This is a genomic window from Amphritea sp. (genome assembly GCF_050300915.1).
In the GTDB taxonomy this organism is placed as follows: domain Bacteria; phylum Pseudomonadota; class Gammaproteobacteria; order Pseudomonadales; family Balneatricaceae; genus Amphritea.
Genome location: NZ_JBNKYN010000012.1, coordinates 1 through 57671, shown reverse-complemented (window position 1 = coordinate 57671; position 57671 = coordinate 1). Strand labels below are relative to the sequence as shown.

Genomic DNA, 57671 nt, shown 5'->3' with positions numbered 1-57671 from the left:
GGTAAAGATTCGGCGGTAATGCTGCATCTGGCCCGCAAAGCGTTCTACCCCGGCAAACCGCCTTTTCCGCTGATGCATGTTGATACCACCTGGAAGTTTAAAGAGATGATCAGCTTCCGGGATAAGATGGCAGAGGAAGCGGGGATGGATCTGATTGTGCATATCAATCAGGAGGGTGTTGATATGGGTATCAGCCCCTTCACCCATGGTTCCAAAAAGCACACTGACATCATGAAAACTCAGGGTCTGAAGCAGGCGCTGAACAAATATAAATTTGATGCTGCTTTTGGTGGCGCACGTCGCGACGAAGAGAAGTCCCGGGCGAAAGAACGGGTGTTCTCATTCCGTGACAAAAACCACCGCTGGGACCCGAAAAACCAGCGTCCGGAGCTGTGGAACACCTTTAACACCCGCATTGATAAGGGTGAAAGTATCCGTGTCTTCCCGCTGTCCAACTGGACCGAACTGGATATCTGGCAATATATCTATCTGGAAAGCATTCCGATTGTACCGCTCTACTTTGCCGCTGAACGCCCCATCGTGGTTCGTGATGGCGTTGAAATCATGGTGGATGATGAGCGTCTGCCACTGAACGAGGGTGAAGTGCCGGAGATGAAGATGGTGCGTTTCCGTACGCTGGGCTGCTACCCACTCACCGGAGCGGTTGAGTCTTCAGCACAAACCCTGCCTGAAATTATTCAGGAGATGCTGCTGACCACCACATCCGAGCGCCAGGGCCGGGTGATCGACAACGATGGCGCGGGATCGATGGAACAGAAGAAGATGGAAGGTTACTTCTAACACTTTTGTTACTACCGACAGAATCCCAGTCACTGCACTGTACAGAATTTAGGAATACGGAACACAATCATGAGTCATCAGTCCGATCTGATCGCCAGCGATATCGAAGCTTACCTGGCACAACATGAAAATAAAGAACTCCTGCGCTTTCTCACCTGCGGTAGCGTAGATGATGGTAAATCGACCCTGATCGGTCGTCTGCTGCACGATTCCAAAATGATCTATGAAGATCAGTTAGCCGCGCTGCATGCAGATAACGCCAAAGTCGGTAATGCCGGCGAAGAACTGGATCTGGCACTGCTGGTTGATGGTCTGCAAGCCGAGCGTGAGCAGGGGATCACCATCGATGTAGCGTATCGCTATTTTTCTACCGATAAGCGTAAATTTATCATTGCCGACACTCCCGGACATGAGCAGTACACCCGCAACATGGCGACCGGCGCGTCCACCTGTGATCTGGCGATTATTCTGATCGATGCCCGCCACGGTGTTCAGGTTCAGACTAAGCGTCACAGCTTTATTGTGTCCCTGCTGGGCATCAAACACACCATCGTCGCGATCAACAAGATGGACCTGGTGGATTACAGTGAAGCCCGTTACGCAGAGATCAAGCAGGATTATCTCAACTTTGCCACCGACCTGGATCTGAAAGATATCCATTTTGTGCCATTATCAGCCCTGAAAGGCGATAACGTCGTCAATCTCAGCGAGCATATGCCCTGGTATACCGAAGCGCCGCTGATGCAATATCTGGAAACGATTGAGATCGCTAACGACCAGAACTTCGAGCAACTGCGTTTTCCGGTTCAGTATGTTAACCGCCCTAACCTGGATTTCCGTGGCTATTGCGGCACCCTGGGCTCGGGTATTGTACGCCCGGGTGATGCCATTACGGTTCTGCCATCTGGCAAAAGCAGCCGGGTTAAGTCGATTGTCTCTTTTGAAGGTGAGCTGCAGGAAGCGTTCCCACCGATGGCCGTTACCCTGACACTGGAGGATGAGATCGACATCAGCCGTGGCGATATGATCGTGCACAGCAGTGATAACACCCAGGTGAGCAACCGCTTTGATGCGATGGTTGTCTGGATGGCCGAACAGCAGCTGATTCCCGGCCGCCAATACGATATCAAACTGGCGACCCAGACCGTTGCCGGTGGTATCAGCAGTATTCGCCACTGCGTTGATGTTAACACTCAACAAGCGCACCCGGCAGCAACCCTGAAGCTGAATGAGATTGGCCGGTGCGAAATCACCCTTGAGCGCCCGGTAGTGACAGACGATTATCGTTCTCACCACACCACTGGCTCATTTATCATGATCGACCGACTCACTAACATTACAGTGGCCGCGGGTATGATCGCTGCGGCTGACGGTGAAAGCAGTGTTATCAGCGACAACCTGGTAACCACCACCAGCGCCATTAGCAAACAGGACCGGGAGCGTCGTTTTGGTCAGAAAGCGCTGACCCTGGCGATCCGCGGTGGCTCTCAGGAGCAGCGCGATACTCTGCTGTATACCACCGAGCGGCAACTGTTCAATCAGGGCCGCGCAGTGACCGTACTGAACAACACCACGCTACCTGAAATCGGCCAGGTCATCAGTCTGTTCAACGAGAACGGCCTGCTAGTACTTACCGATGCCGCGGCAACGGCATTACCAGATACCGCGCTGGTCGTTGACCTGGACGGCAGCAGTGCTGATCTGACGCTGAATGCCACAGCACAACCGGTTGCAGCCCAGGCTAATGCTATTCTGGAGCTTCTGCGCGAGAATGGCGCTATCTGATTCTGCAGGAGACTGACGACACGCTCCGGGTCTGAGGCACGTCAGCCCCGGAGCGTCGTTCAAGGGCAGACGTTACCTGTGCAACAGCCAAAACATCTGTTTTCATGACGCAGGTGCAGAAAAATTGAGGCACATCAACCATAAAGCTATACCGGAAAGCCGCTAAAATCGGTAGACTTTAGGACTTTCTAATTTTAAGGCTGTACCGGTAGCCCGATACCGGTGATGATGTAACGAATCTTATGACTGATTATCTGCTAATAATTATCAGCACCGTTCTGGTGAACAACTTTGTGTTGGTTCAGTTTCTGGGTCTGTGCCCGTTTATGGGGGTCTCCAATAAGCTTGAAACGGCGATGGGGATGTCACTGGCAACCACCTTTGTGCTGACGCTGTCGTCGATTTGCAGTTATCTCGTCTACACCTATCTGTTAGCGCCGCTGGATCTGACCTACCTGAAAACCATCTCCTTTATTCTGGTGATTGCGGTCGTCGTGCAGTTCACCGAAATGGTGGTGCGTAAAACCAGCCCCCTGCTCTACAAATTACTGGGCATCTTCCTGCCGCTGATCACCACCAACTGTGCGGTTCTCGGTGTTGCACTGCTGAACATCAAGAAGATGAATGGCTTTGTTGAATCGATCGCCTATGGTTTCGGTGCTGCAGTGGGCTTTTCTCTGGCCCTGATCCTGTTTTCCGCCATGCGGGAACGTATCACCGTTGCTGATGTACCGGTTCCCTTTCAGGGAACCGCCATCGGCATGGTGACTGCGGGCCTGATGTCACTCGCCTTCCTCGGTTTTACCGGTCTGGTTCAGTTTTAAGGAGTTACCGTGAGCGCTGTATTAATTGCCGTGCTGGTATTGTTAGGACTGGGCCTGGTATTCGGTATCCTGCTGGGCTATTCCTCAATCCGTTTTAAAGTCGAAGGCAACCCTCTGGTTGATCAGGTCGACTCACTGCTGCCGCAAACCCAGTGCGGCCAGTGTGGACATCCGGGTTGTCGTCCCTATGCCGAAGCGATAGTCAACAACGAAGAGGCGATTAACAAATGTCCGCCGGGCGGCCAAAGCACCATCGAAGCCCTGGCTGACCTGCTGGATGTCGAAGCGACGCCGCTGGATTCCGAACACAGCGAAGAGCCGGTTAAGAAAGTCGCCTATATCCGCGAAGATGAATGTATCGGTTGCACCAAGTGTATCCAGGCCTGCCCGGTGGACGCAATTCTCGGGGCAGCAAAACAGATGCACACGGTTATTGTTTCCGAATGTACTGGCTGTGACCTCTGTGTCGAGCCCTGCCCTGTTGACTGTATTGATATGCTACCCATCGAAACCACACTGAACAGCTGGCAGTGGCCAGTGCCAAAATCCGGTGTTGAACTGATTGCCACCGACCGCCATCCGGGGATCGCACTGGAGGCTGATGCATGAAAAATACGGTCAGAGTACATGGTTTTCATGGCGGCATTCACCCACCGGAAAACAAAAAACAGTCCACCGGAGCGCCTATCTCTGCAGCACCGCTGCCCTCGCGCATCGTTCTGCCACTGCAGCAACATATCGGCCTGCCTGCAGATCCGGTGGTCAATGTTGGCGACCGGGTATTAAAAGGACAACTGGTGGCTGAAGCAGTCGGCCGGATAAGCGCCAATATTCACGCCTCTATCTCCGGCACTGTCGTCGCCATCGAATCACACCCGGTGCCACATATGTCCGGCATGGAGGCGGGCTGCCTGATCATCGAATCTGACGGTAAGGATGAGTGGATCGAGCATCAGGGGCTTGCAGACTACACTCAGCTACCCAAGCCAGAACTGATTGAGTATATCCGTCAGGCAGGCATCGCCGGCATGGGCGGCGCGGGCTTTCCCACCGATGTCAAACTGCATCTGGGTGATGACCATATCGTCAACACCCTGATCATCAACGCTGCTGAGTGTGAACCCTATATCACCGCCGATGATATGCTGATGCGCGAACGTGCTGATGAGATTCTTGGCGGTATTGAGATTATCGCGCACCTGCTGCAACCATTGCATATCATGGTCGGTATCGAAGATAACAAACCACAGGCGATCCGCGCCCTGCATGCTGCTCTGGATAACAGCCCGCTGAATCTGGATATCGTTATCACACCGACGAAATACCCTTCCGGTGGTGAAAAACAGCTGATCAAACTGCTCACCGATGTCGAGGTGCCCAGCGGCAAAATTCCTGCAGATGTGGGTATTGTTTGCCAGAATGTCGGCACAACCACTGCAATTTACCGTGCGGTTGCCTATGGCGAACCACTGATTTCAAGAGTTGTAACGGTCACCGGCCAGGCCGCTGGCCACAAACAGAATTATGATGTGCGCCTTGGCACCCGTTTCTGCGATCTCCTGGATCACGCTGAAGTCAGACGCGAACAGATGCATCGACTGATTGTCGGTGGCCCGATGATGGGCATCACGGTTATCAACGAGCAGATTCCGGTTATCAAGACGACTAACTGTCTGATTGCCGGTTCTATTGAGGAGATGCCACCGCAACCACCGGCACAGGCCTGTATCCGTTGCGGCATGTGTGAGCAGGTCTGCCCGGTCGAACTGCTGCCACAGCAGCTACACTGGTTTGCTAAAGGCAAAGAGTTTGAAAAAGCCCGGCATCACAACCTGTTTGACTGTATCGAATGCGGTGCCTGCTCCTACGTCTGTCCGAGTAATATTCCACTGGTGCAGTATTATCGCTTTGCCAAAGCGGAGATTCGTAAAGAGGACGCCGAGCAACGTAAAGCAGACCATGCGCGGATCCGTTTCGAAGCTCGCATAGAGCGCCTGGAACGGGAAAAGATAGAGAAAGAAGAGCGCCGCAAGCAGCGCGCCATTGAAGCGGCAGCGGCACAGGCGGCGAAGAAAGATGCGGCCCTGAAAACCAGCGCAGTCCCCACCGCTGTTAGCGCTGCGGATGCCGCCACCGCGGATCTGAAACAGCTGAAGAGCAATGCTGCAATCGCCCGTACTAAGCTGAAGAAAGCGGAAAAAGCCCTGGCAAATGCGCAAGACAAAGGACTCGACGGTATCGAGACCCTGCAGGCGACGCTGCAACAGCTGCAGGTAAAAGCGGATCAGGCCGAGCAAGCTTATGCTGCAGCCCAGAGCACACCGGCACAGACACAGAGTCAGGCGACAACTGAGACCGACCTGAAACAGCTGAAAAACAATGCGGCAATCGCCCGTACCAAGCTGAAAAAAGCTGAAAAACTATTAGCTGCAGCGGAAGAGAGTGGCGACGGGGATTTCCACGCCCTGAAAGCCCAGGTCGCAGAGCTGCAGGAAAAAACTGCCAACGCAGAAAAAGCCTACCAAGACGCTGACAGTAGTGTAGGCACAGCCGCTGTCGCAGTTGATACGTCTGAACTGGAAGCCGACATCGCGGCGATGCAAGCTAAAGTCGATAAAGCGGCTGGTGCGTGGAAATCAGCCGTTGAATCCGGCAGCCCCGCCGCCGAGAAAATGGCTGCCGGGGTTGATAAACTTAGAGATAAACTGACAGCCCTGCAGGATGAACTGGCTAAAGCACGTGCTCTGCCTGCATCCCCGGCCTCAACAGCAGCAACCATTGACACCGCTGAACTGGAAGCCGATATCTCCGCCATGCAAGGCAAAGTTGAAAAAGCGGAAGCCGCCTGGAAAACAGCCGTTGAATCCGGCAGTCCGGCAGCCGGGAAAATGGCCGCAGGGGTTGCTAAGCTGAAAGATAAACTGCAAGCCCTGCAGGACGAACTGGCACAGGCAAACGGCAGCCCAGTGACAGCACCGGTAACCGAAACCAATACAACGCCCGTTACCGACCTTAAAACACTGAAACAGCAGGTGTCCATCATGCGCACCAAGCTGAAGAAGGCTGAAAAACTGCTGGCTGAACTCCCCGAAGGCGAGGAGGATCAGGCCTTAGTCGCAGATATAGAGGCGCTTACGCTGCGGCATGATGCGGCCAAAGCCACTCTGGATGCAGCCGAAGCGGAAAAAGCGGCAGCCGCAGCGGCACAGGGGATCGACCTGAAACAGCTGAAGATCGATGCCGCGATGGCTCGTGCAGCGGTCACTAAAGCAGAGCGGGCGCTCAGCAAAGCGGAAGATGACAGTAAGCAGTCGCTGGAAGAGGAACTTCTGGCTGCTCAGGCGCAGGCCGATCAGCTTAACTCGACCCTGAAACGTTTTTCCGAATAGCCTGTTAATCATTTTATATAGTCGTTTTTAATAATCCGTTTACGCAAAAACGGCAGACCTGAGTAAATAGAATGGCACTGATTAGAATCACATCTCCTCACGCGCACCGGGCAGGCAGTACTGGCAACGTGATGCTTACTGTGCTGATCGCCACCCTTCCCGGACTGGCGGCAATGACCTTCTTTTTTGGTTGGGGCACACTGATTCAGGTAATCTGGGGAACCTTGCTGGCCGTTGGCCTGGAAGCAGCCATCGTTAAGCTGCGTAAGCGCCCCGTCAGTTTTTATCTGACCGATTACAGTGCGGTAGTCACCGCGGTATTACTGGGTCTGGCACTACCGCCATTCGCTCCCTGGTGGGTGATGACCGTGGGTATGATCGTCGCTATCGTGATTGCCAAGCAACTCTATGGGGGTATGGGTAACAACCCGTTTAATCCCGCTATGGTGGCCTATGCCCTGCTACTGGTGTCATTTCCGGTGCAGATGACCAGCTGGACCGCACCTTTTGTGATGACCGGCGATGGCTGGTCAGTACTCTCTCTCGGCGACACCCTGAGTGCGATTTTTGGCACAGCCGGAGCCGCTGTTGATGCTCACACCATGGCGACACCGCTGGACGTGATGCGTCACCGGGGTGGCTTCACCACAGAGGAGATGTGGGTAGAAAATGCTCTGCTGGCCAACGGCATCGGAGCCTGGCATGCGGTGAGTGCGGCTTACTTTATGGGCGGCGTATTCCTGCTATACAAAAAGATCTTCACCTGGCATACCCCGGTGGCGATGCTGGCAAGCCTGGCAGGTTTTTCCACGCTGTTTTTCCTGCTAATGCCTGACCAGTATCCCGATCCGTTCTTTCATCTGACGGCCGGGGCAACCATGCTGGGCGCGTTCTTTATCGCCACCGATCCGGTCACCTCGGCCACCAGCAACAAAGGCAAACTCTGGTTTGGCGCAGGCATTGGGTTGCTGGTCTTTGTTATCCGCAGCTGGGGTAACTACCCGGATGCGGTCGCCTTTGCCGTATTGCTGATGAACCTCTGTGCACCGTTCATTGATCAGTACACTCAACCCCGCAGCTACGGCCATGCAAAACCCAACCGGGGGATGAAATAATGGAGATGTTTACCGCTATCCGCAACAGTGCGCTGGGACTGAGCATCTTTGCTGTGATTACATCCGGGGCTATTGCGCTGACACAGGTGTCAACCAAAGACCAGATCGAGTTCAATGAGCGCGAGGCTCGGGCTAAAGCACTCTATCAGATCGTCCCTAAAGAAAGCATCGATAACAACCTGCTGGAAGACACTGTCGAGATCGACGAACCAGCTCTCACCGCCAGCAACCAGCCTGTCGAAGCATTTCTCGCCCGCAGGAATGGCCAGGTAACTACGGTTATCATTCCGGTTACCGCCCCTGATGGTTATACCGGCAATATCAATATGATCGTCGGTATCAATGCCGATGAGTCGGTTGCCGGTGTCAGGGTTCTGGCGCATAAAGAGACCCCGGGACTAGGGGATAAGGTCGAATTGAAAAAATCCAACTGGCTACACAACTTTGACGGTCAGCGCTATGAGGGGGATGATGATCCCTCCTGGGCAGTGAAAAAGGATGGCGGGCGGTTTGACCAGTTTACCGGGGCAACTATCACCCCTCGTGCGGTGGTTAACGCAACAGCCCGGGCTATCCATTATTTCCGGGAACACAAAACCGAGTTACTGGACAGCAAGCCTGACCTGAACGCCAAACCGGCGGGAGCTGAATAATATGGCGAATGATTATAGAAAAATTACCCTCGATGGACTCTGGGACAACAATCCGGCACTGGTACAGCTGCTTGGCCTCTGCCCTCTGTTAGCGGTCACCGGTACCGTCGTCAACGCCATGGGCCTGGGTCTTGCCAGTACCATCGTACTGATGGGCTCAAACCTCAGTATTTCGATGTTCCGCAAATTCATTCCGGAATCGGTACGGCTGCCCGTCTTCGTCATGATCATCGCCTCATTTGTGACCTGTATCGAACTGCTGATGCAGGCATTTACCTATGAGCTCTATACTATCCTCGGAATTTTCATCCCCCTGATTGTGACCAACTGCTGCATCATGGGCCGGGCGGACGCCTTTGCGATTAAAAACCCGGTCGGTGCATCCCTGCTGGATGGCGCCATGATGGGACTCGGTTTCACCCTGGTGCTGATGGTGCTCGGTGGCATGCGAGAAATACTTGGCCTCGGCACCCTGTTCAGCGATATGCAGCTCCTGTTTGGCCCCGGCGCTGAAAGCTGGAAAATCGTCATTCTAGATGACTATGTCGGCTTCCTCTTTGCTATCCTGCCGCCGGGTGCTTTCGTGGGTATGGGGTTGCTGATCGCTCTGAAAAACATCATCGATAAACGGCTGGAAGAGCGGCGGAAGGCTCCCGTAGCGCCAACCGAAACCACCGCGGAATCACGTCGTGTACGGGTAACGGGGAATATCTCTTAGCCCATAAAAATATCTTGCAGTGCTAACACTGCAGTTAGCTAACCGTTTAAGACAACAAAAAAGCGACTGTATAGTCGCTTTTTCAGTAACATACTGTAACCAAACCCGTAAGTTAAATTCCAAGTTGCGCTATTAGTTCAGTTATTGTTGTCTCAATCTGCTGTTTGAGAGCTTTATCAATCATACGTTGCTGATCAGTCGTTAACTCTGCCCACTGCGCAGGTAAATCAGTAATTTCCAACTCTGTAACACCCTGTTTATAAAATGCATCACCCTGCTTAGACCCTTTAAAATATGGTCCCATATTAAGAGCGACATAAACAATGGGTTTTTTCTTCATTCCCAGGAAGGATCGCTGAAATACGCCATATCCATAGGTATCTGGTAAGCCATACATATCACGAGGAACCAACTCTATAAGCAGATCAAATTTTGAGCGACTCTGCTCGCTGTTTTCTTTAACAAACTCAGCTTTAAAACCTTTTTCGTTGAAGTAAGCAATAGCAGCGTCTGTTACTTTTTCATAATAATCAGTGCCCGGCAGACTGTCATACTGATTGTTGAAAATCGTTGTACCGATATTCACTAAAGTTGGACTCTGCGGAAAACTATTCACGATTCCAACCGTTTGGATTGTGTCTATTTTGTCTCTCGACATCGGGCCAGCACATGCAGCACATAAACTGACAAGCATCCCCACTAGGGCAAATTTACAATAGTTATTCATCGGTCCTCCGATTGAAGAGATAACGCTTAGGAATTGAGTCATGCAGACGTACTGACTCAACACAGTGCGTTTTATGAAACGATAAAATGCCTCAAAAGGCATGTTCTGAATACAAAACCAGGTGGGATAAAATCCTTTTCCTCATTACCGAAGCATGAGATTTCCTGTTCAAGCGCCACCGATATTGCTATAAATCGCAGAAAAGGTCTACATGAGAACGAAGAACAACTTAGTCCCGATCAAAACACTGAAAAGATCTTTAGTGGGTTTTATAAAAAGCTGTAAAGCAATATCAGAAACTGGCACTCTTTCTAAGAAACCTCTATTCTCTCCAATCCACTGATAGCCTTCATGAGCACGTTGATGTTGTACTCCATCAAAAAACTGAAAGAAACCTTTCGAGCAGTCGGTTTTTCAACCGAACCTGCTCTGAAAAAAATCGATCTGTCTGATCCTGAAAATGCATCAATTCTACAGATCATCATTATCCGGCCTACCCGGTATGATGATGAGGGCTATCCTATTCAGTGGCATCGTTCCTCACTGCCCTCCAACTCGCTGGCATGTATAAATGGTATCGCACTGGACTCAGCACGAAGAAAAGTGCTGGGACAGCATATCTCGATTAAGGTAACCGCATTTGACGAAGCCAGTGAAGTGATTGACTACCCAAAGCTGGTAAAGCAGATCAATCAGAGCCGACAAAAATTCTTGATATGCCTGGCGGGTGTCCAAAGTAATCAGTTCCCCAGAGCGATCGATATAGCAAAAAACTTCACTGACTCTCGGGCTCTGGTCTGCATGGGTGGTTTCCATGTAACCGGATCTATCAGTATGCTAAAAAGCCTGCCGCCCGAACTTTCAGATGCCCAGTCAATCGGCGTGTCGCTGTTTTCAGGAGAGGCTGAGAACAAACGCTTCGACCAGGTTGTACAAGACGCATGGCATAACGAACTCAAGCCATTATACGATTTCACTGATGACCTTGCTGATCTTGAAAATCAGCCGATGCCCTTTCTACCAAAAGAGATGGTAGAAAAAAACATATCCAATGCAACTACCTTTGACCTGGGAAGAGGATGCCCTTTCACCTGCTCTTTTTGCTGCATTATTAACGTTCAGGGGCGTAAAAGTCGCTCCCGCAGTGTCGCTGACCTGGAAGCAACCGTACGACAAATTGTTGCAAATGGGCATGAATACCTGTTCATTACTGATGATAATCTGGCCCGTAATAAAGATTGGGAAGCTCATTTTGACCGATTGATCGAGTTGCGTGAACAAGGCATCAGTCTCAGCTTAATTATTCAGGTTGATACTCTTTGCCATAAAATACCCCGCTTTATTGAAAAAGCAGTTGCTGCTGGCGTATCTCAAGTGTTTGTTGGGCTAGAAAACATAAACCCTGATAATCTTATCGCGATGAAAAAGCGGCAAAATAAGATTACAGAATACAGAAAGATGCTTTTGGAATGGAAAAAGTACCCGGTGGTTATCTGGGGAGCCTACATTCTGGGACTGCCTGGAGATACCCGGGAGTCTATCTTACGAGATATTGACATTATCAAAGCAGAACTGCCGATTGATCTATTTAATCCTTCTATTCTCACCCCCCTGCCAGGCTCAGAAGATCACCTGAATATGGTTAATCAGGGGATATGGATGGATCCTGATCTGAATAAGTATGATCTTGCCCATTGCGTTATTCATCACCCTAACATTAAAAATGAAGATTTTGACCAACTCTATAAGGACGCCTGGGATCGTTACTACACCCACGAACATATGGAGACGATTCTTAAACGTATGTTTGCACTTGGCAGCAATAAAAAGATGATTACTGTCGAGCGACTCACCGCATTCGGTGTTATCACCAGGGTCAATAACATCAGATCCTATGACATGGGTTTAATCAGAAGAAAGGATAGAAACTCCCGTCGCGAGGGCTATGAAACAGAGCCGTTTTTCCACTTTCACTTTAACCATATCTACTCCTCAGTAAAAAACCTTTCGATTATTATTTTCGAATACTACAAACTCTATAAAGTGATGAAACGGATTCACCGGGATCCGCAGCGGCTCAGCTATACCGATACGGCTATCAGCTGGCCTGACGATAACGAGTTGGAAGTGCTCCAGCTATTTACTGATACCAAGGGTGGTAAAGCCGCTGTTGACAAGCATACGCACCTGAAAGAGAAACGAGCACGGGAAGCCGCTACTGGTGTTGATTGACAAGCTCTCCCTATTGTAAATTCACCCGGTTGTAGCCGCCTTCAACCGCACTGGTGCCACATGAAAGCGGTCGTCTGTAGCACCTTAAATCAGTTTAGTGGCTATACGGTGCTCCATTGTTTGATTAGTGCTATGATGAAGCGTCCTTCCTGCACATCATCTCTAATCTCTCCTGTGTAGCCTCGGCTAAGTTCGAAAGCTCCATTATCACTCTCTATCCGTTTTTCAGACACAGTAGCACTCATCAGCAACACGATGATTGGCCTGATGAACAAGGAGTGGTTGTGGTTGTTCTGTAAATATTCAATATTTCCTGGAGCACTAAAATGAGCAAAGATAAGAACAGTAAAAAAGAGTCGAAGAAAAAGCCTCTCCTGACGCAGAAAGAAAAAAAAGCAGCGAAACGAGATAAGGTGGAATCCGTCGGTCTGCTGGGTGAGCACCGGAGTCATTAAGCCGGGTCAATCATCCGGCAGACAGATGATATTGGGGTTAATCTGATAATAAAAAAGCGACTTTAGTGTCGCTTTTTTATTCGTTTGCGGATTAAACCGGCTTCTTCCCCGGCTTTGCCAGAATTTCCAGATAAAAGGATTCCAGCTGTTGCGCTTCGATCTCAGAGATTTTTTTATTGATCTCAGACAGATGGATCACTTCACAGCTAGCCTCATCAGTTCCGAAACGACAGTCAAAGTCCCAGAAGTCTGCATTTTCTGGCAGCGCCTTGTTGCGTTCTCGTCTTATATATTTCTTAACTTCATGCTTGATAGCATCAACATGCCGGGGAACGCTGAGCTTGGGGTGCGTTAAGTGAAACGTCTTTTTCATTGTGATTCCATTAAGGGTAACAGGTGCGGACCGATCATGACCGTACGGCTATAGGTATCAGATGAGAATATCGGAACCGGAGCGTAATAACAGCTAACGATTCATAAAATCCTCTATATAGAGTGCTATTCTTTCGCTCAGATGGACTTCGAGTTCATCAGGAGTTCTGCCGAAAAGTTCTAAATATCGTGCAGCCTGAGAGTAGCTTATTCTTTTACCGACAACATTATATTCTATTTCCAGATCGGTTTTACTGTTTCGGGGAATGATATTCCAGCTTATCAGGTCACAATCCAGTGATTCGATACTCTGCTGCGCAAAGTCGCAAAACGCCGCAACCAGAGATCCCCCCTCAGGCCCCAGACAACCAGCCTCAACCCGATAGGTGACCACCAGCTTTTTATCCTCTGACAGAGGCAAACTACCCACCATATACACTAGTCATCTATTCTAACCGTATAAATAATATTCACAGAACCCATATAAAATTCCAGACAACCAAACTATAGCCTTGATGTTCTATCAATTACTATAACACCAAAGCGCTATCCGGCAGATTTCAACTGCATAGCGTTGAGTCCTGGAAGAACCCTCTGATCAGTTGCCCCGGGGATCCGTCCCCGCTAACATAGCTCCCCTCAACAGCAATAGTTATCCGGGAAGTTATGAACGCCGCAAAACGTCACCAGATATTCTCCCGCCTGCGGGAAGCTAACCCCAACCCCGTCACCGAGTTGGAATACAGCAATCCATTTGAGCTGCTGGTAGCTGTGACACTGTCAGCCCAGGCTACCGATGTGGGGGTAAATAAAGCAACCCGAAAATTGTTCCCGGTTGCGAATACGCCGGAAGCGATCTATGCACTGGGTGTCGATGGTTTGAAGACGTATATAAAAACCATCGGACTCTATAACGCTAAAGCCGAGAATATAATTAAAGCGTGCAAAATGCTGATTGATCTGCATGATTCTGTGGTGCCTGACAACCGCGAAGCACTTGAAGCACTGCCCGGCGTCGGTCGAAAAACCGCCAACGTGGTTCTCAATACTGCATTTGGGCAGCCAGCCATGGCCGTCGACACTCACATATTCAGAGTATCAAACCGGACTAAGATCGCACCGGGTAAGAATGTCCTTGAGGTAGAGCAGAAACTGATGCGTTTTGTCCCCAGGGAGTTTTTAATTGATGCTCACCACTGGCTGATTCTCCACGGCCGTTATACCTGTGTTGCCCGTAAGCCCAGATGCGGTTCCTGCCTGATAGAAGATCTGTGTGAATATAAAGATAAAACAGAATAGCCCTGCCGACTCAACCGCCCGGCGCCCCATGTGCCCTTTTACTATCCATATTTACATCACCGCTTTATCAGCGTTCGATGAAAAACCAATGTTTGTGTTTTCTGGCAACGCCCCCGAAGCTGGTCAACCTCATCAGGACTGAGCCAACTGCTCACCCAGCCGTTTATCGCATCGTTGGTTGAGGGGGTTTTGCTCCAGTCCTTATAGGCCTTCACATGCTGGAGAGTTATCCCATAGTTGGTGCATTCATTCAAAGTACAGCGCACAGGAAAACGACCATTGCGGTCAAACTGCTCATTGATCCAACGAATAGCTTCCTGAGTATCCTCATTGGTAAGTTTCATAGCCCCTCCGACAGTTTTGCAGACAAGACGGGTTCATCAGCAATGAATGCACTTTAATAGGTTTAAGAAGGCTGGAAATTGACCGGGATCATCGCAAGCAAACTCATCATTTACATTTCATCTGACTGTCATTTTTCAGCGTCAGTAACCTTAGATATTCCCCCGAAAGCACAGTTATCAACCGCAATAGTTGTACACAATTTCTGTGGATAAAACTGTGAATAGTATTGGGGTAGTTTGCTAAAACTCCCGTGGTTATTGGCCCGGAAACAAATCGTTCACATAAACGACAAGCAATTTTTATATCATATATTTCAATAAGTTATGTAATTCAACAAGTATTTAGAAAACGCTTATCTTATTTCTGACATACCTCTCAAAAATATTTATTTCTGCTGTGAATTAAATATTGCAATTTGATTAAAGCCGCTGTTTCAACGGCTAAAACGAAAGTAGTTACTAACACGCTTTTTTGTATCACTTTACTGACAACCGTTATCCCCGATATCACAACTCAGAGCACTCTGGCAGCTTAGTTTCTCTGATTCTTTTCAGGGCACAACAACCCGCTGGTTAAAGCAGAGCAGAAGTATCTGGTTCTGAACATAAGTTGCTATCTCAGGATAGCAACCAGACATGATCTGAAGCGGTAATGCCATAACAGAGAATATATCTGACAGACTACATCAGGCAGATTACTGATCCTGCAGCCTCACAGGTTCAGCGTTGCCAAGAGGGCTGATTTAGAAACGCCCCCCTTCTGCAGAGAAAAGGCGACTCATACTAATGCGACAGTAACAAACGGGGGGTTTAAGACGGCGGAAAATAGTTGCGGGCTACAGGGGAAATCAGGATACCGGGCGGTTCCAGATTGTCCTGCGCTCCTGTAGCAGAATCCACAACTGCTCTACCTTTTCACGCGCCCAGGGGGTTTTACGCAAAAACTTCAAGCTGGATTTAATACTCGGATCGCTTTGAAAGCAGCGAATGCTGATCCGCCGGCCCAACTCTTCCCAACCAAACTCTGCGTGCAAATCGGTCACGATCTGCTCAAGAGTGACTCCGTGTAAGGGGTTATTTTTCTGCCCGCCAGTCATGCTTCAGCATCCTCAAGACCCATCTTGGCACGCTCATCTTTGGATATATAACGGGGTTTACTGGATACGTGTAACTTTGCATTCGCCTTTTTCGCGCGCTTTTTCAAAATACTGTTTAGTTTCTTCTTTCTATTCATCGTTGCTGAACCTGAGGATGTTGAACCGATCTTAGGTAAAAACACATTCTATCTGAGTTTTGCTCAGAGTTCAGAAGAGAGTTTTGCGAACGCCATAATGACACCACGGGCGACGGTTTAAAGCGCGTCGTGTAATGCACATATTCTGTGGATAACTCAGTGAATTACTTTTTAGTAAATGCCTGTATAGACGATGATACGGGGTCTGTAACAAATTGCTTACAAAAGCATCTCCTCAGCTCAACCGCTTGTACTTTCAATAACTTATGAACATTCAGTTGCATCGAACAGTGGATTGTGCAATGCACAATCCACAGGCTGACTGAATATTTTTTAACCTGTTAAAAACTTTTTGAGAAACGCCCCGGTGGCTGCATCAGTAATCGTTACCGGTTCGGGAAACGATCAAACAGAAACAGGTCATAACGGTCGACAAAATAGCCTCAGACTGAATCAGTCCTCCAGCAGCTCAATCTCGACATGAGAAACAGGCTTATTACAGCACGCGAGAATCTCATCGCCTACCGTGTCATAAAGGGGGTCCTGAACCTCTTCTACTTCGCCGTCGAGTAAACGAACCCGACAGCAGCCACAATAGCCGCCCCGGCAGTTATAGGCCACAGGAATCTCCTGTGCCTCCAGCGAGTCCAGCAGAGAATATTCATACTGATAATAGAAGGTACTGAAATTATTGACCTTTATTCTTGGTATTCCTGACATGACCCGTTCCTTAGAGGTCGAAACCGTCGAAGTCGTCTTCACCCATTTCATTATCGATTGCTCCTACCAGATACGAACTGATCTCTGCTTCCTGCGGTGCAACCTGCACATTGTCGCTGACCAGCCACGCATTCATCCATGGCAACGGATTTTGCTTAGCCGGGAACAGTTCATCCAGATTCAGCGCTTTCATCCGCACGTTAGTAATATATTCCACATAGTCCGAAAGGATGCGGGCGTTCAAACCGATCATAGAGCCATCTTTAAACAGATACTCCGCCCACTGTTTTTCCTGCTCGGCCGCTTCGCGAAAGATCTCATACACCTGAGGCTGACACTCTTTGGCAATCTGTTTGAACTCAGGGTCATCAGAACCGGACGCCAGAACGTTCAGCATAAACTGAGTGCCGGTGAGATGAAGTGCTTCGTCACGGGCGATCAGTTTAATAATCTTGGCGTTACCTTCCATGATGGCCCGTTCGGCAAAGGCGAATGAGCAGGCAAAGCTGACGTAGAAACGGATCGCTTCCAGCACGTTAACTGATACCAGCGTCAGATAGAGTTTGGTCTTCAGGTTATACATACTGACATCATAGGTTTCGCCATTGATGGTATGAACACCCGGCCCCTGAATCATATAAACATTGGTTAATTCGATCAGTTCATCATACAGCCGGGTGACACTGCGCGCCCGTTTAACGATCTCTTCGTTGGTGACGATCGTGTCAAAGACTTCAGAAGGCTCGGTGAGGATATTACGAATAATATGGGTATAGGAACGACTGTGAATCGTCTCGCTGAAGGACCAGGTTTCCAGCCAGGTTTCCAGCTCTGGCAGCGACACAATGGGCAGAAACGCAATATTGGGTGAACGCCCCTGTACCGAGTCCAGCAGTGTCTGATATTTCAGGTTGCTGAGAAAGATATGCTTCTCGTGTTCGGGCATCACCATAAAATCTTTACGGTCGGTTGACAGATCAACCTCTTCCGGACGCCAGAAGAACGACAGCTGCTTCTCAATCAGCTTTTCAATAATTGGGTATTTCTGTTTGTCATAACGGGCGACGTTGACATTGTGGCCGAAAAACATCGGCTCTTTGGTAGCATCGTTGAAAGTCGGATCAAACGTTGAATATAGCATGTTGCATCAATACTCTTACCCTGCTGGCAGGGAGGTCAAAACTGATTGCCGGTGGGTTTGCCACCGGCCTGAAATCTTTTACGCAGTCGGCACTGCGATCAATCAGAGCTTGCAGGCACCACTTTCGCAACCACTCATATCTTCATGCTGGTCGGTCGCACCATCACGGGTGTTATGGTAGTAGAGGGTTTTAACACCATACTTATAGGCGGTCAGCAGATCTTTTAACAACTGCTTCATCGGCACCTTATCGCCAGGGAACTTGGTAGGGTCATAGTTGGTGTTGGCCGAGATAGACTGATCGACAAACTTCTGCATGATACCCACCAGCTGCAGATAGCCCTCGTTGGTAGGGATCTGCCACAGCAGCTCGTAATCATCTTTGAGCTCAGCATATTCCGGTACCACCTGCTTCATCACACCATCTTTACTGGCTTTAACGCTGACATAACCCCGTGGTGGTTCAATACCGTTAGTCGAGTTAGTAATCTGAGAAGAGGTTTCACACGGCATCAGTGCCGTCAGGGTGCTGTTACGCAAACCAAACTCACGGATATCTTCGCGCAGTGTTTCCCAGAAATAGTGCAGCGGCTCATCACAGAACTCGTCCACTTCACGCTTGTAAGTGTCGGTCGGCAAAATACCTTTGGCGTAATTCGTCTCCTTGAACAACTTACAAGGCCCCTGCTCTTTCGCCAGCTGATTTGACGCTTTTAACAGGTAATACTGAATCGCCTCAAAGGTTTTGTGCACCAGGCCATTGGCCGAACCGTCTGAGTAACGCACACCATTTTTCGCCAGATAGTAAGCAAAGTTGGTAACACCTACACCCAGCGTACGGCGGTTCATCGATGCAGTACGGGCCGCTTCGATCGGGTAATCCTGATAATCCAGCAGACTATCCAGTGCCCGCACAATCAGATCCGCCAGATTTTCCAGCTCATCCAGATTTTCCAGAGCCCCCAGGTTAAAGGCCGACAGGGTACACAGCGCAATCTCACCTTCCGGATCATTAACATCGTTCAGCGGTTTAGTCGGCAGCGCGATCTCAAGGCAGAGGTTCGATTGTTTAACCGGTGCAACCTTAGGATCAAATGGGCTGTGAGTATTACAGTGATCCACATTCTGAATATAGATACGCCCGGTAGAAGCGCGTTCTGACGCCAGAATACCAAACAGTTCAACCGCCTTGATGGTCCGCTTACGGATCGACGCATCCTGCTCATACTGAACATAAAGACGTTCAAACTCTTCCTGATCGGCAAAAAATGCATCGTACAGGCCAGGCACCTCATGAGGACTGAACAGAGTGATATCACCACCTTTGATCAGTCGGGTGTACATCAGCTTGTTCAGCTGCACACCATAATCCAGATGACGTACGCGATTCTCTTCTACGCCGCGGTTGTTCTTCAGCACCAACAGTGACTCAACTTCCAGATGCCACAGCGGATAGAACAGTGTCGCTGCGCCCCCACGGACGCCGCCCTGAGAGCAGGATTTCACCGCCGTCTGGAAATACTTGTAGAACGGGATACAACCGGTATGGAACGCTTCACCACCACGGATAGGGCTGCCCAGCGCACGGATACGACCGGCGTTGATACCGATACCGGCACGCTGACTGACATATTTCACAATCGCACTGGCAGTAGCGTTGATGGAATCCAGCGAATCACCGGATTCAATCAGCACACAGGAACTGAACTGACGGGTGGGAGTCCGCACACCAGCCATAATCGGTGTAGGCAACGACAACTTAAACAGTGAACAGGCATCATAGAAACGTCTGACATATTCCAGCCGGGTATCTTTCGGATAGTTGGCAAACAGACAGGCGGATACCAGCATATAGAGAATCTGCGGGCTCTCGTAGATCTCATGGGTTACCCGGTTTTGCACCAGATACTTACCTTCCAGCTGCTTAACGGCAACGTAGCTGAAGTTCATATCTCTGCTGTGGTCGATATATTCGTTCAGCTGATTAAACTCAGCTTCGCTGTAGTCTTCCATCAGATGCTTATCATAGCGGCCAGCATCAACCATCTTCGCCACATGGGTCAGAAGGTGCGGCGGTTCGAAACTATCAAAAGCACGTTTACGCAGGTGGAAAATCGCCAGGCGAGCCGACAGATACTGATAATCGGGGGCATCTTCAGAGATGAGATCGGCCGCAGACTTAATCAGGGTTTCATGGATATCGGCGGTTTTGATGCCATCGTAAAACTGGATATGAGCTTTCAGCTCAACTTGTGAGACGGAGACATTCTGAAGCCCGTGGGCGGCCCAGATAACGACTCGGTGAATTTTTTCAAGGTCCAGTTTTTCCTGACGACCATCCCGTTTCGTTACCAATATGTCCTGCATTTCGCTTTCCCAAGTATGAAAAAATCAGATTTTCTAAGGTTTCTTAACTGAACCTTTTCAGCGTGAAATCCGGGCTATTAGGCGTCAAAGCCCCGAATTCCCTAATGCTCACTCAGCTCGGCCAGCCACGTGTGCCGACACCACATCATGCACACTATATGTTGTGCGCACCTAAACAATAGGCACTAAATATAGTGATAAACAACTTAATTACAATACTTGATTTTGCGTTTTTATGGGTGTAGTCAAACAGTAAAAATTGCTCAGACGCCCGTGCCATCGGCGCTCCAGAAAAATCCTCAAAAAGAAGAATAATTTTAATTAAAAATGAAATAGCTATAAATTTTGATAATGGTCAAAAAGACCTCTCATGGCGTGAAAAAAGATTGTCTGTTTCGCTTTACAGTGAAGGGACAAATCAATAGTATACGCGCTCCTTGTGGTGGGGTTCCCGAGTGGCCAAAGGGATCAGACTGTAAATCTGACGCGCGAGCTTCGGTGGTTCGAATCCACCCCCCACCACCATCGAATACAAAACAAAACAGCCTCGTTTACCCACGGGGCTTTTTTGTATCTGAAATTTATGGGCAAGGGGTGGGTGAGAACCACCGACGTGGTTCGAGTCGCAGTGAGCCTGCGAACGAAGACAACGTTGCGCGCTCCTGCCACAACGATAGTCCACCAGACGCTCCGCTCAGACCAAAACGTTGCTCATTACTCATTGCTCAATAAAACACACATCATAGCCGGCATAACAACCAGCCCCTTTTTTAAAAACCGTCTCAAATCAATAACCCGCATATTTATTCCCTCCACCCTCTGTACCTTGCCGTTATCCTGTGCCAATGTGTGGAAAATATGAAAAGCAGCTGGAGAATAACAATATGCCTTTGACAAACGACATTCAGGAAGAGATCAATATGCTCATTCGCTTTAGCCAGAGCAGTGACCATCAGGGACTTAAAGTACATCAGGACATCGCCGCACAAGAGCTGGTTGATGCCACGCAACGCCTGTTTGATAAAAAACTGATCACACTGTTTGATGGTGGTTATCTGACCCCTCTTGGGCATGAGGCTGCCGATCAGGCGCATGCGCTGTTAAACATACTCAACGCTCCAAAATAGCAACCCATAAGAACTGGCATAAGAACTTAATCCATGGATCAGCAAGATATCCTCATAGAAGACATCAGCGTCTGGGAAACCCAGATGTTCACCGTGCAGAACCCGCTGCACAACACCATCCGGGAACCTCTGTTAGAGCTGATCTATGGATTACGTGACCAGCAACAACTCGCCATAGAGAGCGAAGTTGCCCCAACAGCCAAACACGCTCTCTATGAAAGCACGCTGGATCTGCTACAGCGGCCAGAACCTATTATTACTGACCTTCGGGGATTTATTGAAGATATGCTGGTCACTGTCGCCAGCGCCGTTAATGAACCGTTCTGGCCAGAAGGGGCACAGGCCCGTGCTGATATAATTGAGTCCTGGTTTCACGTCACGGAGAACGGCGGTTACCATGATACCCATGCGCATCCAAACTGCTCCTGGTGTGGTATCTACTACATCGATGCCGGGGAGTGCGATATCCAAAGCCGTAACGGCATAAACCGCTTTTATGACCCTCGCCATGGGGCTGACCAGTATCTTGATGCAGGCACGGCCTACCTTAACGGCACCGGCAGTTGGGATTTCGCCGCAGTTGAAGGCCAGGTGGTTATTTTCCCCTCCTACCTGAAGCATGCAGCAATGCCCTATTTTGGTCAGAAAGATCGGGTTATTATCGCGTTTAACAGTCAGATCCATTTTCAGGAATAACACAGCTTACCCGAAGCACGTATTCCCATATAAACATCTGCCGACACAGCTAGCAGGAGACAATCCGGTGAAACAGATTCTGGTTTACGCTGACTCCCTCAGTTGGGGCATCATCCCCGATACACGTAAACGCTTTGAGTTTCATCAACGCTGGCCCGGCAAACTCGAACAATTGCTCTGCCAGAATGGCTCGCAGATCCGGGTAATTGAGGATTGCCTCAACGGCCGCAGAACAGTGCTCAATGACCCGTTTAAACCGGGACGTAACGGTCTACAGAGACTGCAGCAGAGCATCGAAATCAGTTCACCACTTGAGCTGGTGATCATTATGCTGGGTAATAATGATTTTCAAAGCCCGCATGTTTTTACCGCTGCGGAAGCCGCTCAGGGCGTTGCTACGCTGGTGCAGACTATTCGTCAGGCACCGATAGAGCCCGGCATGCCGGTGCCCGATATTTTGATCGTATGCCCGCCCCCGATTATCGAACCGAAAGGCAGTATTGCAGCTAAGTTCAGAGGGGCTAAAGACAAGTGGGTCGGATTTAACCAGGCACTGAAAAAAATAGCCGCTGATTCCCTGTGTCATTTCTTTGATGCAGGCACTGTTGTCAGTGCCAGCAGAGTTGACGGCATCCATCTGGATCTTGACCAGCATCAGCAGCTGGCCCTCTCGATTCAAGCGGTGGTAGAGGATATAGTGGGCCGCTAACTGAACTTCTGCTGTAACTGCAGATCAGACCAGCCACTATTCACCATAATTAGTACAGGATTTTCAATGTTCAACGCGCTCAGCTGTTTTTTCCGCAGCCAGTGGTACTGGCTGGCTATGATTTTTTCCGGTATCGCCATGGAAAGCATCGCACTCTATTATCAATACGGTCTGAACTATGGCCCCTGTGTACTCTGTATCCATGTGCGCATCTGGGTGATGGCCTTTATTCTACTGGGTGTGCTGGGGCTCATGTGTCGTAACAACCGTCCACTCAGTATTCTCATCAGCCTTCTGACCGTTGTTGCGGCAGTAGGCTTCAGTGAGCGTTCCTGGATGACCTTCGCAATTGAACGCAACCTGATTGAGGGTAGCTGCACCATGGGGGCAGGACTGCCCGACTGGTTTGCACTGGACAGATGGTTTCCCGCGGTATTTGAACCCTGGGAGCTGTGTGGCTGGACGCCCGACCTGTTGTTCGGCATCACCATGGCTGAAGCACTGATGGTCGCAGCTCCACTGGCAATCATAACCACGCTATTGGCGACCTACACTCTGTCTAAAAAAGCGTAATAAAGCTTTGATTACTAAAGCGACAGCTTATATCCTGATGCTCAATTTTTATACTGACAACCTAGCCAGAGGGAACTGACTTAAGACAAGCTGGACCGTGCAGGGATCGGGATCCTCCAGCAGCAACCCGCTAGAAGAGATGAGGCTGAGGGGTCAGTCAACATGACGGCCCCCTATCACGATGAAAGATCCCAAAATAGTCTTCTTCGGCCCGGTGGGGGCGGGAAAAACCACGGCTATTGCTACGGTTACCAACAACAACGCTGCAACCACCGAAGCACGCATCTCTGACAGCGCCCTGCGGCGTAAAAGCAGAACCACGGTGGCCATGGATTATGCTCTTCTACAGAGGGATGGCCAGCGAATCCACCTTTATGGGACACCGGGACAGGAACGTTTTCGCTTTATGTGGGAGATGGTTTCAACCGAACTGGCCCAGGATTGCAGCGGACACATCATGCTACTGGATAATGCCCGTCACTATCCCCGTAAAGACCTTGAGTTCTATCTGCATAACTTCAGAATTTATAACCCCAATACACGTCTGGTCATTGGTATCACCGGAAGCGACCTGGTACCAACCCCAACCCAGGCCGATTATGCCTGCTGGCTAACGGAACTGGATATTAAAGCCCCGGTGTTTTTTATCGACGCCCGGCGCCCTGACGACATCCACCTGTTGATCGATGAAATCCTCAGGCCAGACACAACCATTGAAGCGGCTTCCCAGGCCAGGCAGACCGAAGAGAAGATAAGCCCCGAAAAGCGGCATTCGACGGCCTCACATTATCCCCAGTTTACCCCGGAGCTAATACAGGAGATCGAGAGTCTCGTTGCAGTAAGCGGCACCGCACTACTTAATAGTAACAACCAGCCTGAATACTGCTCCCTGAACAACAAGCAGTTGCAGGAACTTCTCAAATTTACGCGCCAGATTCCTGCCAAACGCCGACGGATAGACGACTTTGGCGCGGTTGAAAGTTTCACGCTGGACACTCCATCAGCGGGTTTTTACATGGTAATGGTCGCGCAGCAACAGCGGCTAGGGATCCTTTGCAGTGGACAACTCAGTCTGTTCGCACTCAAACAAGAGGTCGATAATCTGCTGCAATGGGGTCAACGACAACCGGTATCCAGCTGTGACGCATAAGCTTATATCGAAAACATTCTGTAAAAACCTGCCCGGGCGATTGCACATTCACGTTTCCAATCTGTACAATTCGTGACCGTTTACAATCGAAGACACTCCAACTTATAACTAAAGGACTCAGCCTGTGCGTCTGGCAGAAATTGAAGCAATATCTCTCAACGTCGGCATCACCGTGTTTGCCGCGTATATATTCTTTATCATCTATGATCTGGCAAAAAAGTCGAACGCTGGCAAATTTGGCACCGCCGTGCTGTTCTTTGCACTGGGATTGGGTCTGGCAGCGTTTCTGGTGAAGTCTGTGGTCGTTTACATGATAGAGGGGTGACCCTCTACAATCGCTATTCAACGTTACAATCACAACGGAACAATCAGCATTGTTAAGTTGCTGGGGCGATAGGCTGAAGCCGAAAATCGGGCATCTCGATGATAAAGGCCCGGCCAAAGCCCATCACTAAACGCCCCTGTTGCGGAATCAGCCGGAATAGTCTGAAATCTGGCAGGGTACGCAACAGATCGACAGTTGGGCCATGTCGCTCCCGGTAGAGAACCATTATCGGCTCATACCCGCTGTCATCAGGCAAAATCTCACACACATGGCACTGCAGCGTAATACGGTTTCGGGCAAACAGATTGCGACTGTTTGCTTCATCCTCAATCAGCATAACCCCGGCAACAGGGGAGCGCATCAGATTGAGCGTATGACTTGCCAGTTGACTGACAAAGATATACAGACTCCCCCGGCTGAAAACAAAGGGCGAATAGCTTGCCTCAGGGCCAATATCACCCTGAGTTGCCAATTGCACCGTTTTACTGGATTGCAGTAAATGATCCAACTGTTCACATGCCTGACGGTCTTCCTGTTGCTGCCCTGACATCACCACCTCCAACCCCCTTAAGGCTTAACCTGACTGCCTATAAATATACTCCATTGCACAGCAGATTAACGTATAATCAGCAGCGTATTAAAACTGACAGGATTTGTGAATATGCAACAGAAAGTGGTGAAAGCCGGGGATATCTCCATCTCAAACGAAATGCCAATGGTTCTGTTTGGCGGCATGAATGTTCTGGAGTCCAGAGATCTGGCGATGCAGATCGCAGAGCATTACGTGGAAGTCACTACCCGACTGAATATCCCCTATGTGTTTAAAGCCTCTTTCGATAAAGCCAACCGCTCCTCCCTGACCTCTTTCCGCGGGCCAGGTCTGGATGAAGGTCTGAAAATCCTGCAGGAGATTAAAGAGACCTTCAAAGTGCCTCTGATCACCGATGTGCACGAACCCTATCAGGCAGCTCCGGTTGCAGAAGTCTGCGATATCATTCAGCTGCCAGCTTTTCTCTCCCGCCAGACCGACCTGGTGCAGGCGATGGCAGAGACCGGGGCCGTCATTAACATCAAGAAAGCCCAGTTCCTCGCGCCGCAGGAGATGCGCCACATCCTTAATAAGTGTGAAGAAGCGGGTAACAGCAATCTGATTCTGTGCGAACGCGGCAGCAGCTTTGGATATAACAATCTGGTGGTTGATATGCTGGGCTTCTCCATCATGAAAGAGATGGGCTATCCGGTTATGTTCGATGCTACCCATGCCTTGCAGATGCCAGGCGGCAGAAGCGACTCAGCCGATGGTCGCCGGGCGCTGGTTGCACAGCTATCAAGGGCAGGCCTTGCTCAGGGGATCGCCGGGCTCTTTCTCGAGGCACACCCGGACCCAACCCAGGCCAAATGCGACGGCCCCTGCGCCCTGCCACTGGCTAAGCTGGAACCCTATCTGGCCCAGATGAAAGCGGTCGATGAACTGGTAAAAAGTTTTCCCCCACTGATTACCGAATAAACGCTGCAGCGACCCTGAAAGGGGTCGCCCGGTGCACGCCTCCGATAAATCAGCCAATATACCTGCCGTTTTGGCAACCTTGGCACTTAACTCTTTGTTAGTCATACTCTATCATCGAACAGACTCATCAGGACTTTCGATCAAGGGTGCACAGGAATGGCTTCACCAAGCGACCAAATCTACGACGGACTGGAAGTCGGTCAGATCATCGGGCCGGATCATCACCAGTTCAGGCTGACAACCCAGTTTCAAACCAACCGGTTTGGCCAGCTATGGTATGCCGAGGATCTCTCTACCAGCCGCTCGATACCGGTCACGCTACAGATTTTTGATCCTGCACTGCTAAAACATGATGGCTTTATCGACTCAGCACAAAAGCACATTGTGCTGAGCAAAAAATTAAAGCACCCCCACCTGGCAGAATATTACGGCATGTTCCGCCACAAGGGTGCGTTACTGTTTTTTGCCATAGAGCTGATGGATGGTCTGACTCTGGAAAAACTGCTCAACAGTGGGCAGGCCAACAAGCTCAAAGACAATCAGAAAAAAGGTCTGTTACAGCAACTGGCGACAGCGATAGATACAGCCCATGCCGCAGCAGGACAACCGCACAAAGCGATCTGCCCTGAATCAGTGTTTATCAATAAACAGGGTGGCGTAAAGCTGGCTAATTTTGCCTTCAATGATGCCATGACCATCGCCGATGAGATGAGTAATACCCCCTCCTCACATCTGGCCTACCAGGCACCTGAAAGCTTTCATCCCAATCCGGTCACGGCCGCAGCAGACATTTACTCTTTCGCCTGTATTGTCTATCACCTGCTCAGCGGCAAAGCGCCATTTCTGGTCACAGAAGATGAACCAACCCGGGTACGTAAAGAGCTGAAAAAGCCAGCCGCGCTGAACCCGGAGCAGTGGCAAATTCTGCAATCCGCTTTTGCAACTGATCCGGAAGAGCGCCCCCACCAGGCTTCCCTGCTGTTCAAACATCTGATTGAAGCCAGCGAGAAAAAAGAGCTGCCCCCGGATGACGAAATTCCCGAACCGCTGCAGGAAGATGACGGCGGAAATCGACGACGATGGTCATTCACTGCGCCCGGCTGGACAGTGCCCGCGCTCATTTTCAGCACCGGTTTTTTGCTGGGCTTTGCGATCGCCTTTGTGATTGGATTACAAAACACCAACGAAGCGGAGCTGGCCCTGAGTCAGACCCGGGAAAAGCTGCACAAAACTCAGGAAGATAGTGTAATCCTGCAGCAAACCCTGCGGACTGAACGCGAGCAACGAACCATAGAGACCGCGACCTTACAGGCGGAACTAAAAAGTAAGACTGATGAAGCCAACGGGCTGAATAAAGAGCTGATGAGCATGAAGTTTGCTGATCCGGATAAATTAACCGTGTTCACCGATCAACTGGATGATGGCTTTAAAGCGCCACAGATGATTATCATCCCCCGCGGCAGATTTACCATGGGCGATCAGAAACTGGTCGGTGACGATAACGAGCTACCGACACATCAGGTAACGATCAGCCACCGGTTTGCACTGTCACGCAATGAGGTAACCTTCAATGATTATGATTACTACGCTCGCTCTATGGGTCGTCCACTGCCCAGCGATGAGGGCTGGGGACGTGGCAACCGCCCGGTGATCAATGTCAGCTGGAAGGATGCCAAAGCCTATGCACAATGGCTGGCCCTGCTGACAGGGCAACCTTACCGCCTGCCAACAGAGGCCGAGTGGGAATATGTTGCCCGGGCAGGCACCGATAGTAACTACTGGTGGGGCGACCAGTTGGAACCAGATCGTGCCGTCTGTAGTGAATGTGGTACTGAATGGGATGGCAAGAAAACCGCTCCTGTGGCGTCTTTCCCTCCTAATTCATGGGGCATTCATGATATGAGTGGTAACGTCGATGAATGGGTTGAGGACTGCTATCAGGACTCCTATTTCGGTGCGCCAACGGATGGCTCCGCCATGATCGAAGGTGACTGCGAATTTCGCGTTATGCGCGGCGGTTCCTGGTTCGATATTGGTCGGGTAATCCGTTCATCCAGCCGCTACCGCTATCTGCCGGACAGCAGCAAAAACAGCTGGGGATTTCGTATAGCACTCGACCTGACCGATAAAACCAACTGAGGAATAGTTGATGCTTAAGTCCCTGTCACCCGCCCGCCTTTCGGCGACCCTGCTACTGAGTGCACTAGCCAGCAGTGGCGCAGTTCACGCGACGCCACTGAGCGTTGATTCTGAAAAGCAACAAGACCTGAGCATCACCCTGTATAACCAGGATCTTGGATTAGTCAGAGATGTCCGTAGTCTGCCCCGCATCAATCAGGGTCAGACCCTCTATATCCGGGATGTCAGCCATCAGATTATGAGCCAGACGCTGCAGGTGGAGAATGCCGGTAAGATTCTCGAGCAGAACCTTAACAATAACCTCATATCCGTCTACGCACTGCTCAACGCCTATACCGGCAAGATGGTGCAGCTGGCCCGTTTTAACAGCGTCAGTGGTAGTGAAACAATCTCCGATGCCCGGCTACTGAGCTCTGACGGCAACCAGGCGCTGGTTGAATATCAGGGACGAATCGAAACCATTCCGGTCAACCAGCAAGGCTGGCGCTTTATCTTCCCGGTGCTGCCGGAGGGGATGCAATCCCGGCCAAGCCTGGAGATCCGTTCAGGCGGCACGGCAAAAGCCGGTGATGCCGTACTGACCTATCTGACCCAGGGGCTCAGCTGGCAGATGGATTACGCGCTGGTTCTCAACAGCCCAGGCGACCAGCTTAAACTCGACGGCCTGGCAACGCTGAACAACAACACCGGAGTCGACTTTCACAACAGCAAAGTGCTACTGATGGCCGGCCAGGTGAATCAGTCGCCAGTACCAATGCTGCGCCAGAAAAGCGTCATGCTGATGGCGGAATCGATGGCAGACAGCGGTGCACCGCAATCATTTCAGGATTATCAGCTGTACCAACTGCCCCAGCGGGCAAGCCTGTTGAATGGACAGACGAAACAGGTCAGTCTGATCAGTGCTGATAAAGTGGCGGCAAAGAAAAGTTATCGCTATCAGTTTGAGGTGTATCCGTCACTGGATCGTCAAACCTATGAGCAAAAGCCGGATATCAATATCAGCTTTATCAACGATGAAACAGCGGGACTCGGATTTCCGCTTCCGGCGGGCATCGCAAGAGTGTTCAGCCCTGATGCAGAGGGTTTGCGCCACTTTATCGGCAGCGCCACGATTCAGAACAGCAGCAAGGGGCAGACGGTTGAGCTGCCAATCGGTAAAGCGTTCGACCTGACAATCAGGCAGCAGCAAAGCCTGTTTGAGAAAACTTATGACAGCTTTCTGAACGGCTATGAGCTACTGCTAAGTAATAGTAGCGAACAGAACAAACAGATTGAGATCACCGCCAATTTCCATCAGGACTGGAAGGTAACTGAAAGCAATCAACCCTATAAGCGGGTTAACGCCAGTCAGCTACGCTGGAACATCAGTGTACCGGCTAACGGTAGCACCCGTCTGGAATTTAAAACCGAACTGAAAAACCTGCAGAAGTAATTCTGCGCGCTCAACTCTCCGTCGATAGTCTACAACCAATAATCGGCTACCATCCGCCCCGGCAGCCAAGCCGGGGCACGCTTACCTGCCAGAAAGATCCTTCAAACAGCGTTCTATTTGATAACCGCTCAGTAACGACCCGCTTCCAGCTGATTCAGCCAATAGGCCGCATCAATACCAGACTTTTCCTGCTCCAGTTCACCATTACTACAGATATCGACCATCCGTCTGACAGCCAGAATATGTCCGGATTCAGCTGACTGACGATAATATTTGACCGCTTTAACAGGGTCGGCCGGATAGGTTTGATAGCCCTCTTCAAAAATTTTTCCCATCTGGTAAGCGGCTTTACTATCGCCCTTTTCTGCCGCCCGTTCCAGATAAATCAACCCCTGTATCCGGTTGGTCATCCCCTCTCCACGAAAATGTAACAGATGCCCATACACGGACAACGCACGCACGCTGCCATAATCCGCAGCATAACGAAACAGCTTCATGACAAAACGATGTTTAGCCTTAGAACGTTTCAGGATTGGCAGATGAAATAGCTGGAAAGCGAACCAGCCCAGCAGAGGAGCTATCAATGTCATAAACAAACGCATCGGAATACCTTAGGAAATAGATGATCAGAGTCGACACAATATCAGAATATTCTAATATTAAAACCGATAAACACTAAGGATAAACACCCTGCATGATATTTAAATGCGTATATCAGCCCGGTGTTTAAACAGCATAGCTGATTTAACCCGGGTTGCTAAGATCTTAGAATCACTAACCGTTTACAGCCATAGAAAAACGACCGCGATGAGCACTCCTGAGACTTGCTATAAAGCAGTTATTGCGCTTAAATCAGTATCAGTTTGGATATAAAAATCAATTTTTTATATCCCAAAGGAATATAATTAAACCAATACAATCAACCTTTGAGCACGGCCAAAGCAAAGCCCTCTGATAAGAGTATAAAAACTTGCAGACTACGCCTGCGGCCGATTTTTTAAGTTGTTACAGGTACCCCTATGAAAATATTTGAAGATAACTCCCTGACAATCGGCCAAACACCGCTGGTCCACCTGAACAGAATAGCGCCTGGAAAAAAAATCTACGCCAAGCTGGAAAGCCGAAACCCGGCAGGCTCGGTTAAGTGTCGTATCGGCGCCAACATGATCTGGGCGGCAGAAGAAAATGGCAGTCTGAAACCCGGCATGACCCTGGTTGAACCCACCTCCGGAAATACCGGTGTGGCACTGGCATTTGTAGCTGCATCCCGGGGTTATAAGCTGACACTGACAATGCCTTCTTCAATGAGCCTGGAACGTCGTAAACTGATGAAAGCGCTGGGGGCAGAGATCGTACTGACAGAACCCGCCAAGGGGATGAAAGGGGCGATTGAAAAAGCACAGGAGATCGTTAACAGCGATCCACAAAGCCATCTGATGCTGCAACAGTTTGAAAACCCCGCGAACCCTGCGATCCATGAAAAAACCACCGGCCCGGAGATCTGGAACGATACCGATGGCCAGATTGATATTCTGGTGGCGGGTGTCGGCACAGGAGGCACCATCAGTGGTATCTCTCGCTATATTAAGCAGCAACAGGGAAAAGCGATTACCACCGTGGCGGTCGAACCTACGGTTTCGCCGGTTATCACTCAAACCATTAATGGTGAAGAGCTGAAACCCTCGCCTCACAAAATACAGGGGATCGGTGCGGGCTTTGTGCCTAAGAACCTCGACCTATCCATTGTCGACCAGGTTGAGCAGGTATCCAATGAGGACGCTATCGAGATGGCCCGTCAGCTGATGCTGAAAGAGGGTATCCTGGCCGGTATCTCCTGCGGTGCTGCCCTGAGTGCTGCGGTTCAGGTTGCCGCCCAAGCGGGCAATGAAGATAAGATGATTGTCGTGGTTCTGCCCGACTCCGGTGAACGTTACCTCTCCACCCCTCTGTTTGAAGGGATCTTCAGCGATAACGAGTTAGTACAATAAGCTCTGTCGGAAAATGGCCTTTGCATTAAAACGGCCTTATAAAAAAAACCGGGCTAGGCCCGGTTTTTTCTTATCTGCATGATGATCTTCAGGACACCATTCTCCGAATCTCTTCATGGCTGGGAAACGTTGGCAGATGGTCAACAAATGTACGGCCATCACTTAGTTTCTTGACGGTGTACCAACGAGCCTTACGCTCATCCCCATTGAAGTGGCCATCCACTTCAAAGTTCTCACCATCAACGCCCAATACAGCAATCGTTCGTGTTATCGCCTCATTTTGCATAATCGGCTCCGCTTTTCTTATATTTGCACTCTACTTTTTCAGTCCCTGAACTGCGCTCATCTGCGTGAGCTACAAAAATATGGAACTGCCGCTTAGTCCTCTGGAATTTTCCAATCCCTAAAGTGTAGTCTATTGTGTCCGTTTGACAAACTCATGACAGATTTCAGTCAATCTCATGACCGCAAGAACTAACCCTGCTGTTCCAACCAGTCCGCAGAGGGGGCAAAAAATGCCTGCCCCGTCACCGCCGTCGTATAGTTCATCAGATGATCATAATTACCCTGCTCATCACCCAGGATCATGCTTTCAAGCATTTTGGTAAAAGGCTCTGGTGAGCGACCATAGGCGGCAAACATCAGCCCCTTTTTGCTCAGGTCACCATACGGCATACTGTGACGCAGAATCTCAATAGAATTACCCTCTGCGTCCTTCAGAGAAGTGCGCCTGGTATGCGCAAATGCGGCTTTATCTTCACTGGCATATTCTTCGTTATCCGCTTTAGTCCGGCCCAGAATATCTTCCTGCTGTTTAACCGTTATCCTATTCCAGGCCTTCAGATCGTGCTCATAGCGTTGCAGATGAATATAGCTACCACCGCTGAATGCAGGGTCTTCATCACCCACCACAGCAACCACAATACGGTCATCCCCTTCCGGGTTTTCCGTACCGTCAACAAAACCGGTCAGATCGCGGCTGTCGAGATAGCGAAAACCATGGTTCTCTTCCACCAGGGTTGCATCACTTCCCAGGCGCTCGGTTAACAGAACACTGGCTTCATAGTTAAGATCGTGGCGTTCCGAGCGGATATGCAACAACAGATCAACCGGCGTATGCGGTGTAGTGATCTCTTTATTGCTAAAGACGGGAAAGCCGGTTAACTGCGCTGGACGCTGATCCGGACTAAGCAGATCCCAGTACTCACTGCCGATGGCAACGGTAATATGCAGATCTGCTTCAGGGTAACGTTGTCGAAACTGAGACTCCGTTGAGGGGATCTGTGCCAAAAACATGCGTAGCTTATCCACAGCCTCAGCTGAGCGGGAGATATTCAGGGTTATAAACAAGGCATCGGTGTTAGCCTCAGCAATAACACCTGACTGAAAACGGGTCATAGCGCACTCCATATCGTGTAAAACTCAACCCAGTATATAAATCTGGCCACTGAAAGAAAGCCCAATATAGAAAGTCTGCGCCGCTGGTCACGAATGGCTTATCAAGCGGGGCGATTGAATAAATCCATGCCTGTAGACTGTCCGAAGCTAACGGTATAACACCTCACAACCATATTGCAGCTCCAGCGGCAGACGTTCTTTACGGCTCATCCCTTTAACCACCAGAGCATAAGAGCGATCAATCATTCGCTCTAACTCTCCGCGGGGAATACTGCCATCCAGCAAAACGGTGTTCCAGTGCCGTTTGTTCATATGGTAGCCAGGCAACACGGCGCTAAACACGTCGCGCAACATCTGCGCCTCTGCAGGATCACACTTGAGATTCATCTGTGCTATACCGGCATCGACAGACAGCGTCGCAAACATCTTGTTGCGCACTTTCATCACCGCAATATTAGGATAAAAGGGAAAGTCTTCCCAGGCTTCGGGACGACTAAGCATATAGTTACGGGTTGCCTGATAGTCCATAGGATTCCGCCTGTAAAAGTGCGCTTTGCAGGTGCTTATTCACCACTTGCCACAGGCCGCAATGGATCGCGAATCCACTCGCTCCAGGAGCCCGGATAGACTTTCGCCCCGTGCAGCCCGGCATGTTCCATCGCCAGTAGATTATGGCAGGCCGTCACCCCGGAACCACAATAATGGGCAACCTGCTGAGGCTGATAGCCTGTGAGAAAGCCAAGCCACTCCTGGCGCAACTGTTCAGCGGACTTAAACAGCCCCTCTGCCGTCAGGTTGAGCTGTAAAGGACGATTAACTGCACCGGGAATATGCCCGGCAATGGGATCGATCGGTTCCTGCTCACCGCGAAAACGTTCAGGGGTTCGGGCATCAATCAGCAGCCCTGCAGATACAGACCCGGCAACCTGTTCAAGAGGGAGGATCAGCGACATTTCCGGCTCGGCGACAAAGGTTCCAGGGACTGGAGAAGGCAGCCGATCGGTCACTGCCAGACCTGCGGCAAGCCAGGCGGGATAACCGCCATCCAGCACCGCCACCTGCCGGTGCCCCAGCAAGCGGAACAACCACCAGGCACGTGCAGCCATGGCACCACCACAATCATCATAGACCACCACCTGAGTCTCTTTGCTCACCCCACGAGAACGAAAAGTCTGAGCGAGTTTTGTTAAATCAGGCAGTGGATGACGACCACTCTGAGGGGTTATCGGCGCCGAGAGATCCTCTTCAAGATGCAGATAGCCCGCCCCCGGAAGATGGCCTTCGCGATAAACCGCCTCACCCTTTTCCGGTGCCGTCAGATAGGAGCGGCAGTCGAGTACAACCGTTGCTGCCGGGTCTGCCTGAAGTAGCGTATCCAGTTCAGCAACTGATATCAGTGTGGTAAACATCCGTTCCTCTCCTTCATCCATTGAACCCGGCACCTCTTTTAACAAGAGATAAGTCTTAACAAGAGATAAAGCCGGGGCGGTTGATGATCTTAAACCAGCAGTTCGGCAAGCTCTTCACGCAGAAAATCCAGCTCATTCTGCGCTTTCTGCCTGGCTTTTTTCTTCAGCGTCTCAACTTCGCTCTGTTTCTCTGCGATCAGCAGTTTTGCCTCAGCCGACTTATCTTCGGCACTGTTGACCCGGTCCAGCTGCGGTTTCAGTTGCATCAGAATGGCACGGCGGCGGCCCTCTTCTGCCCGGGCGACCTGCTCAGCGGATTGCTCTTTCTCTTGTTTCTCTTCCACCTTAGCAGTGCTGCTGCCCTGCCAGGTCAGTGGGCGGATACCCACCGCGACACGAACCTCTTCAAGGAAAGGAATGGCATGACTACGGGCTTTTTCTGCACCTTTCAGCAGTTGCTGCTCAACAAAGCCGAGATCATTTATCAGCCGGTTATACTCTTCACGGGGCTTAGCCAGATAGCTGTCGAGAAACTCAAACAACTCTTTCTTCGCATCACCCCAACCAATACCGTTGTCGAATTTAGCGCGCATCTGCGCTTGCTCAGCAGCAGTAGCAAAGTTTGCATAGAGCTGGAAAATTGTACTGCTGTCCGCATCTTTCGGCTCACCCGGCTCGCGGGTATCGGTTTTGATCTGTTTAATCAGCTTGTACAGATCATCACTACTGCTGAACAGCGGGATAGTGTTGTCATAACTCTTCGACATCTTCCGGCCATCCAGCCCCGGAATCAGCTGGGTCTGTTCATCCACCTGCGCTTCCGGCAGATTAAACAGAGTACCGTAGGTGTGATTAAAACGACCAGCGATATCCCGCGCCATCTCTATATGCTGAATCTGATCTTTACCCACGGGAATAATGTCCGCATTAAACATCAGAATATCAGCGGCCATCAGTATCGGATAACTGAACAGCCCCATGGTAACGTCGTCGTCATCCTGGCGACCCGCTTCACGATTAGCATCAACAGAGGCCTTATAGGCATGAGAGCGGTTCATCAGACCTTTAGAGGTCATGCAGGTGAGAATCCAGGTCAACTCGGTGATCTCTGGAATATCGGTCTGGCGATAAAAGGTTGCCTTATCGGTGTCCAGTCCCAGCGCCAGCCAGGTTGCAGCAATTTCCTGGGTAGAACGGGCCACCCGGTCAGGGTCATGACACTTAATCAGGGCGTGGAAATCGGCAAGAAAGAAGTAACTGTTATTATTACTGTTGAGACTTGCTTCAATCGCGGGCTTAATAGCGCCCAGATAGTTACCAATATGTGGGGTACCGGTGGTCGTAATACCGGTCAGAACGGTCTGCTTGGTCATCTGATTATCTTTTTTACTGAAAGCTAACGAAAATTGCGCTCTATAATACAAGAAAATTGGCAGGCTGGCCTGCGTAATCACAGCGAAAATGACCACCAGGGTTTTTTCAGACAGTGATCAGTGGTACAAATAGCCATCTCTTATGTAAGGAATCACTATGTCTTCGCTTATCCCTTCCTTTATTGTTCTGGCTTCACTGCTGATAACACTGGTGATCATGTTGCGGCGCGCACCTGATTATAAGGCTGGCACGATTGTCAGCAATCTGATTATCACAGCACTCTGCTTTGTCGGCGGTATGCTGATCTCCGCGATGTATACCCGCGCGGTGGGTAATGACAACTCAAACCCCTTTATCATCTCGATTCTGGTGGCTATCGGTACTTTTGGCGCACTGGCGATCTACATCAAGCTGGATGAAAAACAGAAGCTCGCGCTGCAACAGAGAAAACAGCATAACCTTCAACAGCAGATTCAACAGGATAGTCCGCAAGGCAATCAACCGGGCATTAACGACTGAACAAGACCCATACATACGTTCTCTGAGTCACTGATTCGCTGTCGCCGCTTTGACAAAGCGGTCATTCTGACCAAGACTGAATGCACAGATTAATATCTATGGAGGCCGCGATGGACAGATCAGCACACACGATGAACACGCTGTTTGAGCAGCTGGGTATGCCCGGCGATGATTCATATATCGATCAGTTTATCCGCACCCACACCCTCTTCAGCCAGCAGGTTAAGCTCTCTGAAGCAACCTTCTGGAATAATAGCCAGGCAAACTTTATCAAGGAGTGCCTGGAGACCGATTCAGACTGGAGTGACGTGGTGGATGAGCTGAATAGCCGACTTCACTCCTGACTATCACTGTTATTGAGATAACTAATCGGGCCAGCCCTTTCCAGAGCTGGCCTTTTTAGTTTAGGATCAGAGCATCATCAGAAAACGACACTCAAATACTATGCTACTGGTTATCTCCCCTGCAAAAAACCTTGATTACGATACCCCGGCCATTACTGATCGTTACACACAGCCGCAGCATCTGGATCATTCCGAACAACTGATTCAACAGCTGCGGGATTATTCGGTTCAGGATATTGCTGAACTGATGAAGCTCAGCGATAAACTCTCGGCCCTCAATGTCGCGCGCTATGAGAGCTGGTCTCAGCCGTTTACACCTGAGAATGCCAAACAGGCGGTGTTGGCATTCAATGGCGATGTTTACAGCGGCCTCAACGCTGAAGATTTCACTGCGGCAGAACTGGAGTTTACCCAGCAGCATCTGCGTATTCTGTCCGGTCTGTACGGCGTTCTGAAGCCACTGGATCTGATGCAACCCTACCGGCTGGAGATGGGTACCAAACTGCCTAACACCCGGGGTAAGGATCTGTATGCATTCTGGGGCAGCCTGGTCACTGATGATCTTAATGCAACCCTGGCTGAGACAGATGAGCCAGTGCTGGTCAACCTGGCATCCAATGAGTACTTCAAATCCGTTAAGCCAAAAGAGCTGCAGGCCCGTATTGTCACGCCTGTGTTTAAAGACTGGAAAAATGGCCAGTATAAGATCATCAGTTTCTTTGCCAAAAAGGCGCGTGGACTGATGTGCCGCTATGCAATCAAACACCAGATTACCGATGCGGAGCAACTCAAGAACTTTGATCTGGCCGGTTATCAGTACGATGAGAGCCAGTCAAAAGGCGATACCTGGGTGTTTACCCGCAAAGAAAGCTAATTGTCCCCTACCGAGGTGCGCCTTTTAGCCATAAAAAAACGCTGCAATATATGCAGCGTTTTTTTTCAGCCAACCGACGTTGCGGTCGCAATGATGTCTCAGGGTTGCTGAATACCAACAATCACCCAGTTTGCATCAGCAGTGTTCATCTCCCGGCGCAGGTGCCAGATCTCACTGAACTCGGTGGTCTCATCACTATCCTCTTTCAGCCAGCCATAAAAGTTGATAGAGGCAATAACATGATCATCGTTGTCGATAAAGTTAGCCAGCTCTGCCATCACAGAAACCACTTCGGTGGTCTGCTCTGCGGGCTGTTTGGCCCGCTCCTGTTGCAGAGCCTCTAATACCTCTGCCGAGGTATAGGTGGCAATATCATCCCAGTCACTCTTATCCCAGGCGCTTTGCAGATGGCTGAAATGTCCTTTTGCCCCTTCGATAAACCCCTGTTCATTAAACCACTCGGGCAGCTGGAATGGTTCCGAGCCAAAGTTAAACCCCGCCCCGGTTGCCGGTGAAATATCCTGATAGTCAGTGGTTTCAGCCTGCTGGCGGCTCTGGTGCGTATCAGGCTGCGTCCGCTGATGACCGGCATACTGCGGCTGAGACCCACCTTTCATCGCCGAGAAAATTTTCACGGCGGCGAAGATCAACAGACCAATTAACAGGATGTCCATAAACTGGATGCCATCGAAGGCGCCACCAAAGAACAATGCGCCCAGCAATCCGCCCGCCAGAAGCCCCCCCATCAACCCACCAAAGCCACTACGACGGGGCTGACCTGCGGTGTTAGTGGTGCTCCCTGTCGGTGTCGCTTTTTGCTGAGTCGGTGCGGCGGGCTGAACTTTCTTGGGGGTTGAATAAGATTTACCAAAACTAAAACCACCGCCTAAACGTTTGGCTTCCGCATCAGGCACTACCAGACCGAAACCGATAATCAGTGCAAACAATGAGACCAACAGGGTACGCATAGAAACTCCTTTACTGTGTTAAGACATTCAATGAAGCAACTGCTTAAGCCGATGTCTTTTTATCGTTATGGCTGCGACCAGCAATGATCGCCAGATAGATGCCGCAGAATATTAGCCCCATCCCTATAAAATGGAAAGGTTCCACCGCTTCATTGAGGAAGATAACCGCAAGAATCAGACCGAACAGCGGCATCAGATGGATGAACAACCCGGCTTTAGCTGGCCCCAGCTCTGCTACCCCCCGATTCCAAAAAATATAGGAGAGAATCGATGGGCAGATCGCCATATAGATGATCGCGGGTACCGTCTGTGAATTCCAGTGAGGACGCGCTCCGGCAAGAAACTCCCAGAGCATAAAGGGCAGCAGCACCATCACTCCGACCACCACCGTCACACCGAAAAAGGTAAAGCCATCCAGTTCAACCGGTTTAAATCGCAACATTACCGAATACACAGACCAGCTAAGCACGGCGGCTAAAATCCACAGATCGCCGGTGTTAAACGACAGGGTCATCAATATTTCAGGGTCTCCCTTAGCCACCAGCATCAACACCCCGGCCAGGGAAACAAAGACCCCTAACCATTGACGGCGAACCACGGTTTCACCGAGAAACAGAGAGGTCAACACCAGAATAATAATCGGCACCGCCGATTGCATCAGCGTTGCGTTAGTCGCCTGTGTCGTCTGAACGCCAAGATAGATAAAGGAGTTAAAACAAACCACGCTCAACACGGACAACAGAATTAACATCGGCAGATGCTGTCGAATCAGTGGCCACTTGCGCAGAATACGCGGCAAAATAAATGGCAGAATAATCAGCAGCGCCAGACCCCAGCGCATAAATGACATGGTCAGCGGTGGAAAATCAGCATGGATGCCCCGGGCAGTAACGAAGTTACCTGCCCAGAACAGAACAGTCAGGGTTAGCAAAAAATATGGCATCAGATTCGCTTCAACAATTTAGCCAGCAGGTTATGACTCGGTTCTTCACCGGTCTGAAGATAGAACAGAATATTGTAATTATTGATACTCCAGCTCATCTGATTACTGGCTTCAGCCAGACCACAGAAAAGAATCTCATCGCCCTCTTGCAGCACCGTCAGTTCACCCGGTAACAGTTTCAGATCACCGTTACGCCGGAACATCAGTGGGAAACAGGGCAACTGATCCCGACGATGACGCGGATCTTTCATCAGACTGCTCAGTTTAACTTCGGCCCCCTCCGCCGATATCGTCATAATCGCAGGTGTCGTGACGGGGCTGACAGTAATTGACCAGCTATCCAGCTCTTTATCAGAGGCGATACTGCTCATCCGGTTAAGCAGGGTATGCGACCAGACATCATCCTGCAACTGCATCTGTTCGATAAACACCGGCAGTAACGGGGTTTTGAGTTTAGCCAGAATCCGGTTGGCGATGATCTTGCCTGGCTCCATAATGAAGTCAGCCTTAGAGTTTTTATACACCAGCATATTGGTGCTGAGATTCTGGCGCACCACTGTCACCAGCTTGGGATTTAACTCTTTAGCCGTCATAATAATCGACAGGTTATCCGCATCATTATCGGTGCCCGCGACAATCCCCACCGCCTCGCGAATACCAGCAATTTCGAGTGTTTCCGCTTCAGTGCCCAGACCGATGACGGTGTTGCTATAACCTTTCAGTTGCCCGGGATCATCATCCAGCAGAATAAGCTCTACATCATGTTTGGCAAACTCACGGTACAGTGCCTTACCAAACCGTCCCAGGCCGCAAATAATCCAGCGACCGCTGGTTTTCTTATAGGCACTCGAAAGCGGCCGGTGATAGGGATTGACCAGCCAGTCATAAACCAGATGGGTATAGGGCGCATGGGCTGCCAGCGACAGGTATTCAGCGTAATCCTTGAATGGATCAACAATATAATCGGTACCGAAAGAGGCCAGGTTACGGGCATTAACCTCGGACTCTGTACGGCTCACCACCAGCCTGTTAGGAGCGAGCAGTTTACTGGCAATTGAGATAGACAAATTAACGTTATCGTCGTTGGTGAGCGCCAGCACACCGATACAACTGGGGTGCTGCAACCCCGCATCATCGAGAATCTCGGGTAACGAGGCATCAGCACACAGGCCAGGCACCCGCAACACTAACCCATCAACCTCCAGTTCATCGATCCGCTCCTGCTTGATATCAATTACTACGGAACGGATCCCCCGGTTACAAAGCTTGCTGATGATGGCGCTACCGGTAATGCCATAGCCACAGATCAGATAGAAGGGTTCATTAAAGTTTCTGACCTCTTTAGCGAAGGCCCGGCGACGGAGCATCCGGCCAAACATCGGTTCCTGAAACAGCGCCAGTAGCGATCCAATGCTATACAACCAGGCGATCACCGTGCCGTAGATCGAGACCAGTGTCCAGGCACGCTGAGCCGAGGTAAACGCATAGGGAATCTCACCAAAACCGATGGTCGAGCCCATAAAACTGACGAAGTAGATCGCGTGGAAAAAATCCATGTGCCAAACGTTACCCTGATCATCCTGACCTGGGATCATGACAAACCCCAGAGTCGCCAGGGAATAGATAACTATCAGGGTGATCAGTGGATGCCGCAGGCGGCGCAACATCACATAGAAGATATCGTTCATAGCGGAGCGCTCTTAGCGACGCACAACGATAGTCTCGACCATCAGCAATATCACCGACACAATGTTGGCCAACAGTGCGCCACCGGACATCGATATCACACTGCTGAACATCTCTGTGGTGACACCAACATCGGACAGCTGTGCGCCATAGCCCCAGATCATTGCGGCAATCACCAGCTGCAGATCGGCCACCAGGCTGGTAGCCATCATCAGGGCCCCCAGATGAGTCCGGTCACCGAACTTCAGCACGGTACAGATCATGCTCACCACGATAGCGCCAAAAAACTCATAGACATTATGGTGTGCAGGATCATCAATCTCCCCGATAAAGAAGCCAAAGTTCATGGTTAAAGCCAGAACAATAAAGAAAGCGTAAATCACCTTTTCGCGATTCATAGAATCCATCCCACAATGTAAAAAACAGTTATAACTACAAAAGCTTAGTGTGCCTGATTGTAAAGCATCCGAGAATAATAAAGAAACAATCGAACCTACGCTAAAACTCTCTGTCCAACGTCCCGACTGTTCTGAATTAAGCTCTTGAATTAAGTTCGGCAACCGTACAACCGAACAGAGATCAGCAGAATTGATAGTCGTCAGTCCCCTTTTAATGATTAAATCAAAGTTTTATCAACCAGAGGCTTGAGTGAATGCGTTACACCCCGAATCGCAAAAACATCTTTTATACACTGATCCTGCTGCTGTTTGTCACCACCCAGTCAGCCTTTGCGGTGGTAGAAAAAAGTCCTACTGATAAGCGTGACTATCTTGCATTTACGCTTCCCAATCAGATGAAAGTATTGGTTATCTCTGATCCAACTACCGATAAAGCAGCGGCATCTGTGGATGTTAATGTCGGCTCAAATGCAAACCCGAAAAACCGTCTGGGTCTGGCCCACTTTCTCGAACACATGCTGTTCCTAGGCACAGAGAAATACCCTGAAGCGGGCAGTTATCAGGAATTTATCAGTAATAATGGTGGCAATCACAATGCGTTTACTGCGTTCGAAAACACCAACTACTTTTTCGATATTCAGGCGGACAAGCTGGAGCCTGCGCTGGATCGCTTCTCTCAGTTCTTTATTAAACCACTGTTTACGGAAAAGTATGTCGACCGGGAACGCCATGCCGTCAACTCTGAATATCAGTCAAAGCTGCGTGATGATGGCCGCCGGGGTTACTCCGCCGGTAAACATGTACTGAACCCCGATCACAGCATGAGTCAGTTTGCTGTGGGCAGTCTGGAAACCCTGTCCAACGATGATGGCAAGCTAAGAGAGGATCTGATCGCCTTTTATCAGCACTATTACTCAGCCAACCTGATGTCGCTGGTTGTTCTGGGTAAAGAACCGGTAGCCGAACTAAAGCGGTTGGTTGAAGCGAAATTTGCAGGCGTCGAAAACCGTCACGCCACACCATTTATCACAGCCGTTCCGCTGTATCAGAACCTGCCGGAACAGCAAAACATTAAAACCCTGAAAGACCTGCAGCAACTGACGCTGACTTTCCCCATTCAGGCAACCCGTGAATACTACCGGGAAAAGCCGGCCCATTATATCGCCTCGATGCTGGGCTACGAGGGCAAAGGCAGCCTCTTCTCGACACTGAAAGCCAAGGGCTGGGCTAACAGCCTCAGCGCCTATCGGGGAAATGATCTGCCCGATCAGTCCTCGGTAGAACTGTCAATTTCACTGACTGATGAGGGGCTAAAACAGTATGATCGGGTCATTGAAACCACTTTCGCCGCCATTCAGCTGTTAAAAGAGCAAGGGGTTTCCGCAGCACTCTATCGGGAAGAGCAACAACTCAGTGCTATCAACTTCCGTTTCAAAGAGCAGTCTGAACCGATCCATGAGGTCACCCGACTCTCCCATAACCTGCAGCTTTATCCGACCGACTCGGTGATCAGTGCCGATTACCTGATGGAGAAGTTCGATCCACAACTGATTGCCAATATTCTCGGGCAGATGACACCGGATAACCTGCTGATTACTCTGCAGGCAAAAACCGTCGCAACCGATCAGCAAGACCCCTGGTTCAATGCCGAGTACAGTGTTGCACCAATCAGCAGCGCACGTCTGCAAAGCTGGACTCACCCAGCGGCAGACGCCTCTTTGCAGGTACGCCAGCTAAACCCCTTCATTGCCGATAACTTTAGCATCAAAGCTGTCGACCACCCGCAGCAAAAGCCTGAACTCGTTCTGCACCAGGACGGATACGCTCTCTGGTACAAACAGGATGACACTTTCAAGCTGCCCAAAAACGATTTCTTCTTTTCAGTGATATCAGGACAAGCTAACCGCACCGCAGAAAACGCGGTAATGACCGCACTATTCACCAAGCTGGTTAGTGATCAGCTCAATGAAACCCTCTATGACGCCTCTTTGGCTGGCCTTGATACCCTGATCTATCCCCATATGCGCGGGCTCAGTGTACGTATCTCCGGCTATGATGATAAACAGCAACAGCTGCTCAGTCAGGTAATGAGCAGCCTGCAGCAGGCCCGGTTTACCCAGAGCAGCTTTGACAGAATTAAAGAGAAATATGCCCAGGAGCTGGAAAACAGCCGTAAAGATAAACCCTTTAATCAAACCATCGGTGAAGTGTATAACCTGCTGATGCAAAGCTGGAGTGCTGAGAAAAAACTGGCTGCGCTGGATTCAGTCACCCTGGAAAAGTTACAAGGATTTATTCCCCAGCTGCTGAACGGCGTCGAAGTGCGTATGCTCGCCCATGGCAACCTGACTCAGGCTGAAGCAATACAGATGGCAAAAACCGTTGAGGCAGGACTGCCTGCGGCTAAGGCTACCGTCAATAACAACACACTTCCCGTCATTCTGTTATCAAAAGACACGCAACTCACCCAGACACTACCTCTGGAGCACAACGACTCAGCGATCAGCGTTTACTTCCAGGGGGATAAAAGTGACACTAAAACCCGGGCAGAATATGTCCTGCTGAGTGAGATCCTGTCGGCGCCGTTTTACAGCAGCCTGCGCACTGAACAACAGTTAGGCTATGTGGTCTTCGAAACTGCGCTGCCGATGAGAAAGGCCCCGGGACTGGCGTTTGTTATTCAGTCGCCGAACACCGACCCGATTGGCCTGGAACAACAGATCAACCTATTCATTGATAACATGACCGGCACGCTAAACGCGATGGATCAACAGCAGTTAGAAAGTTTCAAGCGCAGTGTGATCTCGCGTATCGACCAGAAAGAGAACCGTATGGGTGAACTCAGCGAACGCTACTGGCAGGAGATCGACCGGGGTGACACCCACTTTGATAGCCGCGAACAGCTGATTGCAGCGGTAAACGCCCTGACGCTGGAAGATCTGATGAAGTGTTATACCGATCTGCCACAACGCCGTTTAACCGTAAGATCTTTTGGTGAACAGCATCAACAGGATATCAACCCGGCGGCACTCAGCCGAATCTGCGACACTGAGATTGCCAGGCTAAAAGCAGAGGGTCAGTTTGTCCCTGACGTCTGAATCTGACGATCAATAACCCTGCGCGAGCGGGGTTTATTCTCGACCGGCTTAGGTGCCTGAATCTCAACCCCTTCACACTTCTCTTGTGTATTATCCAGGGTACATTCAATCTCCAGCTGGTCACGGGCGATCTGCGCAAAAACCTTGTCCTCACCCTTAAGTGGTGGGGCTTTCTTCTCAGCGCTGACTACCCGCTCAACCGGCTCAGGATCACTATAGGGCACCACGGTTGGCGGCGGCAACTGCCGCTCAGGAATAACATAGGGCTCAATCTCTGGCATCGTTTCACTATCAACAAAGCCACGACGTTTATTATCATAAATGGTTGCCGGATCAACCGGAGAGTCAATATGACCAGCAGGCTTAATCACCTCATAGGAGATCGGGTTTACAAGGTCTTCCTTTCTGTCAGCCATTACCGAAAAACTAAGCGTCAGAGCGAGCATTCCGATAGTCATCGTACTAACAGCTGGATTCATCAATACACCTCATCCATTGGATAGATCGCTTCAGCATAGAGTGCCAGCTCTTCAAGAATCGCCTTATGAGCCGCACTAAGATCCGGTTGCTGATACAGTTCGTTCAGTTTACTAAACAGTTCAGTCATAGTCAGATAACCGCCATTATCCGGCCCCAGCAAGCGTCGATGGCGAAACTCTTCCCAGCGCCCCCGCTCCTCTTCGTTCAGACTGAATGGGTAGTTTCTCGCCCGGTAGCGCAGAAACATCTCCTCCAGACGACCATCCTGAAAGGCCAGTTCCAGAGTTCCCAGCTGCTCAGGCGGAGTCGCTCTGATCAGCTCCATACTCTTCTTATCGGCATCACCGAAAAAACCGCCACTATAAAGCATATGATCAGGATCAAACTCCTCTTCAAAAGCGGACGCTGAAAACACCTCAGCAAGCTTCTGCTTCAGGCCTGGGCTGTTACGCAGCATGGCCAGATGGGCGCGGCAACTATCGCCGGAGATATTCAACCGTTCCGCCTCCACGGCCGTGAGCATGCCGGCAGGGGCGATAACCGGTGCCTTATTGGTATGAATCTGCTTCAGAGGGATACGTTGTTCGCCCTCCGACAGATCCTCAGCACGGGTATACAGCAGTCGACGAATCTCATCTGCAGGCAGTTCCAGCAGCGGCGTGGGGTCACAACGCAGATCAAAAGCAAGCACGGCGTTCTTGTTTACCGGATGGATCGCCAGAGGTGCCACAATCGCCGCATTGCCCCACTCTGCCGGGTACATCGATGAGATGTGCAGCACCGGTTTCATTGTCATGACATCCAGCATCCCCTGAATAGTGCGTTTATCACGGTTATTCAAAGCATACTGGTACAGCTTTGGCTGGCGTTCTTTTACTAACCGAGCCATGGCGATGGTTGCATGGACATCCGCCAGTGCATCATGGGCATTCCCGTGGTCGATTCCATTGGCTTTAGTCAGATCTTCCAGACGCATACTCGGACGGCCATCCTCATACAGCGGCCACTCAATTCCCTCGGGCCGCAGCGCCCGGGTAAGCCGCAGCATATCGATGATATCCCAGCGGGAGCAGCCGTTCTGGTACTCCCGGCCATACGGGTCATAAAAGTTACGATACAGGCTATAACGGGTAATCTCATCATCAAAGCGGATACTGTTGTAACCCACACCGCAGGTGCCCGGCCTCGCCAGTTGCTGATGTACCAGTGCTATAAACTCAGCCTCACAATAGCCCTCATTCAGCGCTTTTTGCGGTGTTATCCCTGTAATCAGACAGGCTTGCGGGTGGGGCAGGAGATCTTCCGCAGGCTTACAGTAGAACATCACCGGCTCCTCTATGATATTCAGCTCCAGATCGGTTCTGATACCGGCAAACTGCAATGGTCTGTCACGTTTGGTGTCAGCACCGGAGGTTTCGTAGTCATGCCAGAAAAAAGTTGAGTGTGAGGATGCCGCCATTCTATTCGCCTTAAACCATTAACCTTAAAACCAATGATAGCCGTAGGGTTATGCTTTTGATCAATATGCTTAATTTTTCAGCCCCCTATAATAACCTATCAATAACTGAATTCTATCCAAGCCGGGGCCCTTATGCTTCATGATCACAAAGATACCACGCTTACCTGCCCTTGTGGCTCAAATAAGCCGTTTTCATTCTGCTGTGAACCGGCTATTGAGGGACATAAACCCGCAGCCACAGCCGAAGCCCTGATGCGCTCACGCTACACCGCATTTGTGCTGGGAGCCGTTGATTATCTTATTAAGACCACTGCCAGCGAACATCGCCATCCAGAGGATGCTGCACTGATTGCAGAACAGATAAAAGCCACTACCTGGGCCGGACTAAAGATTCTCGCAACCGAATCTGGCCTGGCAAACGATCAGGAGGGGCTGGTAGAGTTTGTCGCCCGCTTTGAAACCGATGAGCAGATTGCTGACCTGCATGAGCGTTCATCCTTCCGCAAAGAAGATAACCACTGGGTTTACGTCGACGGCGATGTAGAGATTCTGCCAACAGCATAAATAATTTTTGCCTCAATAAACCACTGTAAAGCCCGGCAGACAGGCAAACGGCATCATTTGTCTGCCATAAGTGACACTTTTCTTTTCTCTCAAGGCTTTTCCTGTCATGCCAAAGGCCGGTAGAATATGCGCACTTGGCCATAGTTACCGTTGTATATAGAGTGGCCCTTGCAGGATCGATGTAATGTTTGCGAAGTTTTTCAAACCCCGTTGGAAACACAATAAAGCCACCGTGCGAATCCGCGCAGTCCACCGGCTCAGCCCGGGCAAAACCGAACACTGTGAAGTTCTCGCCCGGCTTGCCCGTCAGGACCAGAGTGCGGAGGTACGTCTCGCTGCGGTGGAGAAAATTGCCGCTCCGGAACTATTGTCAGATATCCTGACCCATGATCTTGATCCGGATATCCGTCGCAGTGCCGCCAAACGGATCTGTCAAATTATCCTTGATCCAAGCTATACGGCCAGTCAGCAAAGTGAATATCTCACCTATCTGCATGATGAAAATATGCTCGCGCATATCGCCCTCAATAGCCCCAGTCCTGAGATTCAGCTACAGGCCATACAGTGCATCACAGACCAACACTGCCTCAGTTCACTTGCCGTCAACGGCAGTACTACCCAACTGCGTCAGGCCGCTGCTGAAAAACTACATCTGCCTGAACTATTGGAACAGACAGGTAAAGCGATTAAACGACGCGATAAAACCGTCTTCAGAATTATCCGCACAAAACAACAGCAACTGCAGGAAAAAGCCCGGCAACAAGAGCAGGTTCTGTTGCGCAAAGAGGAGCTGCTTTGCAGCCTTGAACAACTCAGCCGAACGGATCATTTCCCACTCTACGGTGCCAAGCTCGAAGCCCTTTGCCAGCAGTGGAGTTCTCTTGCGACAACTGATCTCAGCTCATTGGATGACCGCTATCACAGTCTGGTTGAACGCTGCCAGCAAACCCTCTTAGCTGAACAACAGAGATGTGATCAGATCGAGATAGAGCAGCAACAGGCGCATGCCGAGGAACAACAGCATTTGGCCCTGCTGCACACCCTTGAAGAAACCCTGCATCGTTGCACCACGCTGATCTCAGGTGAGCATTTTTGCAAGGCTGATCTGGATGCAGAACAGGACTGCTGGAACAGCAACTCAGAACAACTGCAAAACAGTGTTGAACGTGACAGCAACGGCCCGTTAAAACAGTTAGCTAAACGTTTTGAGCGTTATCAACGGGTCGCTCGCCAATGGTTAGAAATCAGCCATGAGGCCGCAACACTACTGGAGTTCGACCTTCCCCCGGAAGCAGAAAAATCCGGGCTCCAGCATCAGCTACAGCAGATCAACCAGTTTAGTGAGCAACTCAACTGGCCCGAAGAGATCAAAAAACCCGGACTCTATCAGGACCTGATTCAACAGCGCGAAATAATCACCACTCAACTGAACCAGCTTAAACGTGAGCAACAGCATTGCAACAATGATCTGTCACAACTGCTAGATCAGCTTGAACAACAGATAGAAGCGGGTCAGGTCAAACGCGCTTGTCTGCTGGAGCAGCAGGCAGAGGCTCAGCTAAACGGCATGAATAGCAGCACTCCCAAGCAGCTGCAACAACGGCATAAAGGGTTACAAGCGCGGCTAACCGAGTTGAAAAACTGGCAGGGATTTGCCGTTTCTGCCAAAAAAGAGGAGCTGTGTGAGGCGATGGAGGCACTGATTGGCAGTGACACTGACATCCCTGCCCTGGCAAAACAGATTAATACACTGCAACTACAGTGGAAAGAACTCGACAGCGACGACCCACATCACTCCCATAAAACCTGGCAGCGCTTCAAAGCAGCGTCGAGTCAGGCCTACACACCTTGCGAACACTATTTCCGTGCACAGAAGCAGCAACGTACCGAGAACTTAAATAAACGTATTAATCTGGTCACAGAGTTACGCGATTTCCTTGAACAGATTGACTGGCAACAACCAGACTGGACGCTGATAGAACAGGTGAGCCGCACCGCCAAACGGGAATGGAAAGAGTATGCTCCAGTGGACCGTACCCCGGGCCGCCAGGTGCAAACCGACTTTAATGCCCTGCTGAAACAGCTGGACAACAAGATATCAGCTCACCGCGAGCAGATTGCCAATGACAAACGGGCCCTGCTGCAACAGGCACTACTGCTTGTTGCTGGCGAAAATCCTCAAACAGCGGCCAGCGAGATAAAAGAACTGCAAAAACGCTGGAAAGAGGCAGGCAACACCTTCCACAGTATCGAGCGGGAGTTATGGCCAGAGTTTCGCAAAGCTTGCAATCAGGTATTTGAAAACCTGAATCGTAATAAGCAGGAAGAGAAACAGCTGTCCGCTGCGATTGAGCAACAGCAGTCCCACGCTGAGCATAAAGCCTATGAAGCACTACTACGTCGTATCGACCTCTGTGATCAACTAGAAAGCCTGATTAATGACGGTACTCTGGATCAGCTGGCGCTGGATGAGATCCAGTCAATCTGGGAGCAAACTGATCCGGTCGATGAGTATTTTGAACCGCTGATCAACTCACGTTTTGAATTGTTGCTGGAACTGATATCAGGAAGGATAGAGATTGAAGACCTGCTGGTTCAAACCGAAAAAGCACTCCGGCAACTCTGTATCCGGCTTGAAATCTTGCTGGGTCTTAACTCGCCTGAGCAGGACCATACACTGCGCATGGAGTACCAGATGGATCGTCTGCAGAAAGCGCTGGAACAGCGTCAGGCATCCTCCAGCAGCAGCGACCTTAAACGGTTGGAACTGGAGTGGCAGTGCCAGCCCTTTACCCTGCAGCATGAGGCATTACAGATACGGTTCTATAGTAATCTGCAACAGGTGAGTTAACCGCAAAGAGCGGTCTGACATCAGTAGTAAACTGATATAAGCATCTTTTTCAAACACAAAAAAACCCGCTGATGCGGGTTTTTTATACGCTGAATTCAGCTTATGACATGTGCTGACCACCGTTGATGGAGAAGTCAGAACCCGTCACATAGCCACAGTCATCGCTGGCCAGATAGGCGACCGCCTTACCGATCTCGGAAGGCTCTCCAAGGCGTCCAACAGGAACCTGACGAATGATTTTCTCCAGCACTTCTTCAGGAATTTTGGCAACCATCGGTGTCATCACGTAACCCGGCGAAACAGTGTTAACGGTAACACCTTTCGCTGCGACTTCCTGTGCCAGAGCCTTAGTGAAACCGTGAATACCCGCTTTAGCAGCAGAATAGTTACACTGTCCAAACTGGCCTTTCTGAGCATTGACAGATGAGATGTTGATAACTCGTCCCCATCCTTTGTCCAACATCGGATTGATCACCAGACGGGTCATATGGAACATAGAGTCAAGGTTTGCAGACAACACTTCGTTCCACTGCTCCCAGCTCATCTTGCGGAAGGTACCATCACGGGTGATACCTGCATTGTTCACCAGAATATCAACTGCACCACCGGCGACCTCTTCAACCGTTTTAATACAGGCAGCACATGATTCTTCATCTGTGACATCACCGTAGGCTACCAGAATATCGTAACCATCTGCTTTCTGCTCTTCCTGCCAGGCTTTGGCTTTTTCGTGATTACCACCGGAATTATAGCCCGCTACAACTTTAGCACCTGCGTCGGCCAATGCGCGACAGATAGCGGTACCAATACCACCGGTACCACCTGTAACCAGAGCAATTTTTTGTGTCATGCTCGCGTCCCCTTTGCTTCTTGAGATTATGTTGTTTTAAATTATTGTTATTTTTTTATGATTATTATCTGTATTCCGCTGATGATATAGCCAACAACCAAAAGTAGTAATATGACTTTCGTTTAGTAGGCCCTACAACTGCTATATCGTCAGCGGGAAGACTATATATAGTCTGTTACAAGGTTAAGACAAGATACAACTTATTTTTGCCTTGTCAAAGGTTTAAAGACTTTTCAGATGCTGCTGCATCCACCTGAACGCCATTGCTGCAGTGCATATATTCGCCAGCACAAATGCGATAAACATACCCTCTAAACCCGCAAGGTAATTGCCACAATAACCGAACGGAACGTAGAGGATAAACAGGCGAAAAATACTGATCCGCATCGCTTTCATCGGCTGATGCAGTGCATTAAAACTGGAAGCGGTAAGAAAGGTTACAGCCTGAAAACCAAACCCCAAAGGAACAATCAGAGCCCACAAACTGATCAGTTTTACAACCTCCTCCTGATCACTGAAAAGCGCTCCTATCCCTCCGGCGAAAAAAAATAAAATGATATAAATCAAAGCCTGCCAAAGCAGAGCAAAGGTTACCGCACTCAGATATGCACCCCGTACACGCGCTATCTGCCGCCGACCGAAGTTCTGACTTATAAACGGTGGCAACGTCATAGAGAGTGCAAGATTGACTAGCAAAGAGAGGGATTCAAGCCGACTCCCCACCCCAAACGCAGCCACTGCGGCGGCGCCATGACCCGCAACAACAGCGGTCATAATGGCCGCTGCAACCGGTGTCATCATGTTGGAAAGGGCCGCTGGAAAACCGATTTTCATCACCATCAGCCAATGCTGCAACGCAACAGAAACAGACTCTATTGATAGTACCAATAAACCTTTGCGCAGATATAAATTTGCCAGCGCCGTCAATGCAGCGATGCCCCAGGCGATCACACTGGCAATAGCGGCCCCCTGAATTCCCAATGCCGGGACCGGCCCCCAGCCAAAGATCAGCAACGGGTCCAGCAGCAGATTCATCACCGAGGAAAACCCCATCAGCATCGCTGGCGTGCGGGTATCACCACTGGCACGCAGCGAGCTATTAGAAACCATGATCAGAACGTAAAAAACCGAGCCAAAAAACCACACTGACATATAACTGTGGATATAGGGCATTAATAAATCACCGGCCCCCAAAAGTCGGAAAAGCGGGTCAATAAACAGAACGGAGAGTGATGCGATCAACACCATCAACAGCGTTGTCAGCAACAGGTTATCGGTGGTCAGCTGCCGGGCACCATCGTTATTCCCCGCGCCGATCAGCCTGGCAATAGTAGCGGAGGTTCCGACGCTCAGACCGATAGAAAGACTGATAACCGTAAATGAGACCGGAAAGGTAAACCCCAGCGCAGCCAGCGGCTCAGTCCCCAGCTGGCTGACAAAATAACTATCGGCAACATTGAACAGCATCAGACTGACGATGCCAAGCATCATCGGCAGAGTCATCTTAATCAGAGTTGGGCGTATCCCATCATTGAGAAGGTCAGGCTTCACGATTTAACTTAGCTCATTCGGCTCGGGGAGAAGTGCGGGCATATGATAACACTGCTGCAGCGGTTTATTGACCCGGAAAAATACAGGGAGATAAAAAAGCCTCCGACGGAGGCTTTAAAAAAATGCTTACTTTCCAAGCACTTTAGCTGACTGACCGCCAATACCAAAATGCTGTTTAGGCATCTCATAGATCAGGACTCTGACACTCTCTTTTGGCGCATCCAGAGAGCGGGCAATCGCTTCACTGACTTCGTTTATCATCCGCTCTTTCTGCTCGTCAGAGCGGCCTTCCATCATACTAATAGTGACTATTGGCATCACACCATCCTTATTTTATAAAACAGTCCTTATTTTAACCTTTATTTAAATAACCATCCCTTCAACAGACGGGTAACCCTGGGCATCACCAGATAGGTCATCAACAATACCTGAAGGGTTACAATGATTGCGGTTTTTAACCAGAGATCAACGCCACCAAGATAGGGCCCCAGGCTCAGGTTTATCGCCATAATCAGTACATAGACCACCGCAATCAAAACCAGCGCCATCTTATGCGGTGAAGGGTGTTTATTAACGGGCAGCTCTGGAAGATCGAACCAGAACTCAAGACCGGTTCCCCGCTGCACCTCAGCCTCGCCCTCAATCAGAGGAGCAAGCTTATCCAGCCACTGTTTTCGCAGCGTGGAGGACTCCCATTTCTGACAGTTTTCATAATTGTCAAAACGGTAGATCAGCACATAACGGTTCCCTGTTGACGCCGAAGGGCGCAGCACATTACTGCCCTGATGCCCTGGATATTCTGAAGCGGCTTCAATGACCCCGGAGATCCAGGCTTCATAGTCAGCCTCGAAACCGGGCTTTACTTTTCGGGAGATACTCACAGTCACCGGGCCTTCCTGTCCCGGCTCTGTCAGTTGACTCTGAATGCAGCTATCCGCCATGATTTACCTCTAAAAAATAAAGCAGCCCATCATCGGGGCTGCTCCAGATCTTACTGATTAAGCGCTCTGTTTAAAGATCCGCCTGGGCAATCATAAATGATCAGACCCCGCAGGTCTCAAACAAATTTACCGCTAATGGTGCCCAGATCCTGATAACGAACGCTGAAGCTATCGCCTTTATTGACCTGCACCGCCGCCGTGATCGCGCCGATCATAATGAAGGTGCCCGCCGGAATCTCTTCGCCGCGCTCACCCAGCATATTCGCCAGCATCGCCACAGATGACGCCGGATGGCCCAACACCGCCGCACCGGCACCGGTCTGCACCACTTCGCCATTGATCTCCATGACTACACCCAGGGTTTTCAGATCAAGGTCTGCCGGAGGAGCCATGCGCCCTCCGGTAATAAACCGGCTGGAACTGGAGTTATCCGCGATAACACTCTTCAGATCGAACTTGAAATCCTTATAGCGGGAGTCGATTACTTCCACCGCAGGCATGACAAAATCAGTAGCACGCAGTACATCACCGATATGGATGCCCGGCCCTTTCAGCGGGGCTTTAGTGACAAACGCCAGCTCCGCTTCGATCTTCGGGTGGATCAGTTCATCATGCTTGATCTCGCCACCGTCCGGCACGGAGAAGTAGTCCGCGAGGAAGCCGTAGCAGGGATGTTCAACCCCCATCTGCGCCATCTTCGCCCAGGAGGTCAGACCCATCTTCATACCAACAATCTTGTTGCCCCGCGCCTCTTTACGACGACGAATCTCCCATTGGATATCAAAAGCATCTTTATAGGACATTTCCGGGAAGTCATCAGTAATCTTGGTGACTTCGTACGCTTCCAGTTCGGCGTTTTCCAGATGGATCGCCAGCTCTTCGATCTGTGCTTGTGTTAGCTTATTTTCCTGAACGTCAGCCATCAGATTAACCCCTTCTCTTTTGCCATGGTCAGTGCCAGGTCTTCAATCATATCTTCCTGTCCGCCAACGGTGCCGCGACGGCCCAGCTCGACCAGAATATCCCGGGCCTGAATGCCATACTTCGCTTCCGCCCGTTTCGCAAATAGCAGGAACGAGGAGTAAACACCCGCAAAGCCCAGTGTCAGCGCGTCGCGATCCACCCGGATCGGCTGATCCATCATCGGTACGATCAGGTCTTCCGCCACATCCATGATCTTGTACAGATCGATGCCATGATCCGCTTCCATCCGTACCAGGGTGGCCACCAGTACTTCCAGCGGTGTATTACCGGCACCGGCACCCAGTCCGGCAACTGAACCGTCAATACGCACGGCACCAGCATCGATCGCAGCCAGTGAGTTGGCGACCGCCATCCCCATGTTGTGGTGACCGTGGAAACCCACTTCAGTGGTCGGATTCAGTTCTGCTCTCAGCAGACCGATCTTCTCAGTCACTTCATCCGGCAGCATGTAACCCGCCGAATCGGTGCAGTAGATGCAGTTCGCCCCGTAAGATTCCATCAGGCGGGCCTGTTCCAGCACCTTTTCCGGGCTGGCCATGTGCGCCATCATCAGGAAACCGACAGTATCCATCTCCAGCTTGGCGGCCAGGCCGATGTGCTGTTCAGTGACATCGGCTTCGGTACAGTGAGCCGCCACACGAATAGTATTCACACCCAGATCTTTCGCCATCCGCAGATGATCGACCGTGCCGATCCCAGGCAACAGCAGTGCAGAGACTTTGGCGTTTTTCATCTTCGGAATCACCGCGCCCAGATACTCTTCATCACTGTGGGCCGGGAAGCCGTAGTTCACGGAGGTACCACCCAATCCATCACCGTGGGTGACTTCAATCAGCGGCATACCTGCTTCATCCAGACCGGTAGCAACCGCAACCATCTGTTCCAGTGAGATCTGATGACGTTTGGCGTGCATCCCATCCCGCAGACTCATGTCGTGAAGGACTACTTTTTTACCTTTCAAATTCATTGCTTTCTCCTCCACTTAGCCGCGTGCTGGCAGGGTAATGTTGCCGTTAGCCGCTTCTTCAGCAAACATCTCGGCGGTGCGCAGACCCGCTGCCGTCATGATATCCAGGTTGCCAGAGTACTTCGGCAGGTAATCACCCAGACCTTCCACTTCCATAAACATAGAGACCCGGTTGCCATCGAAGACAGGACCGTTCACCAGACGGTAACCCGGTACATATTTCTGTACCTCTTTCACCATGGCGTGAACGGAGGCGGTAATTGCCGCCTGATCCGGCTCGCCTTCAGTCAGGCAGTGCACGGTATCACGCATCAGCAGGGGTGGCTCAGCGGGGTTGATAATGATGATCGCTTTACCTTTTTTCGCGCCGCCAACTTTCTCAACCGCACCAGCGGTGGTGCGGGTAAACTCGTCGATATTCTTACGGGTACCAGGGCCGGCAGAGCGGGACGATACCGTGGCAATAATCTCGCCATACTCAACTGGCTGAACACTGGATACAGCTGCGACCATCGGAATAGTCGCCTGGCCACCACAGGTCACCATGTTGACGTTCATCTCCAGCTCTTTCGCATGCTGAACCAGATTCACTGGTGGCACACAGAAGGGACCGATCGCGGCGGGTGTCAGGTCGATCATGATCACGCCCAGTTCGTTCAGCTTGCGGCTGTTCTCGGCATGGACATAGGCGGAGGTGGCATCGAAGGCGACGCGGATATCATCTTCAATAACGTGGGGTAACAGACCATCAACGCCTTCGGCGGTGGTTTTAATACCAAACTCACGGGCCCGTTTCAGGCCATCGGATTCCGGGTCGATACCGACCATCCAGACCGGTTCAATCCACTCAGACCGTTTCATCTTCATCAGCAAATCCGTACCGATGTTGCCCGGCCCGATAATCACTGCTTTTAATTTCTTCATAGGGAAAATCCTTTAAACAAATTGTTTAATTTTTACAGCATCACAGAGCTAGATAGCTTTGCTGAATTGAGTACCGACTCTGCCGATCTCTGAAATCTGTACTTCGAACTGGTCACCGGGTTCCACCGCGACCATAGGTCCAAGCGCTCCTGTCAGGACGATATCGCCTGCTTTAAGCGGTTGTCCCAGCTGGCTCATGGTCCGCGCCAGCCAGACAGCGGCATTGAAGGGGTGCCCCAGACACTCTGCACCACTGCCGGTGGATACTTCAGTGCCGTTTCGGGTCATGCTCATCTGGATATTGGCGAGATCGATTCCGCCTTGCCAGCGGGTGGCATCACCTACTACAAACACGCCACTGGAGGCGTTGTCTGCAACGGTATCCACGAAGCGGATGTTCCAGTTGCTGATTCTGCTGCCGACCACTTCGATAGCGGGCATAACCCAGCCGATCGCATCGACCAGATCGGTAAAGGTTGTATCTGTTTCTGGCAGATCTTTGCTTAGCATGAGCGCCAGCTCTGCTTCGACTTTGGGTTGCATCACTGCTGTGGCAGGAATGGTTTCGTTGTCTCCATAGCACATATCGGCGAACAGCGTGCCAAAGTCGGGCTGGTCGACCCCCAGCTGCTGCTGAACTTTAATGTTAGTCAGGCCGATCTTTCTGCCGATTATCCGACGTCCCGAACGACAGCCGTGTTCTGTATTGATTCTCTGAATCTGATAGGCAGCTTCAGCAGCATCCTCACCAATGAGCTCACGGATAGGGGAGATTGCTTCGCTGTATAATTCAGCGTCGCGCAAGCTTTTCGCAATTAATTCCAGATCAATCGACATCGGTTTAATCCTGCTCAGAGATGAAGAACTGAATGGTATTCAGTCGGGTTATTTTGAATAAGGCTCATGGTTGTCATCGAGTGATCTGTCTTTAACAGATACGCAGATGAGAAATTCAGAGTATTTTCTGGGTGCAATGACATATATTCCGGTACAGCTTTATCCGGGATTATCGAAGAGATTTTATAAAGATAAATGATAAGAAAAACTAAATACGCAAAAATTAGCATATCCATTATTTTGCACCCTTGAATTTAATATTATTATTTTTTATTACTTATAATTATTGTCCCAGTATAAAAAATGGGATGCGTAGGCTACAATTAAAAACTGGTTGTCTGTGCACTATGTGCACATTTCTAACAAAATAATAAACGTCTCGTCATCAGGGAAATATTGAGAAATATGAAAAGTGAAGAACCTGGCCAGT

The 57671-nt window shown here is 50.3% G+C and carries 57 protein-coding genes and 1 tRNA gene (1 of these 58 running past the window's edge); 28 read left to right on the top strand and 30 right to left on the bottom strand.

What is annotated here, in order from left to right:
* From cysD to ACQY8X_RS05210, 8 genes are all read left to right on the top strand, one after another.
* Nucleotides 1-801, top strand: partial view of a sulfate adenylyltransferase subunit CysD gene (gene cysD, locus ACQY8X_RS05245; protein ID WP_428034095.1) — the 3' portion only. Its footprint begins 117 nt before the window's first position; only the last 801 of its 918 coding nucleotides appear in the window; its start codon lies beyond the left edge, outside the window; its stop codon occupies nt 799-801.
* Nucleotides 802-870: 69 nt separating this feature from the next.
* The gene (cysN, locus tag ACQY8X_RS05240; RefSeq protein WP_428034094.1) at nt 871-2586 is read left to right on the top strand and encodes a sulfate adenylyltransferase subunit CysN; all 1716 of its coding nucleotides are present in this window, start codon (nt 871-873) and stop codon (nt 2584-2586) included.
* Between the two features lie 242 nt (nt 2587-2828).
* A complete protein-coding gene (gene rsxA / locus ACQY8X_RS05235; protein ID WP_428034093.1) occupies nt 2829-3410 on the top strand; it encodes an electron transport complex subunit RsxA in 582 nt (193 codons plus the stop codon).
* Between the two features lie 9 nt (nt 3411-3419).
* A complete protein-coding gene (rsxB, locus tag ACQY8X_RS05230; RefSeq protein WP_428034092.1) occupies nt 3420-4019 on the top strand; it encodes an electron transport complex subunit RsxB in 600 nt (199 codons plus the stop codon).
* Complete coding sequence (gene rsxC, locus ACQY8X_RS05225) at nt 4016-6799, top strand: electron transport complex subunit RsxC (protein ID WP_428034091.1); 2784 nt, start codon at nt 4016-4018, stop codon at nt 6797-6799. Before rsxB ends, rsxC begins: the two co-directional genes overlap by 4 nt.
* A 71-nt stretch (nt 6800-6870) precedes the next feature.
* Complete coding sequence (gene rsxD, locus ACQY8X_RS05220) at nt 6871-7914, top strand: electron transport complex subunit RsxD (RefSeq protein WP_428034090.1); 1044 nt, start codon at nt 6871-6873, stop codon at nt 7912-7914.
* A complete protein-coding gene (gene rsxG / locus ACQY8X_RS05215) occupies nt 7914-8567 on the top strand; it encodes an electron transport complex subunit RsxG (protein ID WP_428034089.1) in 654 nt (217 codons plus the stop codon). The genes rsxD and rsxG overlap by 1 nt, the downstream gene beginning before the upstream one ends.
* A gap of 1 nt (nt 8568) precedes the next feature.
* Nucleotides 8569-9285 carry an electron transport complex subunit E gene (locus ACQY8X_RS05210; protein ID WP_428034088.1) on the top strand — a complete coding sequence of 239 codons (717 nt, stop codon included), beginning with the start codon at nt 8569-8571 and terminating at the stop codon, nt 9283-9285.
* A gap of 112 nt (nt 9286-9397) precedes the next feature.
* On the opposite strand, the gene ACQY8X_RS05205 is transcribed toward ACQY8X_RS05210, so the two are convergent.
* Complete coding sequence (locus ACQY8X_RS05205) at nt 9398-10012, bottom strand: hypothetical protein (RefSeq protein ID WP_428034087.1); 615 nt, start codon at nt 10010-10012, stop codon at nt 9398-9400.
* Nucleotides 10013-10846: 834 nt separating this feature from the next.
* Here ACQY8X_RS05205 and ACQY8X_RS05200 point away from each other — a divergent pair.
* Together ACQY8X_RS05200 and ACQY8X_RS05195 are read left to right on the top strand one after the other, a co-directional pair.
* The gene (locus ACQY8X_RS05200; RefSeq protein ID WP_428034086.1) at nt 10847-12244 is read left to right on the top strand and encodes a B12-binding domain-containing radical SAM protein; all 1398 of its coding nucleotides are present in this window, start codon (nt 10847-10849) and stop codon (nt 12242-12244) included.
* Nucleotides 12245-12570: 326 nt separating this feature from the next.
* Complete coding sequence (locus tag ACQY8X_RS05195; RefSeq protein WP_299199124.1) at nt 12571-12699, top strand: hypothetical protein; 129 nt, start codon at nt 12571-12573, stop codon at nt 12697-12699.
* Nucleotides 12700-12790: 91 nt separating this feature from the next.
* Here the strand turns inward: ACQY8X_RS05195 and ACQY8X_RS05190 are convergent, their stop codons facing one another.
* Nucleotides 12791-13072, bottom strand: coding sequence for a DUF6172 family protein (locus ACQY8X_RS05190; protein ID WP_428034085.1), 282 nt, complete (start codon nt 13070-13072; stop codon nt 12791-12793).
* A gap of 93 nt (nt 13073-13165) precedes the next feature.
* Nucleotides 13166-13501, bottom strand: a complete 336-nt coding sequence (locus ACQY8X_RS05185) for a hypothetical protein (RefSeq protein ID WP_428034112.1) — start codon at nt 13499-13501, stop codon at nt 13166-13168.
* A 236-nt stretch (nt 13502-13737) separates the two neighbouring features.
* Here ACQY8X_RS05185 and nth point away from each other — a divergent pair, with 236 nt between their 5' ends.
* Nucleotides 13738-14370, top strand: a complete 633-nt coding sequence (gene nth, locus ACQY8X_RS05180; RefSeq protein WP_428034084.1) for an endonuclease III — start codon at nt 13738-13740, stop codon at nt 14368-14370.
* Nucleotides 14371-14426: 56 nt separating this feature from the next.
* Here nth and ACQY8X_RS05175 read toward each other — a convergent pair whose 3' ends face one another.
* The 6 genes from ACQY8X_RS05175 to nrdA all read right to left on the bottom strand — a co-directional run bounded on the left by ACQY8X_RS05175 (nt 14427) and on the right by nrdA (nt 20176).
* Nucleotides 14427-14714: a hypothetical protein gene (locus ACQY8X_RS05175; protein WP_428034083.1), complete on the bottom strand. Its 288-nt coding sequence runs from the start codon at nt 14712-14714 to the stop codon at nt 14427-14429.
* A gap of 848 nt (nt 14715-15562) precedes the next feature.
* Complete coding sequence (locus tag ACQY8X_RS05170; protein ID WP_428034082.1) at nt 15563-15811, bottom strand: VF530 family DNA-binding protein; 249 nt, start codon at nt 15809-15811, stop codon at nt 15563-15565.
* Nucleotides 15808-15948: a DUF2986 domain-containing protein gene (locus ACQY8X_RS05165; protein ID WP_428034081.1), complete on the bottom strand. Its 141-nt coding sequence runs from the start codon at nt 15946-15948 to the stop codon at nt 15808-15810. Before ACQY8X_RS05165 ends, ACQY8X_RS05170 begins: the two co-directional genes overlap by 4 nt.
* Nucleotides 15949-16401: 453 nt before the next feature.
* The gene (gene yfaE / locus ACQY8X_RS05160) at nt 16402-16668 is read right to left on the bottom strand and encodes a class I ribonucleotide reductase maintenance protein YfaE (RefSeq protein ID WP_428034080.1); all 267 of its coding nucleotides are present in this window, start codon (nt 16666-16668) and stop codon (nt 16402-16404) included.
* Between the two features lie 10 nt (nt 16669-16678).
* Nucleotides 16679-17809: a class Ia ribonucleoside-diphosphate reductase subunit beta gene (nrdB, locus tag ACQY8X_RS05155; protein ID WP_428034079.1), complete on the bottom strand. Its 1131-nt coding sequence runs from the start codon at nt 17807-17809 to the stop codon at nt 16679-16681.
* Between the two features lie 102 nt (nt 17810-17911).
* A complete protein-coding gene (nrdA, locus tag ACQY8X_RS05150) occupies nt 17912-20176 on the bottom strand; it encodes a class 1a ribonucleoside-diphosphate reductase subunit alpha (protein ID WP_428034078.1) in 2265 nt (754 codons plus the stop codon).
* Between the two features lie 441 nt (nt 20177-20617).
* Between nrdA and ACQY8X_RS05145 the strand changes: the two genes are divergently transcribed.
* The 7 genes from ACQY8X_RS05145 to ACQY8X_RS05115 all read left to right on the top strand — a co-directional run bounded on the left by ACQY8X_RS05145 (nt 20618) and on the right by ACQY8X_RS05115 (nt 24756).
* A tRNA-Tyr gene (locus ACQY8X_RS05145) sits at nt 20618-20701 on the top strand.
* 359 nt (nt 20702-21060) lie between these two features.
* Nucleotides 21061-21303 (top strand): TIGR02647 family protein, encoded by a 243-nt coding sequence (locus ACQY8X_RS05140; RefSeq protein WP_428034077.1) that lies wholly within the window; start codon nt 21061-21063, stop codon nt 21301-21303.
* Between the two features lie 33 nt (nt 21304-21336).
* A complete protein-coding gene (locus tag ACQY8X_RS05135; RefSeq protein WP_428034076.1) occupies nt 21337-21999 on the top strand; it encodes a TIGR02466 family protein in 663 nt (220 codons plus the stop codon).
* A gap of 67 nt (nt 22000-22066) precedes the next feature.
* On the top strand, nt 22067-22708 hold the full coding sequence (locus ACQY8X_RS05130) for an SGNH/GDSL hydrolase family protein (RefSeq protein ID WP_428034075.1): 642 nt from the start codon (nt 22067-22069) through the stop codon (nt 22706-22708).
* A gap of 66 nt (nt 22709-22774) precedes the next feature.
* Complete coding sequence (locus ACQY8X_RS05125) at nt 22775-23281, top strand: disulfide bond formation protein B (RefSeq protein ID WP_428034074.1); 507 nt, start codon at nt 22775-22777, stop codon at nt 23279-23281.
* A 181-nt stretch (nt 23282-23462) separates the two neighbouring features.
* Entirely contained in the window at nt 23463-24431 is a 969-nt protein-coding gene (locus ACQY8X_RS05120) for a GTP-binding protein (RefSeq protein ID WP_428034073.1), read from the top strand.
* Between the two features lie 124 nt (nt 24432-24555).
* Nucleotides 24556-24756 (top strand): DUF2788 domain-containing protein, encoded by a 201-nt coding sequence (locus ACQY8X_RS05115; RefSeq protein ID WP_428034072.1) that lies wholly within the window; start codon nt 24556-24558, stop codon nt 24754-24756.
* A gap of 52 nt (nt 24757-24808) precedes the next feature.
* Here ACQY8X_RS05115 and ACQY8X_RS05110 read toward each other — a convergent pair whose 3' ends face one another.
* The gene (locus ACQY8X_RS05110; protein ID WP_428034071.1) at nt 24809-25306 is read right to left on the bottom strand and encodes a HugZ family protein; all 498 of its coding nucleotides are present in this window, start codon (nt 25304-25306) and stop codon (nt 24809-24811) included.
* Between the two features lie 111 nt (nt 25307-25417).
* On the opposite strand from ACQY8X_RS05110, the gene kdsA reads away from it, so the two are divergent.
* The 3 genes from kdsA (at nt 25418) to ACQY8X_RS05095 (ending at nt 29834) form a co-directional block, all read left to right on the top strand.
* Nucleotides 25418-26263 carry a 3-deoxy-8-phosphooctulonate synthase gene (kdsA, locus tag ACQY8X_RS05105; RefSeq protein WP_428034070.1) on the top strand — a complete coding sequence of 282 codons (846 nt, stop codon included), beginning with the start codon at nt 25418-25420 and terminating at the stop codon, nt 26261-26263.
* A gap of 156 nt (nt 26264-26419) precedes the next feature.
* Nucleotides 26420-28402 carry an SUMF1/EgtB/PvdO family nonheme iron enzyme gene (locus ACQY8X_RS05100; RefSeq protein ID WP_428034069.1) on the top strand — a complete coding sequence of 661 codons (1983 nt, stop codon included), beginning with the start codon at nt 26420-26422 and terminating at the stop codon, nt 28400-28402.
* A gap of 10 nt (nt 28403-28412) precedes the next feature.
* Entirely contained in the window at nt 28413-29834 is a 1422-nt protein-coding gene (locus ACQY8X_RS05095; RefSeq protein ID WP_428034068.1) for a DUF4139 domain-containing protein, read from the top strand.
* Nucleotides 29835-29962: 128 nt separating this feature from the next.
* Here the strand turns inward: ACQY8X_RS05095 and ACQY8X_RS05090 are convergent, their stop codons facing one another.
* The gene (locus ACQY8X_RS05090; protein ID WP_428034067.1) at nt 29963-30436 is read right to left on the bottom strand and encodes a tetratricopeptide repeat protein; all 474 of its coding nucleotides are present in this window, start codon (nt 30434-30436) and stop codon (nt 29963-29965) included.
* Nucleotides 30437-30853: 417 nt separating this feature from the next.
* Between ACQY8X_RS05090 and cysK the strand changes: the two genes are divergently transcribed.
* Entirely contained in the window at nt 30854-31822 is a 969-nt protein-coding gene (gene cysK / locus ACQY8X_RS05085) for a cysteine synthase A (protein ID WP_428034066.1), read from the top strand.
* Between the two features lie 88 nt (nt 31823-31910).
* Here the strand turns inward: cysK and ACQY8X_RS05080 are convergent, their stop codons facing one another.
* From ACQY8X_RS05080 to ACQY8X_RS05060, 5 genes are all read right to left on the bottom strand, one after another.
* Nucleotides 31911-32108 carry a hypothetical protein gene (locus tag ACQY8X_RS05080; RefSeq protein WP_428034065.1) on the bottom strand — a complete coding sequence of 66 codons (198 nt, stop codon included), beginning with the start codon at nt 32106-32108 and terminating at the stop codon, nt 31911-31913.
* A gap of 188 nt (nt 32109-32296) precedes the next feature.
* A complete protein-coding gene (locus ACQY8X_RS05075) occupies nt 32297-33220 on the bottom strand; it encodes a Dyp-type peroxidase (RefSeq protein WP_428034064.1) in 924 nt (307 codons plus the stop codon).
* A 147-nt stretch (nt 33221-33367) separates the two neighbouring features.
* The gene (locus ACQY8X_RS05070; protein ID WP_428034063.1) at nt 33368-33748 is read right to left on the bottom strand and encodes an MmcQ/YjbR family DNA-binding protein; all 381 of its coding nucleotides are present in this window, start codon (nt 33746-33748) and stop codon (nt 33368-33370) included.
* A gap of 35 nt (nt 33749-33783) precedes the next feature.
* Entirely contained in the window at nt 33784-34650 is an 867-nt protein-coding gene (locus ACQY8X_RS05065) for a sulfurtransferase (protein WP_428034062.1), read from the bottom strand.
* 68 nt (nt 34651-34718) lie between these two features.
* Nucleotides 34719-36002, bottom strand: coding sequence for a tryptophan--tRNA ligase (locus ACQY8X_RS05060; protein WP_428034061.1), 1284 nt, complete (start codon nt 36000-36002; stop codon nt 34719-34721).
* A gap of 157 nt (nt 36003-36159) precedes the next feature.
* Here ACQY8X_RS05060 and ACQY8X_RS05055 point away from each other — a divergent pair, with 157 nt between their 5' ends.
* The 3 genes from ACQY8X_RS05055 (at nt 36160) to yaaA (ending at nt 37740) form a co-directional block, all read left to right on the top strand.
* The gene (locus ACQY8X_RS05055; protein WP_428034060.1) at nt 36160-36522 is read left to right on the top strand and encodes a hypothetical protein; all 363 of its coding nucleotides are present in this window, start codon (nt 36160-36162) and stop codon (nt 36520-36522) included.
* 110 nt (nt 36523-36632) lie between these two features.
* Nucleotides 36633-36866 carry a DUF2789 domain-containing protein gene (locus ACQY8X_RS05050; protein ID WP_428034059.1) on the top strand — a complete coding sequence of 78 codons (234 nt, stop codon included), beginning with the start codon at nt 36633-36635 and terminating at the stop codon, nt 36864-36866.
* Between the two features lie 100 nt (nt 36867-36966).
* The gene (gene yaaA, locus ACQY8X_RS05045; protein WP_428034058.1) at nt 36967-37740 is read left to right on the top strand and encodes a peroxide stress protein YaaA; all 774 of its coding nucleotides are present in this window, start codon (nt 36967-36969) and stop codon (nt 37738-37740) included.
* A 98-nt stretch (nt 37741-37838) separates the two neighbouring features.
* Here the strand turns inward: yaaA and ACQY8X_RS05040 are convergent, their stop codons facing one another.
* The 4 genes from ACQY8X_RS05040 to ACQY8X_RS05025 are packed head-to-tail and all read right to left on the bottom strand — an operon-like array spanning nt 37839 to nt 41735.
* Nucleotides 37839-38708, bottom strand: a complete 870-nt coding sequence (locus ACQY8X_RS05040) for a Tim44 domain-containing protein (RefSeq protein ID WP_428034057.1) — start codon at nt 38706-38708, stop codon at nt 37839-37841.
* Nucleotides 38709-38751: 43 nt separating this feature from the next.
* Entirely contained in the window at nt 38752-39651 is a 900-nt protein-coding gene (locus ACQY8X_RS05035; protein ID WP_428034056.1) for a DMT family transporter, read from the bottom strand.
* Nucleotides 39651-41339, bottom strand: a complete 1689-nt coding sequence (locus ACQY8X_RS05030; protein ID WP_428034055.1) for a potassium channel family protein — start codon at nt 41337-41339, stop codon at nt 39651-39653. Before ACQY8X_RS05030 ends, ACQY8X_RS05035 begins: the two co-directional genes overlap by 1 nt.
* A 12-nt stretch (nt 41340-41351) precedes the next feature.
* Nucleotides 41352-41735 carry a DUF6394 family protein gene (locus ACQY8X_RS05025; protein WP_428034054.1) on the bottom strand — a complete coding sequence of 128 codons (384 nt, stop codon included), beginning with the start codon at nt 41733-41735 and terminating at the stop codon, nt 41352-41354.
* Between the two features lie 254 nt (nt 41736-41989).
* Between ACQY8X_RS05025 and ACQY8X_RS05020 the strand changes: the two genes are divergently transcribed.
* Entirely contained in the window at nt 41990-44833 is a 2844-nt protein-coding gene (locus ACQY8X_RS05020; protein ID WP_428034053.1) for an insulinase family protein, read from the top strand.
* Here ACQY8X_RS05020 and ACQY8X_RS05015 read toward each other — a convergent pair.
* Nucleotides 44812-45312, bottom strand: coding sequence for a hypothetical protein (locus ACQY8X_RS05015; RefSeq protein WP_428034052.1), 501 nt, complete (start codon nt 45310-45312; stop codon nt 44812-44814). The two genes, ACQY8X_RS05020 and ACQY8X_RS05015, sit on opposite strands and share 22 nt — an antisense overlap.
* Complete coding sequence (gene sbcB, locus ACQY8X_RS05010; protein ID WP_428034051.1) at nt 45312-46772, bottom strand: exodeoxyribonuclease I; 1461 nt, start codon at nt 46770-46772, stop codon at nt 45312-45314. Before sbcB ends, ACQY8X_RS05015 begins: the two co-directional genes overlap by 1 nt.
* A gap of 132 nt (nt 46773-46904) precedes the next feature.
* On the opposite strand from sbcB, the gene ACQY8X_RS05005 reads away from it, so the two are divergent.
* Nucleotides 46905-47336: a YchJ family protein gene (locus ACQY8X_RS05005; RefSeq protein ID WP_428034050.1), complete on the top strand. Its 432-nt coding sequence runs from the start codon at nt 46905-46907 to the stop codon at nt 47334-47336.
* Nucleotides 47337-47520: 184 nt separating this feature from the next.
* On the top strand, nt 47521-50187 hold the full coding sequence (locus tag ACQY8X_RS05000) for a DUF349 domain-containing protein (RefSeq protein WP_428034049.1): 2667 nt from the start codon (nt 47521-47523) through the stop codon (nt 50185-50187).
* A 100-nt stretch (nt 50188-50287) separates the two neighbouring features.
* Here the strand turns inward: ACQY8X_RS05000 and phbB are convergent, their stop codons facing one another.
* The 8 genes from phbB to mhpD form a co-directional block, all read right to left on the bottom strand.
* Nucleotides 50288-51037: an acetoacetyl-CoA reductase gene (gene phbB / locus ACQY8X_RS04995; protein ID WP_428034048.1), complete on the bottom strand. Its 750-nt coding sequence runs from the start codon at nt 51035-51037 to the stop codon at nt 50288-50290.
* A gap of 222 nt (nt 51038-51259) precedes the next feature.
* Nucleotides 51260-52588, bottom strand: a complete 1329-nt coding sequence (locus ACQY8X_RS04990; protein WP_428034047.1) for an MATE family efflux transporter — start codon at nt 52586-52588, stop codon at nt 51260-51262.
* A 126-nt stretch (nt 52589-52714) separates the two neighbouring features.
* Entirely contained in the window at nt 52715-52906 is a 192-nt protein-coding gene (locus tag ACQY8X_RS04985; protein WP_428034046.1) for a 2-hydroxymuconate tautomerase, read from the bottom strand.
* A gap of 41 nt (nt 52907-52947) precedes the next feature.
* Nucleotides 52948-53529 (bottom strand): antibiotic biosynthesis monooxygenase, encoded by a 582-nt coding sequence (locus ACQY8X_RS04980; protein ID WP_428034045.1) that lies wholly within the window; start codon nt 53527-53529, stop codon nt 52948-52950.
* A gap of 116 nt (nt 53530-53645) precedes the next feature.
* Complete coding sequence (dmpH, locus tag ACQY8X_RS04975; protein ID WP_428034044.1) at nt 53646-54452, bottom strand: 2-oxo-3-hexenedioate decarboxylase; 807 nt, start codon at nt 54450-54452, stop codon at nt 53646-53648.
* Complete coding sequence (dmpG, locus tag ACQY8X_RS04970; RefSeq protein WP_428034043.1) at nt 54452-55480, bottom strand: 4-hydroxy-2-oxovalerate aldolase; 1029 nt, start codon at nt 55478-55480, stop codon at nt 54452-54454. Before dmpG ends, dmpH begins: the two co-directional genes overlap by 1 nt.
* A 15-nt stretch (nt 55481-55495) precedes the next feature.
* Nucleotides 55496-56404, bottom strand: a complete 909-nt coding sequence (locus ACQY8X_RS04965) for an acetaldehyde dehydrogenase (acetylating) (RefSeq protein ID WP_428034042.1) — start codon at nt 56402-56404, stop codon at nt 55496-55498.
* 48 nt (nt 56405-56452) lie between these two features.
* A complete protein-coding gene (gene mhpD / locus ACQY8X_RS04960; protein WP_428034041.1) occupies nt 56453-57241 on the bottom strand; it encodes a 2-keto-4-pentenoate hydratase in 789 nt (262 codons plus the stop codon).
* Nucleotides 57242-57671: the final 430 nt, after the last annotated feature.

Bases quoted from the DNA above. Each gene is read 5' to 3' on its own strand.
- cysN (WP_428034094.1), top strand. From the start codon at position 871: ATGAGTCATCAGTCCGATCTGATCGCCAGCGATATCGAAGCTTACCTG.
- rsxA (WP_428034093.1), top strand. From the start codon at position 2,829: ATGACTGATTATCTGCTAATAATTATCAGCACCGTTCTGGTGAACAAC.
- rsxC (WP_428034091.1), top strand. From the start codon at position 4,016: ATGAAAAATACGGTCAGAGTACATGGTTTTCATGGCGGCATTCACCCA.
- rsxD (WP_428034090.1), top strand. From the start codon at position 6,871: ATGGCACTGATTAGAATCACATCTCCTCACGCGCACCGGGCAGGCAGT.
- rsxG (WP_428034089.1), top strand. From the start codon at position 7,914: ATGGAGATGTTTACCGCTATCCGCAACAGTGCGCTGGGACTGAGCATC.
- ACQY8X_RS05210 (WP_428034088.1), top strand. From the start codon at position 8,569: ATGGCGAATGATTATAGAAAAATTACCCTCGATGGACTCTGGGACAAC.
- ACQY8X_RS05205 (WP_428034087.1), bottom strand. From the start codon at position 10,012: ATGAATAACTATTGTAAATTTGCCCTAGTGGGGATGCTTGTCAGTTTA.
- ACQY8X_RS05200 (WP_428034086.1), top strand. From the start codon at position 10,847: ATGCTAAAAAGCCTGCCGCCCGAACTTTCAGATGCCCAGTCAATCGGC.
- ACQY8X_RS05195 (WP_299199124.1), top strand. From the start codon at position 12,571: ATGAGCAAAGATAAGAACAGTAAAAAAGAGTCGAAGAAAAAGCCTCTC.
- ACQY8X_RS05190 (WP_428034085.1), bottom strand. From the start codon at position 13,072: ATGAAAAAGACGTTTCACTTAACGCACCCCAAGCTCAGCGTTCCCCGG.
- nth (WP_428034084.1), top strand. From the start codon at position 13,738: ATGAACGCCGCAAAACGTCACCAGATATTCTCCCGCCTGCGGGAAGCT.
- ACQY8X_RS05175 (WP_428034083.1), bottom strand. From the start codon at position 14,714: ATGAAACTTACCAATGAGGATACTCAGGAAGCTATTCGTTGGATCAAT.
- ACQY8X_RS05170 (WP_428034082.1), bottom strand. From the start codon at position 15,811: ATGACTGGCGGGCAGAAAAATAACCCCTTACACGGAGTCACTCTTGAG.
- ACQY8X_RS05165 (WP_428034081.1), bottom strand. From the start codon at position 15,948: ATGAATAGAAAGAAGAAACTAAACAGTATTTTGAAAAAGCGCGCGAAA.
- yfaE (WP_428034080.1), bottom strand. From the start codon at position 16,668: ATGTCAGGAATACCAAGAATAAAGGTCAATAATTTCAGTACCTTCTAT.
- nrdB (WP_428034079.1), bottom strand. From the start codon at position 17,809: ATGCTATATTCAACGTTTGATCCGACTTTCAACGATGCTACCAAAGAG.
- nrdA (WP_428034078.1), bottom strand. From the start codon at position 20,176: ATGCAGGACATATTGGTAACGAAACGGGATGGTCGTCAGGAAAAACTG.
- ACQY8X_RS05140 (WP_428034077.1), top strand. From the start codon at position 21,061: ATGCCTTTGACAAACGACATTCAGGAAGAGATCAATATGCTCATTCGC.
- ACQY8X_RS05135 (WP_428034076.1), top strand. From the start codon at position 21,337: ATGGATCAGCAAGATATCCTCATAGAAGACATCAGCGTCTGGGAAACC.
- ACQY8X_RS05125 (WP_428034074.1), top strand. From the start codon at position 22,775: ATGTTCAACGCGCTCAGCTGTTTTTTCCGCAGCCAGTGGTACTGGCTG.
- ACQY8X_RS05120 (WP_428034073.1), top strand. From the start codon at position 23,463: ATGAAAGATCCCAAAATAGTCTTCTTCGGCCCGGTGGGGGCGGGAAAA.
- ACQY8X_RS05110 (WP_428034071.1), bottom strand. From the start codon at position 25,306: ATGTCAGGGCAGCAACAGGAAGACCGTCAGGCATGTGAACAGTTGGAT.
- kdsA (WP_428034070.1), top strand. From the start codon at position 25,418: ATGCAACAGAAAGTGGTGAAAGCCGGGGATATCTCCATCTCAAACGAA.
- ACQY8X_RS05100 (WP_428034069.1), top strand. From the start codon at position 26,420: ATGGCTTCACCAAGCGACCAAATCTACGACGGACTGGAAGTCGGTCAG.
- ACQY8X_RS05095 (WP_428034068.1), top strand. From the start codon at position 28,413: ATGCTTAAGTCCCTGTCACCCGCCCGCCTTTCGGCGACCCTGCTACTG.
- ACQY8X_RS05090 (WP_428034067.1), bottom strand. From the start codon at position 30,436: ATGCGTTTGTTTATGACATTGATAGCTCCTCTGCTGGGCTGGTTCGCT.
- cysK (WP_428034066.1), top strand. From the start codon at position 30,854: ATGAAAATATTTGAAGATAACTCCCTGACAATCGGCCAAACACCGCTG.
- ACQY8X_RS05080 (WP_428034065.1), bottom strand. From the start codon at position 32,108: ATGCAAAATGAGGCGATAACACGAACGATTGCTGTATTGGGCGTTGAT.
- ACQY8X_RS05075 (WP_428034064.1), bottom strand. From the start codon at position 33,220: ATGACCCGTTTTCAGTCAGGTGTTATTGCTGAGGCTAACACCGATGCC.
- ACQY8X_RS05070 (WP_428034063.1), bottom strand. From the start codon at position 33,748: ATGGACTATCAGGCAACCCGTAACTATATGCTTAGTCGTCCCGAAGCC.
- ACQY8X_RS05065 (WP_428034062.1), bottom strand. From the start codon at position 34,650: ATGGATGAAGGAGAGGAACGGATGTTTACCACACTGATATCAGTTGCT.
- ACQY8X_RS05060 (WP_428034061.1), bottom strand. From the start codon at position 36,002: ATGACCAAGCAGACCGTTCTGACCGGTATTACGACCACCGGTACCCCA.
- ACQY8X_RS05055 (WP_428034060.1), top strand. From the start codon at position 36,160: ATGTCTTCGCTTATCCCTTCCTTTATTGTTCTGGCTTCACTGCTGATA.
- ACQY8X_RS05050 (WP_428034059.1), top strand. From the start codon at position 36,633: ATGGACAGATCAGCACACACGATGAACACGCTGTTTGAGCAGCTGGGT.
- yaaA (WP_428034058.1), top strand. From the start codon at position 36,967: ATGCTACTGGTTATCTCCCCTGCAAAAAACCTTGATTACGATACCCCG.
- ACQY8X_RS05040 (WP_428034057.1), bottom strand. From the start codon at position 38,708: ATGCGTACCCTGTTGGTCTCATTGTTTGCACTGATTATCGGTTTCGGT.
- ACQY8X_RS05035 (WP_428034056.1), bottom strand. From the start codon at position 39,651: ATGCCATATTTTTTGCTAACCCTGACTGTTCTGTTCTGGGCAGGTAAC.
- ACQY8X_RS05030 (WP_428034055.1), bottom strand. From the start codon at position 41,339: ATGAACGATATCTTCTATGTGATGTTGCGCCGCCTGCGGCATCCACTG.
- ACQY8X_RS05025 (WP_428034054.1), bottom strand. From the start codon at position 41,735: ATGAATCGCGAAAAGGTGATTTACGCTTTCTTTATTGTTCTGGCTTTA.
- ACQY8X_RS05020 (WP_428034053.1), top strand. From the start codon at position 41,990: ATGCGTTACACCCCGAATCGCAAAAACATCTTTTATACACTGATCCTG.
- ACQY8X_RS05015 (WP_428034052.1), bottom strand. From the start codon at position 45,312: ATGAATCCAGCTGTTAGTACGATGACTATCGGAATGCTCGCTCTGACG.
- sbcB (WP_428034051.1), bottom strand. From the start codon at position 46,772: ATGGCGGCATCCTCACACTCAACTTTTTTCTGGCATGACTACGAAACC.
- ACQY8X_RS05005 (WP_428034050.1), top strand. From the start codon at position 46,905: ATGCTTCATGATCACAAAGATACCACGCTTACCTGCCCTTGTGGCTCA.
- ACQY8X_RS05000 (WP_428034049.1), top strand. From the start codon at position 47,521: ATGTTTGCGAAGTTTTTCAAACCCCGTTGGAAACACAATAAAGCCACC.
- phbB (WP_428034048.1), bottom strand. From the start codon at position 51,037: ATGACACAAAAAATTGCTCTGGTTACAGGTGGTACCGGTGGTATTGGT.
- ACQY8X_RS04985 (WP_428034046.1), bottom strand. From the start codon at position 52,906: ATGCCAATAGTCACTATTAGTATGATGGAAGGCCGCTCTGACGAGCAG.
- ACQY8X_RS04980 (WP_428034045.1), bottom strand. From the start codon at position 53,529: ATGGCGGATAGCTGCATTCAGAGTCAACTGACAGAGCCGGGACAGGAA.
- dmpH (WP_428034044.1), bottom strand. From the start codon at position 54,452: ATGGCTGACGTTCAGGAAAATAAGCTAACACAAGCACAGATCGAAGAG.
- dmpG (WP_428034043.1), bottom strand. From the start codon at position 55,480: ATGAATTTGAAAGGTAAAAAAGTAGTCCTTCACGACATGAGTCTGCGG.
- ACQY8X_RS04965 (WP_428034042.1), bottom strand. From the start codon at position 56,404: ATGAAGAAATTAAAAGCAGTGATTATCGGGCCGGGCAACATCGGTACG.
- mhpD (WP_428034041.1), bottom strand. From the start codon at position 57,241: ATGTCGATTGATCTGGAATTAATTGCGAAAAGCTTGCGCGACGCTGAA.